Origin of the sequence: Runella sp. MFBS21, from assembly GCF_029433105.1 — a bacterium.
In the GTDB taxonomy this organism is placed as follows: Bacteria; Bacteroidota; Bacteroidia; order Cytophagales; family Spirosomataceae; genus Runella.
Genome location: NZ_JARNTW010000013.1, coordinates 115,343 through 173,013, shown reverse-complemented (window position 1 = coordinate 173,013; position 57,671 = coordinate 115,343). Strand labels below are relative to the sequence as shown.

Genomic DNA, 57,671 nt, shown 5'->3' with positions numbered 1-57,671 from the left:
GGTAATATTGCCGATGCCTGGCACTGATAGTAATAAATCATAGCTTTTTTGCAGGGTATTATCTGCTTTAATTAAGTCTTTTATCAGTTTTTCTATGGCAGATATTGACTTTTTTAAACCCTCAATAGCTGTCTTATAGACTTGCTCCAAGGCTTTTTGTGTTGTTTTGTCATTGACTTCTTTAAGTTCTTTCAAATAGGTTTCATTGGCATTTTTTTGACTTAACAACCTTGTTCGAGATGTCTGAAGATCTTTCAGTTCCATTAATTTAGGATTCAATGCTTGACTCATTTTAAGCTCATCTGACTCCTTACAAGCATATTTACATAATCTTATGGCATCAATTTTATCGTTTTTACCTCTGGCTATGCCAAAACTCCATTTGATGTGTGCAGCATTACCAATGTGTATTTGTAAACCGATTTTATTGCAAAATGCCCAAAGTAAGCGATGATATATACCCGTATTTTCGATGACAAGTACTGTATTTTCATCAAAACTAACTTTGTGTTTTTTCAACCATTTTTCAAAAGTTTTTAATCCAAGCTCAGTATTGTCAAAGTGAGAGGATTCTATTGCTTGTTTTTGATGATTAACTATAGTCATCAAAGCGGCATCAAAAAATGGCTTAGAAACATCGATTCCGATGAAATACTTAGTGTTGTTTTGCATGTGTTTTTATAATAAATTTGTGGATAACACTAACCAATTTTAACCCATCGACTCAGTCCTTAATAATGAGTAATTAGCTCGAATTGTTATATGGTCACTAAGGAAAAAAAATCGGTGGCGGATTGAATCGCTGCATAGGTAATCAGCCTTGGCGTACGGTAAATGTGTCGCCACCGATTGGTTAGTTTTACTGTAAATTTCCTACTTATCCACATTTCAACAAAAGAAAAAGTAGCAAAAAGAAAACTTACAGTAATAACAGTTTTTATTATAAATAATCAAAGTGCAAATCTAAAGGGCGGAGCGGGTCATTAACACGCTCCGCGCCAAGTACGGTGCGTTGATGTTTCACCAAAGTGGCGGTTGCTGCGATGGCTCAGCTCCGATGTGTTTTGAGGTGGGGGAGTTGATGTTGAACGAAACCGATATAAAACTAGGCGAAATTCACGGCTGCGATTTTTACATGTCGCGCGACCAGTTTGAGTACTGGAAACACACGCACTTAACCCTCGACGTAGTACCAGGACGAGGGGCTAGTTTTTCGTTAGAAATACCAATGGGGGTGCGTTTTATTATTAAGTCGAGGTTATTACAACCCAACGAGGTATGATTCCTGTATCTCTCAGTGCCTTAGTAAGATTGTATTTTCCCCAAATCTACTGGGCAATGTAGTTAACGCAGTGCTTTAAAATAAGGGAGTTGGTCAGAATCCCTATCGTCGGGTATTTCTTGGCGTAGAATAGAGAAAAGCCCCACATAACCACCGTCCAAACGATGGCTATATGGGGCTTTGTTAGTAGGTTTTTAATCGTTTGAATCATTGTGTTCAGATTTGCCAAATTGATTTTAACTACCTAACTTTGAAAATAAATACATCAGAAAATAGCTATGCAAATTACTAATTTCACTTATATCGTTGCTGATGTAGGCATCTGTCAAGGTTTACCACGCATCAAAGATACGCGTATTACGGTATCATCTATTTTGGCACATATTGCTGGTGGGATGTCGGTTGGAGATTTACTTGTGGCTTTTCCCCAGTTGTCGGAAACGGCTATTAACGAGGCAATTATGTTTGCATCGCAGCGCATACAGGAAATTTACATTCCTATGAAAGCAGCATGAAGTTTCTCCTAGACGAAAATCTCCCTTCGTACTACAGTGAAGTATTTTGTATTGACAATAATCACGAAGGTTTCCATGTTTCTGATTATGGATTAACCAACACTCCTGATGATATCATAAGGGTATTTGCTCAGGAAAATGGTTTCATTATTGTAACTTTCGATTTAGATTTTTCTCGATTGCAGCTCTAAACAATGAACCTAAGCCTTCTGTATTAACATTCAGAACTTCAAAAATGAGTAAAGCGTTTTTAGAGTCATTTGTCGAAGACCACTTATCAGAACTACTTCCTTATCTTGAAACTGGAGCCACTGTTACTGTAGATGACCGTAAGATTAGGATTAGACAGCTGCCTTTTTAAATGATTATTATCAAAGCCCCAAAATAACCACCGTCCAAACGATGGCTATATGGGGCTTTGTTAGTAGGTTTCTAATCGTTTGAATCATTGATTCTACAAATGCTTCAACAACTCTGCGCCCATGGCGTCGGTGCCGAGGATTTTGTCGGCTGGAGTTTCGCTGTTGGCGATGTCACGCGTGCGAAAACCATCTTTCAATACTTTATCAACCGCTGCGATGATGGCGTCTGCTTCAGCTTTTAGGCCAAACGAAATATCCAACAACAACGCTGCCGAAAGTACCGAAGCCAACGGATTGGCTACGCCTTTGCCCGTAATGTCGTGCGCCGAACCGTGGATAGGCTCATAAACGCCCGTGCTATCGCCTACCGAGGCCGAGGCCAACATACCCATCGAACCTGCGATTTGGCTGGCTTCGTCGGTCAAAATATCACCGAAAAGGTTACCCGTTACCACTACGTCAAAACGACGCGGGTCTTTGATGAGCAACATGGCGGCGGCGTCAATGAATTGGTGCTCTACCTCAACGTCAGGATATTCGGGAGCGATTTTTTGAATCACTTCGCGCCACAAACGACTCGATTCCAATACGTTAGCTTTATCAACCGACATCAATTTTTTGCTACGCGTACGAGCAGCTTCAAATGCTTTACGGGCAATGCGCTCTACTTCGTATTTGCTATAAATCATGGTGTCGTAAGCCGTGTTGCCGTCGTCGAGGCGCTCACGTTTTCCAAAATACACGTCGCCCGTCAATTCGCGGAAGAAGAGAATATCGCTGCCTTTTAGGATTTCCGGTTTGATACTTGAGGCTTCCAACAACTCGTCAAACAACTTGATAGGACGAAGGTTGGCGTACAAGCCAAGTTCTTTCCGCATTTTCAACAAACCTTGTTCAGGGCGTACTTTGGCCGAAGGGTCGTTGTCGTATTTTGGGTGACCTACGGCACCAAACAAGATGGCGTCCGAAGCCCGCATTTTTACGAGCGTTTCTTCAGGAAGCGGGTCGCCCGTGGCTTCGATGGCTACGTGGCCGATGAGGGCTTCGTCGTAGGTAAATTCATGGCCGAATTTTTCGGCGATACGGTCTAGTACTTGTTTACCAACCGTGGTAACTTCTTGCCCGATTCCATCACCGGGTACGATAAGGATGTGTTTTTTTGCCATTTACTTAGTAAAAAATAAACCACAATGAGCACAAAGAATTGCACCGCAGCGGCGGGCCGTAAAGGTCTCAAAGAATGACTCGTTTGATTCCCTCTTTTAATCTTGCGACATTGAAGTTGATGAGTAAACCTAATTTAAAATGTCCCAAACGCATATAGGTTAGAATTTGGGCTAAATGAACATCGTTCAGGGCTTCTACTGCTTTAAGCTCTACCACGACGCTGTTTTCTACCAATAAATCAAGACGATAACCACAGTCTAATTTGACTTCTTCAAAAACCAAAAGCATTGGCTTCTCTTTTTCAACCCATAGCCCTGATTGTTTGAGTTTATAAAAAAGACACTCTTTGTAAGCACTTTCCAGAAGTCCAGGCCCAAGTGCTTTGTGAACCTCTAAGGCGCACCCGACAATTTGGTAATCTATACTTTGTGAACTTTGTGCCATTCTTTGAGTCCTTTGTGGTTAATCAATTGTCTTTTAAAGCGAAATCAAGTTCAGCATTTTTTGAGTGGCTTTGATGGCCGAAACCGTTTGGTCGGAGTCTAAGCCTCTGGTCTTGAATTCTTTGGCGTTCCAATTCCACGTAATGACCGTTTCGCAAAGGGCATCGGTTTTTCCACCCGTTGGGATACGGACGGCGTAGTCGGTCAGCAAAGGAAGTTCAAGGCTTTTCTTAGCGTAAATCTTCTTCAATGCATTCATAAACGCATCGTATTGACCATCGCCTTGGGCATTTTCTTCAAACGTCTCGTCCTCAATTTTGAGCTTGAGCGTAGCCGAAGGGCGAAGGTCTTTGGAGTGCGTCAGAACATAATTGAGAATCTCAATCTTAAACTCAATCGCATTGGTGTCCAACACGTCCGAAATAATGTACGGCAGGTCTTCCTGCGTCACTACTTCTTTGCGGTCACCGAGTTCGATGATACGCTGCGTTACTTTTTTGAGGTCTTCGTCAGAAAGTTTGATGCCCAATTCGCGAAGGTTATTCTCGATATTGGCCTTGCCCGAGGTTTTTCCCAAGGCATACGAACGCTTTCGTCCAAAACGCTCAGGCATCAACTCGTTGAAATAGAGGTTATTTTTCTTGTCGCCGTCGGCGTGAATACCCGCCGTTTGGGTAAAGACGTTATCCCCAACAATAGGTTTATTGGCAGGAATACGCAGCCCCGAGAAAGTTTCAACGATTTTACTCACCGAAAACAACGACTCTTCCACTACGCCTGTTTCCACTTCTGGCATGAAGTCTTTCAAAACCGCAATGGCACTGGCCAATGGGGCATTGCCTGCGCGTTCACCCATGCCATTGACGGTCAAGTGTAGCCCATGCGCACCTGCCCGCACGGCTTCCATGACGTTGGCGATGCCGAGGTCATAGTCGTTGTGCGCGTGAAAATCGAAGTGGTGATTGGAGTAGCGTTCCACAATCGACTTGATGTACGAATACGATTCGGCAGGAGTCAGTACACCTAACGTATCGGGAAGCAACACTCGTAGAATCGGCTGGGTAGTCAGAAAATCAAGGAATTGGAATACATATTCGGGTGAATTACGCATTCCATTGCTCCAATCTTCGAGGTAAACATTGGCCGAAATTCCTTTCGATTGTGCCAATTCGATTACTTTTTGGATGTCAGCAAAGTGCGCTTCGGGTGTTTTTTTGAGTTGGTGCGTCAAGTGATTGAGCGACCCTTTGGTGAGGAGGTTCATCACTTTTGCTCCCGACTCAAGCATCCAATCAATAGAAGCTTCGCCATCGACAAACGTAAGTACTTCTACCTTGTCGATGTAGCCATTTTCTTGTGCCCACTTCGTAATTTTTTGTACTGCTTTTAGCTCCCCCGCCGATACCCGCGCCGAAGCAATTTCAATACGATTCACTTTGACTTCCGTAAGGAGCAACTGTGCCAAAGCCAGTTTCTCCGAAGCCGAAAAAGACACCCCGCTGGTCTGTTCACCGTCGCGGAGTGTCGTATCCATTATTTCGATGTATCTCATAGAAATTAGTAAGGCCGAGCGGCTTCAAATACGCCGATTTCCTCTTTCATGGCTTGTAGATAGTCGATATCGTCGTAGCCGTTGATGAGGTTGTGTTTTTTGTAGCCATTGATGGCAAATGACTCCGATTCGCCCGTCGCAACAATCGTGATGGTTTGCTCAGGAAGGTTGACCGTCAACTCAGCGTTGGCATCTTTTTCGATGGCTTGAAAGATTTTATCCAAAAACTCAGGACTCACCGTTACGGGTAAAATCCCTACGTTGATGGCATTGTTTTTGAAGATATCAGCAAAAAAGCTGGATACCACACAACGGAACCCGTAATCGTAGATAGCCCATGCAGCGTGCTCGCGGCTCGAACCACTTCCGAAGTTACGGCCTCCTACGAGGATTTTACCGCTGTAAAGAGGGTTGTTTAAAACGAAATCGGCCTTAGGGGTATCGTCGCCGTTGTAGCGCCAATCGCGGAAAAGGTTGTCGCCGAATCCCTTACGCTCAGTGGCTTTCAAGAAACGAGCAGGGATGATTTGGTCAGTGTCCACGTTTTCCAACGGAAGCGGCACTGCCGAACTGGTTAGTATGGTGAATTTATCGTATGCCATTTTTTTGTGGGCTTTATGCTATATGCCTTAGGCTTTAAGCTTTGGCATTATTTATTAAGTTTTTGTTCCAAATGATAAACCTTTCTTTTCACTTCATTTATTTTCAAATGCAATGATTGATAGGTAGTTTCTTCAATATACTCAAGATCATGAGCCAATTGAAGTAAGTATTCGGTCTCGTGAGCTGACCCCAAAGCAATATGTAAGAAACGAGCAAATTCCGCATCTGTGTTTCGTCCACATCCTTCACTGATATTTGTAGGAATAGATGTAGCAGCCCTGCGAAGTTGGCTGGTCAGACCGTATATTTCGCTTTGAGGGAAATTTTTAGAAATAGAATAAATCTGTAACACAAAAGAATGTGCCAATTTCCAAACCTCATATTTTCTAAAATCTCTCATTTGTAGGTAATGCTATATGCTTTAAGCAATAAGCTATATGCTTTTGAACACATAATTAATGTACAAAAGCTTAGGGCTTACAGCATAAAGCTTACTGCCAAAGTTACAAAAACTCCCGTGGGTCAGTGACTTTACCCGTAATAGCGGCGGCAGCAGCTACCAATGGGCTGGCCAACAAGGTACGTGCTCCTGGGCCTTGGCGGCCTTCGAAGTTACGGTTAGAGGTACTTACGGCATACTTGCCCGCAGGAATCTTGTCGTCGTTCATGGCCAAGCAAGCTGAGCAACCTGGCTGGCGCAACTGAAAACCTGCTTCGGTCAAAACATCCAAAATACCTTCTTCTTTGATTTGGGCTTCTACGATGTGCGAACCTGGTACCAACCAAGCCGTTACGTTGTCAGCTTTTTTACGACCTTTCACCACCGATGCAAACGCGCGGAAATCTTCAATGCGGCCGTTGGTACAGCTTCCCAAGAAAACGAAATCAATGGCTTTGCCCAAAAGACTTTCGTCTTCGGCAAATCCCATGTAGTTCAATGACTTAGCGTAAGAAGCAGCTCCGTCAAGTACATCGGCAGCTTTCGGGATGTGTTTGGTAATGCCCGTTCCTAAGCCAGGGTTGGTTCCGTAGGTGATTTGTGGCTCAATGTCGGCCGCATCGTAGGTGTATTCTAAGTCAAACCCAGCGCCTTCGTCAGTTTTGAGGGTTTGCCAGTACGCAACGGCGTTTTCCCATGCTTCGCCTTTTGGCGACTGCTCACGGCCATTGAGGTAAGCAAACGTTTTTTCGTCGGGGGCAATCATACCACCACGCGCACCCATTTCAATCGACATGTTACACACCGTCATACGACCTTCCATGCTCATGTTTTCAAACACATCACCTGCGTACTCTACGAAGTAACCCGTAGCACCACTGGCCGAAATTTGAGAAATGATGTACAATACCGCATCCTTAGGAAGGACACCTTTCCCCAATTGACCATTGATGGTAATGCGCATTTTCTTTGGTTTTGGCTGCATGATACACTGCGACGCCAATACCATTTCTACTTCCGACGTACCGATACCGAACGCAATCGCTCCAAACGCTCCGTGGGTAGAAGTGTGCGAATCACCGCAAACAATCGTCATGCCAGGGAGAGTGATGCCATTTTCTGGCCCAACCACGTGTACGATACCATTTTTTTGGTGGCCCAAGCCCCAGTGAGAAATACCGTATTTGGCGGTGTTGGTTTCCAACGCCTTGAGCTGATTGGCCGAAAGAGGGTCAGCGACTGGCAAGTGTTGGTTGATGGTAGGGGTGTTGTGGTCGGCCGTAGCAAACGTACGGTTCGGGAACAACACGCCAATGCCTCTGCTTTCCAAGCCCAAAAACGCTACAGGGCTGGTTACTTCGTGAATAAAGTGGCGGTCGATGAACAATACATCGGGGCCGTCTGCAATCTTGCGGACAACGTGCGCATCCCACACTTTGTCGAAGAGAGTTGTTGGTTGGTTTGACATATCCATTTTGAGATTAATGCAATGGGAGAATAATACGCTACAAAATTGCAGGAATCTTCCCAAAGTGACATGACGCCCTTCGCTCAAACAATAGCGATTTTAGCTCAATTGTATTTTTTTGGCGTAAAACCGTATTTCTCCTTGTAGGCTTTGATAAAATGAGAAACACTCTCATAGCCAATTTCCATACTGACTTCAGACACGTTTTTATTGGCGTTTTTGAGTAAAAAAGCGGCTTGTTCCAGGCGTTTTTGTTTAATCCAATGAGCGGGTGAGGCGTGAAATTGGGCTTCAAACTCGCGTTTAAACGCAGACAAACTTCGTCCCGAAAGATGGGCTAATTCGCTTATCGTCAGCGGTTTTAGGTAGTAGTTGTTGAGCAGATATTCCAAGTCCGTTTTCTGCCCTTTGTAAATATTAAACAAAATGGTTTTGAGCTGATTGGAGCCGTCGATTTCCAACAAATGAAGCAGCAGTTCCTGAAACTTGAGCCGTAAAAACTGATTCAAGTAGGACGTTTGTGAGTGGAAATAGGGAAAGAGAGAATCAATGAATTTCTCAAAAGTCGAAGAGGATTGTAGCACTAAAATCGGCTGAGGGTTTTCGACGTCTGCTTTGTCGAACAACGTTTGGTTTTGGCTTACAAATTCTTTCAGTAGCTTTTCGTGAAAGAAAAAAACAAGGCTGCGGTAGTCGCTTCCTATGGATTCGTTCATGGAATAGCAGCCCCGTTGGAAAAACAAAATTTGCCCCTTGCGAACGTGCAGGTCTTGGTTGGGAGAGATAAACTTCTTTTCTCCTTCGAGCACGACAACGACGGCATGTTCCTCAAAAAAAATCTCATTGCGTTCGGGATATACGTCGCTTCGGTAGGCCACAAAAGTCGTGTCCTGAATTTTCAGAGACTGGAACTGTTGGGCGCTGATGGAAGAAGGGACGCGAAGCATGGGGGCGGTTATCGGTTAATGGTTAATTGAAACGTCAGCAGGGTTCAGGAGGCAGTAATTATAAACCCTGCCGAAATTGAAACGTCGGCAGGGTTTAGCCGGCAATGATTACAAACCCTGCCGACGTTTATCAGTTAAACGCGCCGCCTTTTTTCAGGGACTCGTATTCGTCGCCGATAGCTTTATATTGGGATACCAAAAACTTCTGTAATTCTTCATTGAATACTTTTTTGTCGGTTTCCGAAAGAGAATCGTATAAGTCTTTCAATTCTTGGTTGATGGCCGCTTTTTCGGCTTCGTCGCGCGCATTGATGGCACGTACGTGGTATTTTCTGAAATCAAAATTCATTGGTTCAATCTGTTTGTTTCATCAATCAAATACTGCAAATTAGCGTTATATTGATTTGCTTTTAGATAATTAATCCAAAACGAAAGAATAGAAATGCCTTTTGGGCTTTGCCTCTTCAGTTCTTTAAATAATTTTTGAAAATGAAATGAAAATGGGTCGTTATTTTCACTCTTAGAGGTTTTTGTCAGTTTTCGTAAACTATCAAAATCATGAGGAAGGCCAAAGTTAATTAATGAAATTCCTGCATCATCTGCATTTCTAATAATCCACTTTTCAATCGCAGGTTCTATAAATATAAGGTAATGATTCCTAGTTCTATGCTTACATAACTGTAACACACCTGTAAGCTCAGTTGCTAAATCAAATTCAGAAGCATAACCAAGTTCTACTTTATCTCTATCGATAATACCAAGCGCAAAATCACCAGCTAATTTCTCCTTCATTACTTTGACGACATTAGAACACCCTTTTTGATGGTTGTAATGATTTTGTGGAGGAACAAGAACTTTGATAAGCTTAGTATCAATATAACATTCTGGTATCACCTTAAAATCTATCATTTGATAACAGGGTAAGCTTCATTATTGAAAAATAAATCAATCCCATATTTATATACATCCTCGATTTCGGTTTCTTGAAGTGAGCGAATAACTGTTTGGCCGTCTTTAAAATCTACCATAAATATTGCTAAGTCTTTTCGGGCATTTTCAAGAAAATCAGTGACAATTACGGGGCTATGGGTTGCCATAAAGAATTGATTAGAAGTAGATTCGATTACTTCTTGCGTAAATTCTGTTATGTAAGGGGGAAAAGAGTGTGCTTCTGGCTCTTCAAAAACCAAAACGGAGTTTTGATTAGAAGCAATGGCTGTTTTGTAAAATATAATACGTTGTAAAGTATCAGCAATTGAATTGTAAGGAATTATAAATACTTCATTATCATGCACTTCTTTCATTATCTTTAACGATTGACTGGCTTTGTCAAAGACAATTCTTAATCCATATTGGCTGAACCAATAGGCAATGGTTTCTTTTAAATCGGGTAAAAAATCTAACGTTTGTAAAATGTTATTACCAAAAGGGGGCATTAAAAACTCAACTTTCTCCCTTTTAAAGTTTACTCCAGTTTTAAAATGATAACTTTTAACAGGGTAGCCTTCTTTTTTTAAATCTTCAGAAAAATATATGTAATATCCTTTTTCGTGAAGAAGTTTTGGGTAATTAGTATAATCAAAGCTATTTTCTTCTGGGTTACGAGAAATAATACATTGAAAATTGTTGGTTTTTATAGAGATTGATGATGAAGTATTACCTTCATAAAAGAGTTCTGATTCGTTTTCTAACCGAACAAGATTTTTTATTTTCTTTAACTGCAATTTGCCATTATTCATATTTACATAAGGTAATGTGAACAATCCAAGGGCTTCTAGTATATTCGATTTTCCTACATTGGGTCTTCCAATAAAAAGGTTGATTTTTTTGAAATTAGAAAGTTTTAAATATCGTATAGATTTAAAATTTTTAATTTCAAGATATTGTATGAAGTTATTCATAGAATCAATGTATTATTTTGGTACCTACCAACTAATGCTACTTTAAAAATTATTGAAGATTACTTTCATCTGCTCGTATTGACGGCTGTATCGTTCTCATTCTTCAACAGGCATCTGAACAACTCTTCCTTGAGAAGTATCTATTTCTTTTAAATGGAGTTTCATGCTCTTTTAAAGTTTATATCAAAAACTCAAACAAATCAGGTTTATTGTTGATATACTCGAACTGAATATTGTGTTCGTTCATGCGTGTCAAAAGTGGCTCGAAATCTTCTTTGTGACGGAGTTCGATACCTACCAAAGCAGGACCTCGTTCGCGGGCTGTTTTTTTAGAATATTCAAAGTGTGCGATGTCGTCGTTGGGGCCAAGAACGTGGTTCAAAAACTCCTTAAAAGCCCCCGAACGCTGCGGGAAGCGAATGATAAAGTAGTGTTTTAAGCCTTCGTAGAGGAGCGAACGTTCCTTGATTTCTTCGGTACGGGTGATGTCGTTGTTGCCACCTCCAATCAGTAATACCACGTCTTTGCCTTTGATTTCGTCTTTGATTTGGTCAAGCGCCGCCACGGTAAGCGCACCCGCTGGCTCAACGACGATGGCTTCTTCGTTGTAAAGTTGCAAAATTGTCGAACAGACTTTTCCTTCAGGAATGAGCAAAATATCGTCCAAATTTTTCCGACATACTTCAAAGGTGTGCTCTCCTGCGCGTTTTACGGCGGCTCCGTCCACAAATTTATCGATGTTGTCGAGCGTGACGACTTGCCCTTCTTTGATGGCCGTGTACATCGTGGGAGAGCCTACGGGTTCTACGCCAATGAGCTTGGTGGCTGGACTGAGTTGTTTAAAAACAGTGGTAACGCCTGAAGCCAAACCGCCGCCGCCGATGGCAAAAAGCAGGTAATCAATTTTAAAATCGGCATCGCGGAAAATTTCTAGTCCTACTGTTCCTTGGCCTTCCATGACCTGCACATCGTCAAACGGGTGAATGAACGTAGCAGCGTGGGCTTCGCAAAAATGCTTGGCTGCGTGGTAAGCGTCATCGTAGGTATCGCCGTGGAGGACTACTTCAATCTGATTTTTACCAAATAGTTTTACCTGTTTTACCTTCTGGGCGGGTGTTGTGCTGGGCATAAAAATAGTGCCACGGACTTGCATTTTGTTGCAAGCGTAGGCGACTCCTTGCGCGTGGTTTCCTGCGCTGGCGCATACGACTCCCTTTTCGAGAGCTTCGGTCGACAAACTGGCCATTTTGTTGTACGCTCCCCTGATTTTATACGAACGTACCACTTGCAAATCTTCACGTTTGAAGTAAATATTGGCTTCGTAGCGCTCAGAAAAGTTAAGATTTAACTCCAAATCGGTGTGTTTTACCACTTTACGGATGCGCTCAGCGGCTTGTAATATGTTATCAAACGTAGGAAAATCTGCGTTTTTGGACTTATGTTTTTCGGAAGCAAGACTCATGACATTGTAGTTTTAATAAGACGAAATCAAAGCTTCGGCAGGAATGTTTAAGGCATCATGAAGCTTTCTTATCATTGAAAGACTAAGTTTGCGTCTCCCGCTTAAAATATCTGATTTACGACTTCTGTTACCTAAAATTTTGTTTAAATCACTCTCCTTCATCCCCAATTGGTCTAAACGAAACTTGATTGCTTCAATGGGATGCGGCGGTCCAATGGGGTACCTTTGCCGTTCATATTCTTTTACTAACAATGTCAATATCTCAAACTCAGCTTCTTCTTCTGATCCTTCTGAAATATCAGTTTGTATAAGTTCGTAAAGACGCTCTAATACTATTTCGTATTGAGCTTCTGTTTTAATCGGCTTTAACATATCTTATATTTTTAGCATCAATTTTATCGTACTCTTGGTGCGTACCTATCCAAACAATGAAAACGGTTTGGAGACGATATTCTATATCTACCAATAAACGATATCTGTTTCCATGAATATTAAAAACAACTCGCTTATTCGTTACTATAGAAGCACTCCGATACTGCTGTTTAAGCTCGTGAGGCGATAGCCAAACGGCCTTTTCTGCTTCAGCAAACCATGCTTTCAAGGGTTGTTCGGCCAATAGTTCTTTTTCCCAATAGGACTTCAATGTTTTTATGGCAACCACTCTCATATCAACAAATATACAAAATTGTAACCATTTTGGTTGCGTTTTTATAAAAAAGAAGGCTGTCTCAAAAGTCTAGTATCACCAAATTATCTTCGGCCTCTGTTCAACCTCATCCCAACCCTTCTCCTGCTAGGAGAAGGGCTTTCAAAGTCCCCCTCTCCTTTCTGGAGATGGGGATTTAGGGGGTGAGGTTGAATCCAAAGAATATTTTGTGACCTGTTACTTTTGAGACAGCCTCTACAGATATTAAAAGTTTAATTATGTATTTTAGTTGCGCTCAGGACGCAAGCTGCGAACGGCAGCACCTGCTTGCCACATTTCAGAATCGCGAAGCTCAGCCAATTCTACTTCGAGTTTCTCGCGGTAGTCTGGTTGTGAGTTACGAGTGATAGAGATGTTAGCTTGCTCACCTGATTTTACTGAGTTGTAAAGTTGTTGGAACACAGGCTTAGTAGCTTCTTTGAAAGGCTTCCACCAGTCAAGCGCACCACGTTGAGCAGTCGTCGAGCAGTTGGCATACATCCAGTCCATGCCGTTTTCAGCCACCAATGGCATCAACGACTGCGTCAATTCTTCTACAGTTTCGTTGAACGCTTCTGATGGAGAGTGGCCGTTTTCGCGCAATACTTCGTACTGTGCCGCGAAAATACCTTGGATAGCGCCCATCAATGTTCCACGCTCACCTGTAAGGTCAGACGTTACTTCACGGTAGAAATCGGTTTCAAACAAATAACCAGAACCTACGCCGATACCCATTGCGATACACTTCGTACGGGCTTCGCCAGTAGCATTTTGGAACACCGCAAACGATGAGTTAAGGCCTTTTCCTTCTACAAACAAACGACGAAGAGAAGTACCTGAGCCCTTAGGAGCTACCAAAAATACATCTACATCAGCAGGAGGAACGATGCCCGTTTGGTCTTTGTACGTAACACCGAATCCATGTGAGAAATACAACGACTTACCAGCAGTCAAATATTTTTTAACGGTTGGCCACAATTCGATTTGGGCTGCATCCGACAACAAGAAACAAATAATAGTACCTTTTTCGAGAGCTTCCTCAATTTCAAAAAGAGTTTCGCCAGGCACCCAGCCATCAGCTACGGCTTTGTCGTATGTTTTCCCTTTACGCTGTCCGACGATGACATTGAAGCCATTGTCGCGCATGTTAAGACTCTGACCTGGACCTTGTACACCGTATCCAATAACGGCAATAGTTTCATTTGCTAATACTTCACGTGCTTTTTCTAGAGGAAATTCTTCGCGGGTTACTACTTCTTCTACTGTCCCGCCGAAATTAATCTGTGCCATTGATTGATTGGTTTGTTTGGGTAATACAACTGAATATGTTAAACTTTTTTTGTCTTTTGCCAAGTAAGCAAGGCCGACACGCCCACAAATAATCTTATTTTTCTTTGGATGAGCCAATCTTCAGTTTTGAAAATAGCTTTGAATATTTTCTGGAAAATAGGGCCATTCATCACCGTAAAATCCGAACCTGCTTCTTCTATCTTTCGCTGATGCAAGGGCAGTATTTTGGATAAAAGACGAAAAAACGCAATCGGAAAAAACAGCCAAAAGTTGAAATATGTATTGAAAATAATCTTACCGTCTCCTTCAAAAATCTTCTTCAACATGCTCATATCATATCTTCTGACATGGTGATTGACATCATCGTGTTGGTTCCATAAAAACATAAACGCCGGTACTGTCACGCTCACTAGTCCTTCAGGTTTGCACACTCGTTTCATCTCTGAAACAGCCAAAGTATGGTCTTCCACATGCTCAATTACATCAAAAGCGCACACTAAATCATACTTTTCTGATTCGAAGGGTAATTCCAAAATCGACCCTTGAATAATATCGATAGGAACGTTTGTCTTCGTAAATTCATAACACTCTTGGTCGTATTCTACAGACTTAACCTTACCAAACTCCGTTAATAGCTCGGACGTTCGGCCGGTAGCTACCCCAATATTCAAAATTTGGAGAGGTCTTTTGAAGGGTAAATTTTGGCGGAGATGATTCATCAATATCTGGTTACGAACCAAAAACCACCAATGCTCGCGCTCGATAGCATAGTACTCCTGATAATAAGATGATTGCATATTTTATGGAAAGGACATTGGCAACATCAGGGATAATAGCGTACTTACTATTAACAGATACCTTAGTTCTTTTTGAGCAATATGTTCTTTTAAAATCATAAGTAAGAAAAAGAACATACAAAACCCAAACGACAAAGAACGTGTACCATCGGCAACCATGATTGCAATCGCCCCTGTGGCCAACATACATCCTCCAAGCAATACCAACATCCACCAATCCCGCCTCAATACAAGCACGGTAATACCAGCAAATATCAATAACCAAAAACCTTCTAAACCTCTCGTAAACTTATCTCCAATAATACTCAAGCTCCAGGTGATGGTCTTGCGAGAGAGGTCATTGTCGTGCCCCACTTTAAGACCATAACTAGAAGCTAACCAACTTCTGATAACTATATACAAGCCTGCACTTATCACTAAGACGATGGCAGACAACGGAATCAGTTTTAAATTTAAATTCCCTTGTTTAATCCAATTTTGCACCAATGGCATTAAATACAATAAGCCAATGTAAGTAGAATTGATAATGGCACGTTCATCGCACCAAAACGCTAATTGTGAAAAAAGGAGAATCAACAGTGGATTGCGGTAATACCACATCAAAATCATGAAACAAAAGGGGAAAATGTCGCAATGTCCCAAAAAATTGATGTAAAAATTGGCTCCTGCATAAATAGCCGTAAAACCCGTAATGAAATAAAAAGTAAGTATTTTGTCTTTTAGGATTCCGTACACTACCTCTATCACAAACCACAAGAATAAAAGCCCCATCAACACATGTAGCACATAAAGACCGGCCACATTAAGATGTAGAACTCTAGCGATGAGCGGAATAGTAATACGAAAAGTCTGATTGGCTTCGTGCGAGCCCGGTTCATAGTCTTGGGGTGTGAGAGGATCTGCGCCTTGCTTAATAATATCATCCCAAAAAAAACCACCAATTGAACCAGGATGCCTCATCTCTTGGTACAAATTTCGCAGGCCCTTGTCGACCAAAATAAAATTAAATGCCAAAAGCGTAGTTACTGATATAGCCAATGCCAAAAACAAAAGCCTAACTTTCCAAAATTTATTGTCAAAGAACGGTTTTAATTTTGATTCTAACTCATTGAAAGGAGTAGCAAGCGATTGCAGAGGTTCCATGGAATAACGTTTACGTGCGCTTTTCAAGGTTTTTAACATTCTTGAAAAGTTACCAGATAAAGGCACTGCAAATAACGCACTTTTTGGGTATTCCTCACGAATTTTCGGCGGTACTTTTCCTTTCAAAGATTCATTATCAACCTTTTGTACTACAAATAATACTCCCAATGCGCTTCTTCGGGCAAAAACTCAACTAAGCCATTGGGGGTTTTACCTACCGCTACACGACCCGATTTCACAAATTCTAAGATACCATAAGGCTTGATGTACCGGAAAAAATCCAAGATTTCGGCTTCATCACCTGCTTTTTCTATCACTACATAATCCAATCCCCAATAAACCACCCACGCTTTGTAGACTTTATTGACAGTTTCGATGTCGAGAGGGCGCGTGCCAATAGGCGTAGCGATTTTAAAGAGAGCGATTTCGTTATAAACAATTTCATTGTCTAGATAACCAAATACTGCCAACACTTCTACCACTTTCCGAATCTGTTTGACGAGTTTCTCTACTTCTTCGCGTTTTTCGTGTTTGATTGTAATCGTATAGCGCGAGACTCCCTTACGTTCTGTTTCCGACACCGTCAGACTCTCAATATTGATGCGACGGCGTGTAAACAATATTGTAATCTTATTGAGCAAACCGAACGTATTTTCGGTGAATATGCATATGGTGTATGTTGTCATAAAATTTCAATGATAAAAACTACAAATACTTCTAGCACTCGAGTTTGATATCGGCCACTGCTGCCCCTGCCGGTACCATCGGAAATACATTCTCTTCTTTTTCGACCATTACTTCTAGCAAATATGGCTTATCAGATTTCAGTAAAGTATCCAAAGAGTCGCTCAGATTTTCGCGGTCGGAGCAAGTATGTCCTTGAATTCCAAATCCTTTTGCAATGGTAATGAAATCTGGATTTTGTAATTCCACATACGAATAACGTTTTTCAAAAAACAGCTGCTGCCACTGACGTACCATGCCGAGATAGTTGTTGTTGAGAATAATGAGCTTTACGGCCAAGCCACTCTGTGCAATCGTTCCTAGTTCTTGGATGGTCATTTGAAAGCAGCCGTCACCGATAAAAGCCACTACCTCGCGCTCAGTCGCTCCTTTTTTAGCGCCAAATGCCGCAGGAATCGCAAAGCCCATCGTGCCCAAACCGCCAGAAGCAATGTATGAATGGGGTTTTTTGAATTGATAATAACGCGCCGCAATCATCTGATGCTGCCCTACGTCCGCTATAATACAAGCCTCTCCTTTGGTTTTTTCAGAAAGCATACGTACCACTTCAGCCATTTTTATTTCTCCTTCTGGCTTCAATTCCCGTTGCGTAATCTTCTCATCTTCTATCACATCATACTTTTTAAATTCGCTTTTCCAAGCCGCATGATTGTTTTCCTTCACTAAAGGCAAAAGCTTCTTCAATACTTCTTTGGCATCGCCTACTACGGGTGCATCAGCCTTGATGATTTTATCGATTTCGGAAGGATCTATTTCGATATGAATCACTTTAGCTTGGCGAATGTATTTGGTAGCATCGCCCGTGACACGGTCGTCAAAACGCATTCCAATAGCAATGATTACATCTGCTTGTGTAGTCAGAACATTGGTACCGTAATTGCCGTGCATTCCAAGCCAACCCATATAATTGGGATGGTCAATAGGGATGGCTGAAAGCCCCAATAAAGTACTCGCGCAAGGAATGTCCGTTTTTTCGACAAAAGCTTTAAATTCTTCCATCGCACCTGATATAAGTACGCCGTGTCCAAACAAAATGTAAGGTTTTTTGGCGTTATTAATCAAATCAGCGGCTTTCTCTACGTGCTCGTCCTTAGGAACTACCCTCGGCTTATAGCTTACTAGAGATTCTACTTTTTTATATTCAAAGGCTTTGGTCATGGCACCTACTTGAGCATCACGGGCAAAATCAATCACTACTGGGCCTGGCTTACCTGAAGTGGCGATATAAAAAGCTTTTGCTAAAACCTCTGGCACTTCGTCAGCATGGGTGATTTGATAATTCCATTTACAAACGGGCGTAGTCACACCGATGATGTCTGTTTCTTGAAAAGCATCAGTTCCCAAAAGCGTAGATTTTACCTGACCTATGATACACACCAAAGGTGTACAGTCGATGATAGCATCAGCGATAGGAGTCACAAGGTTTGTACCACCCGGCCCCGATGTAACCAAACATACACCCGGCTTTCCACTAGTACGAGCGTACCCCTGAGCCGCATGTCCTGCTCCTTGTTCGTGTCGCACTAAAATGTGATCAAGGCGATCGGTGTAGTCATAAAGGGCATCATAAGTAGGCATAATAGCCCCGCCAGGATACCCAAAAATCACCTCCGTTCCTTCTGCAATCAGGGATTCCATCAGCGCCTGAGCGCCCGAAAGAATGCGGGGATTATCTGCTACAGCTTTGCCATTGGTAGCGGGGATTTCCTGCGCTACAGGAGTGTCGATAGCAACAGTGTCTTGCTGTGCAATCATGGTTGAATGGTTTTCCATGACAGTTTGGTTTTAATTTGTTTTATTTTTTGCGTTATGCTTCGTCGGTCACACAGCCTTCACTTGCTGTTTTTACATTACGAATATACTTACCGAGGGTTCCCTTTTTGAAAGGAGGCTCTGGCTGTTTCCATTCTTTACGGCGTTCGGCGAGTTCTTCGTCCGATACATGTAGTTGCAATACATTATTGACCGCATCTATGGTAATTTTGTCCCCGTCTTTTACTAGAGCGATGTTGCCACCTAAATACGCTTCTGGCGTAACGTGCCCTACTACAAACCCGTGCGTTCCGCCCGAAAAACGGCCATCCGTAATCATCGCAATCTTATCTCCTAATCCCGCTCCCATGACGGCCGACGTAGGTTTAAGCATTTCGGGCATTCCTGGGCCACCTTTAGGACCTTCATTGCGGATTACTATTACATGCCCCGCTTTGATTTCGCCCTTAGAGATATATTCTATAACTTCTTCTTCACGTTCGCAAACCTTAGCAATTCCTTCAAAGCGCTCCCCTTCTTTGCCCGTAATTTTGGCAACGGCTCCTTCGGTAGCAAGGTTTCCGTATAAGACTTGCAAGTGTCCGGTAGACTTGAGTGCCTGCTCAATAGGGAATATGATTTTTTGGGTATCAAAACTAAGGTCAGGAGCATCTGCCAAGTTTTCGGCCACCGTTTTGCCTGTCACCGTGAGGCAATCTCCGTGCAAAAATCCTTTTTGATAGAGGTATTTCATCACGGCTGGGATACCCCCAATCGCGAGCACATCTTCCATATAGTATTTGCCAGAAGGCTTAAGGTCGGCAATGAGCGGTGTACGATCAGATATATCTTGGATATCTTTCAACGTAAAATCTACTTCTGCTGCTCGCGCAATGGCTAAGTAGTGTAAAACCGCATTGGTAGACCCCCCTAACGCCATCACTACGGTCATTGCATTTTCAAATGCTTTGCGCGTCATGATGTCACGTGGGCAAATATTTTTTTCTAATAGCTGCTTCATAGCAGCGCCGATAGCGATACACTCGGCTTTTTTGCCTTCATGAGTAGCGGGATAAGTCGATGAGTTTGGCAGAGTGAGTCCCATTGCTTCCATCGAGCTTGCCATGGTATTGGCGGTGTACATTCCGCCGCAAGCTCCTGCACCTGGAATAGCATTTTGAATAACGCCTTCGTAATCTTCGTCTGAAATAGTCCCCGCAAACTTTTTACCAAGTGCCTCAAATGCCGAGATAATGTCTAATTTTTGGCCTTTGTACTCACCCGTGCGGATAGTGCCTCCGTATACAAGCATGGCAGGGCGATTGAGCCTAGCAATGGCCATCATAGCACCGGGCATATTTTTATCACAACCTACTACGGCAATCACTCCGTCGTACCACTGAGCCCCTACTACGTTTTCGATAGAGTCGGCAATCAAATCACGACTTGGCAAAGAATAGCTCATGCCATTGTTGCCGTTGGTCATTCCGTCCGAAACTCCGATGGTATGAAAAATAAGACCTACCATGCCATTTTCCTGGATACCTTTCTTAACGTGCACCGATAGCCCATTGAGGTGCATATTGCAGGTATTGCCTTCATAGCCCGTACTAGCGATACCTATCTGGGCTTTTTGCATGTCTTCCTGCGTCAACCCTACCCCATACAACATCGCTTTGGCGGCGGGATTGGTTACTTCTTGTGTAAGCGTACGACTGAATTTGTTGAGTTGTTCTGACATATAGGAGGTTATGTTAAAAAAAAGCCCCACTCATTGGAGGTGTGAGTGAGGCTTTTGGTTTAGCAATCAGGTTCCACTCACACCATTTGGGTGCTGATAATGACGACCACGACGACTAGTATTATGTTAAACATTTTTTAGCAAAATTTTTCTTTTAGCGAAATTACGCTAATTGCGTATTTGCGTTACAAATAAAAAGACTCACTTTCTATTTTCCAAACAAAATCTTACATTTTTGTATTTTATTAATTTAAAAGTGCGTTTCTGAATCATATACCCATAAAACAGTTGTGACATTATAATTTCCCCTTCGATGAGGCTTTCTAAAGAAAAATATTGTAAAAGAACAACGACTTATTGTACTAAACAAATAATATTAAATCAAATTGAAACTTTTTATATAACTTTTCCGCTAATAAAAATATATAATACATTTAAATACAGCTATGCTCGAGATTATTGGCTATGTAGCCGGAACTTTGACCACTCTTGCTTTTGTCCCCCAAGTTTTACAGATATATCGTACTAAGTCTGTAAAAGATGTATCGCTTGCGATGTTTCTTCTATTTACGCTAGGTGTAGCGCTATGGCTAGGATATGGGATTATGACTCATTCCTTCCCTGTAGTGGCAGCCAATGCCGTCACATTGATTTTGTCTTTCGTTATTCTCTATTTCAAATGGAAATATAACGAAGCTAATTTGTCAAAATAAGCCCCACAAAAAACGCCCTCTCTAAGCCAAAATATGACTTAAGAAAGGGCGTGATACTATCCTCTTAAAACTTATCCTCCTACTACACTCAGCTTCACTGCGTTGGTCTTGCGATGCTTACTGATAGGCATACTTAGGGTATTCACAAAAATATCGCCTGTATGAAGCGCTCCTCTTTCGATAAGAACTTGCTTGATATCTTCTATTAAATCATCCGACGAGAGATCCTCACGATCATAATAAATCGCTTTTACTCCCCAATACAACGCCAATGTACACATCAACTGACGATTGGGGGTGAATATATACAAATCAGCCTCTGGACGGTGGTGCGAGAGGCGTATAGCAGTATAGCCTGAGCGTGTCACACCTATGATAGCTTTGGCTTGGGTATCACGTGCCAATCGACAAGCGCTCATTACTACATTGTCGTTCAAAACACTAGGGCCAGGGTTGTCATTGACCGCGGCATGATATTTAAAATAGATTTGAGTATCATCTGCCTTTTTAGCGGCTTCGGTAATTTCTACTTGATAAATGGTATTAGCCATACTTGTGACCGACTCTATCGGATACCGTCCTGAGGCTGTTTCGGCACTTAGCATTACGGCATCGGCTCCGTCCAATACCGAATTGGCAATATCGTTTATTTCGGCACGGGTAGGGCGTGGCGCCTCAATCATGCTTTCGAGCATTTGAGTGGCTACAATGACGGGCTTGGCGGCACGATTACATTTTTCGACAATCATCTTTTGAATCATCGGTACTTCTTCGGCAGGCAGCTCTACCCCCAAGTCTCCGCGAGCTACCATTATAGCATCAGTAGCTTCGATGATTCCATCTATATTGGCTACGGCCTCTGGCTTTTCAATTTTGGCTACTACGCGGCAATTTTTACCTTTGGCCTTGATGTAGTCTTTTACTTCTTGGATATCCGACGCATAGCGCACAAACGAAAGAGCAATCCACTCTACATCATGCTCTAGGCCAAAATCTAAATCTTCGTAGTCTTTTTCAGTAACAGACGGCATTGAGACCTTAGTATTGGGAAGGTTTACGCCTTTCTTGGATTTCAACATGCCATCATACACCACCTCAGTGACTACATCCGTTCCTTCTACCCTTAGTACTTTTACTTCGAGCTTGCCATCATCCATCAAAATACGTTCACCTACCTTTACATCTTGGTACATTCCTTTATAAGGAGTACTAACACGCTCCGAGGTGCCGACGATATCATCATTGGTGAAAACCAATTCTTGACCAGCTACTATTTTTACGCCGTCTTTATGCTCGACGTTACCAATCCTAATTTTGGGACCTTGTAAGTCTTGCAAAATTCCAATGCTGAGGCCGTAGTTAGTATTGTTTTCGCGAATACGTTTGATACGCTCTAAGTGATCGGCGTGAGAGCCGTGCGAAAAATTTAATCTAAAAACATTCACACCTGCTTTCGCTAAAGCATAAAGTATTTCTGAAGATTCAGAAGTGGGACCTACAGTAGCAACAATCTTGGTCTTTTTACTAATCATCGTGGTTAGGTTTTTGATAATTATATTAGAGGCAATCCACATCTATGGTTACATCTGCCCCTTTTAAGGTTTTATCCGTTAATATATCTGTTACTTTTTCGAGTATAAAAGTCTTTGCGGCCTTAAAATTAACTTTTTCGCGTTCGAGTTTAATAAGAATGTCAAACAAAAACCTATTTCGGATGCGTTCGACTAGTGGAGGTTGAGGTCCTAGCACCCTATCTAGCCCCATTTTATCAACCAATAATTGGGTTAATTTTTGAGCAGCATGCTGTGCCATATCTTGTTCCAAATGCCTCACTGTCAATTTGATAAGCCTCGTAAAAGGAGGATACTTAAACTGCTCGCGTTCGATGATTTCCTCCTCATACATCCCGTCATAATCATTCGTAATAATTTTTTGTAAAATCTTTTGTCCTGGATTGCCAGTCTGAATCAAAACTTTGCCTTTGCGGTCGGCACGGCGACCAGCTCTACCACTGACTTGAGTTATCAATTGAAAAGCCCTTTCGGCAGCTCTAAGGTCTGGAAAATGAATCATCCTGTCGGCATCAAAGACCCCCACCACGCTCACATTCTCAAAATCCAACCCTTTACTAATCATCTGAGTCCCTACCAAAATATCTACATTCCCCTGTTCAATATCCTCAATCATCTCTTTATAGGCGTTTTTGGCGCGAGTCGTATCTAAGTCCATGCGTGCCACACGAGCTGTCGGAAAAAATATTTTTAGTTGGTCTTCGAGCTTTTCGGTACCAAAACCCACCGTACGTACTTTGGTAGAACCACAAGTAGGGCAAAATTTAGGGACCGCTTCTGTATGCCCGCAATAATGACACCGAAGCTCTGCGTCTTTTTGATGATAGGTCAAGCTTACTGCACAATTTTCACATTCGCCAATCCAAGCGCACTCTTCACACTGCAAGTAAGACGAATACCCACGCCGGTTTTGAAAAATAATGCTTTGCTCGTTGCGGTCAAGAGTGTCGCGAAGCTCATCTAAAAGCACCGACGAAAATTCGTACTTCATCTTTTTGCTTTTGCGCTCTTGTTTTGTATCTATCAGTACAAACGAAGGCATACTTGCTTTTCCGTATCTTTCGGTAAGTTTTACCAAGCCATAACGCCCATTCAACGCTTGATAATAAGATTCAAGAGCAGGCGTAGCAGACCCTAGCAATACCTTCGCACGTTGTCTTTGAGCGGCCACTATCGACACATCTCTTGCGTGATAACGAGGAGCAGGGTCATACTGTTTATAAGAACTTTCATGCTCTTCATCTACAATGATAAGGCCTAGACTATCGAAGGGCAAAAAAATAGCAGACCTCACTCCTACTACCAACTGAAACTGCCCCGATACTACCCCTTTCCACACTTCGACACGTTCGTTGTCCGAAAATTTGGAATGATAAATTCCCAACTTATCCCCAAACACTTTTTTGAGTCGCACCACGATTTGGGTAGTGAGGGCTATTTCGGGCAGTAAAAAAAGCACTTGTGAGCCACTTGCCAATACTTGCTGAGCTAAGTGAATATAGACTTCGGTTTTGCCACTACCCGTGACTCCGTGCAGTAGCACGGTATCCTTTTCTTGAAATTGGGAAATAATCTCATCGAAGGCACGCTGCTGAGCTGAAGTAAGCTCAATCTTGATATCAGTATTAAAGTCGGGCTTTACATCAGCAAATCGAGATACTGTGACTTCAAACTCTTCAAACACTCCCTTCTTAATAAGGGTACTTAATGCCGAGTCTGATAGGTCTTCTGCCTGCGAAAAAAAACTTTTTTCTAAGCCTGCACGGTTGGCATGAGGTACATTTTGTACCGGAACTTGACTAATGTACCTCATAAGCACTTCTTGTTGCTTAGGATACCGCTCAAGTTGGGAGATCAATTCTAGTACATTTTCTTTGGTTTCGTATATACCATTGAGTTTAATTTTTTTTACAATTCTAGGCTTATATTTCTCTTTTACTTCTTCAAAAAGCAAAATCGCTCTTTTGCCAATAAGAGACTTGATGAGAGGGTTGATATTTTGTATTCCTACCCTCTTACTTACCTCTTCATAAGTAAGTGATTGATATTTTTTTATTTCTTCTAAAAGCTCGTTCTCTTCCTCTGTCAGCAAATCAGGATAATCAAAATCAGGGTTAAACTGAATCTTAGACTGACTCGTAATTTTGAGTCCAGAAGGTAAAGCTACATTGAGTACTTCACCTACATGACACAAGTAATATTCTGCAATCCAATGAAAAAGCTCAATTTGGTAAGGAGTAATCAACGGCTCTTCGTCGAGTAGCTCTGCAATATATTTGGCTTGATAGCGATTAGGAGGAGTGTGGTGAATATGTGCCACGACTCCTGTCACGACTCTATTCTTACCAAATGGCACTACTACTCTGGCACCATTTTTGATAAAAGGGGCCATAGCCCTAGGAACTCTATAAGTAAACAGCTGCGATACAGGTACTGGCAAAATCAAATCCGCAAACAGCGTCACTTCTTCCCAAGCAAAATCTTCGTTTTCTGTCGTCAACACGTTTTTTGACCCAATAAATGAAACCGCAAGATAATGTTTTCATTTCATAATCTTTATACTGGCAAGATATTTGACATGTGTAGTATGTCAAATAAATGACATATACCCTACAGAAAATTTTAACTACAATGATTACTTATCGCTATGAAGAATTGCGTCATGATGACGCTCTTTTAAAAAAACTCACTGGCTACAAACCCGCCGAATTCGAAGCCCTACACTACCACTTTGAACACTTTTGGCAGGCTCATTTTTCTAAATTTACGCTTGATGGTATGCCTCGTTTTAGACAGGCATCTATACGTCGAAACAGTATTTTTCCCGATTCAAGAGATGCACTTTTATTTGGCCTTATTTACCTCAAAGGCCAGATAAATCAAGCCGAATTAGCCCTTGGCTTTGGGATTGATCAGCCTAAGGCTAGCAAGTATCTATCTCTTATTGAGCGCCTTCTGGGACAAGTTTTGGAAGCTGCACCTCGCGTCATTCCCAAGCGCAAACAGGAAGAAATACTGAATATACTAAAACGCGATTATCTTCCTGTCTCTTTCGGATATAAAAAAATATCCCCAAAAAATTAGAAAAAAAGTTATGTCTAATATCCAATCAAAATGGCATCATTATTGATTCTGTTTTGATTGGAATAAAAAACTCAACGTATGATCATAATAATCTTTGTCACTGTATCAATATATCTGACAAGTAGTTAATTATAATCTGACACTGCTTACAAGTTTATTCAGATATAAACTTAACATATCTAAAAAAGGCACAACAACGCCTCGTCAAACTATCTCGTTGTGATAACATCGATACGACATTTCTATGTCTTTTAATCGAAATCACTCGACCATTAACCTTATAATATATTATATCTATAAATATAAAATACTGTTGACTTTACCCTCTTTGATTTTTCATTGTACCGTACCCACTTTGATTATTTATTATTTGACCACCCAAAAGTTCGCTTAGTGATGAAAATAGTCATTCAACAACAGCCCTACAACAAACTCTTTTTTAAGAGGCATTGGACTTTGCTATTTATTTATCTTTTGTTTTCATTCTGCACCTATGGCCAAATCAGCGGCAATGTGTTTATTGATTTCAATGGCAATGGCCTCAAAACCAACACCTCTCCTTTCGAGCCTGGTATTGGTGGCATCAAAGTCAAAATTTTTGTAGGTACAAAATCTAACATCTTTGAAACTCACACTGATTCATCAGGAAATTTCTCTTTTAGCAGTTCTCAAATTCCCCCCGATAGTGTTGCTAGAGTCGAATTTTCAGACCTTCCTAAGACCTTTTATGAAAGTTTTGTAGGAAGCCAAAACTACAGTGGTGTACAGTTTGTCAAAGCCCCTGCGGTAGGAGTTAACTTAGGAATTATAAACAATGATGAACTTTGTACTTCTGCGGAAGAATTAAAAATTGTTACGGCTTGCTATGCCATGGGCGACCCCCTCAAAGATGGAGACGCGGCCCAAGACCCCGCTTTAATTTTGGTGGATTACCAAGCCAAAGGTGAGGCAGGTACACCCACAGGTTCACCAATGGAAAAACTTGCCAAAGCTAACCAAATTGGCTCTACTTGGATTGCCGCCTACCAACGCGCCACCAACCTCCTGCTTGTGGGGGCAATTACTCGCCGGCATGTGGGATTAGGGCCTTTAGGGACAGGCGGCTATTACAGTATAGACCTTACTACAGGAGCGGTCAATAATTTTCTTGATGTCAAAAAGATAGGCATCGACACTGGACCTGACCCTCATCTTGACCCTATCACTCAAGTAAATATTTTGCCAGCTTCCAAAACCGCCCGCTCTAGAGATTCACTTGCTTTTCAAATGGCAGGCAAAATAGGTATTGGAGGAAGCCAACTCTCCCCTTGGCAAGACACTTTGTTTCTAGTAAACTTATATGATCAAAAACTCTATAGCTTTGCCATACAAACCCCACTTAAAGCACCTTCTTCGGCAGCAGAAGCGAATGTAAAATCTTACAATATTCCTCATCCCAACTGCTCCAATGGCGAGTTTGTGCCTTGGGCACTCAAATATTATCGTGGGGATTTGTATGTGGGAGTAGTATGTACAGGCGCAACTTCCCAGAAAAAATCAGATCTAAAAGCCGCTGTTTATAAGTTTGATTTAACCACCAAACAATTTAGTAACATTTTTGAGTTTGGGCTTGACTATCCCCGTGGCCCTATCGACAACACTCAAGGATGTGATACTATTACAACTTGGAACCCTTGGACGAATCAGTTTCCCAAACAATGTAATTATCCTTTAGGTGCACCCGACCCTATTGCAGCATTTGCGGTTTATCCCCAACCTATTCTTTCTGATTTAGAATTTGACGACGATGGCTCTCTCCTTTTATCGTTTTTGGATCGGCTTGGCTTACAAACTGGCCAAAATCAGCCAGGTATTGCTCCCGACGATACTCTCAATTATTACGGATTTATGAGTGGGGACTTAGTACGCGCTCAACGCAATGCAAACGGTACTTTTACGCTCGAAAACAATGCGCAGTCAGGTGACCTTTTGGGATGTGGCTCCAATACCAACTCAGGCCCTGGGGGAGGAGAGTTTTTCTGCGAAGACTACTGGCTCAATGGTTCTGGGGGGGTAGGTCACGCCGAAATTACCAATGGGGGATTGCTCAAAATGCCTGGTAACCAAGAGATATTAGTATCTTCTATGGATCCCATACATGGACTCTATCTTTCTACGGGATTTATTGCCTTCGATACCAAAACGGGCAAAAGAAATCGTAGCTTCTCGGTTTATTCATTAAGTCCTGGCTCCCTTGGCAAATCTGGGGGTGTAGGAGATTTGACAGCATTATGCCAAAATCCCCCACTTGAAATTGGAAACCTTTTGTGGCTTGATACCAACAGAAACGGCATTCAAGATCCTAACGAATCTCTGTTGGATGGCCTTGTCATTACCTTACATGACATGGAAGCAAATGGCGCCGAAATAGCCCGCGATACCACTTCTAATGGAGGACAATATTATTTCAATGATGCCAACGTAACAGGTGGCGTAAAAGCCAACCATGCTTATGAAGTCAGATTAAGCTTAACCCAAAGTATCGACTTACCTGAGTCGTCAAATTCTCTCTTAGCTAAACAAGTGACTACTTCAACTCCTATCCAAGACATCTTAACTGTTGCTCCTAAACAAGTCGCTAGCGGTGCAGAAAGCTTAGTCCGCGACTCGGATGCGGCCATTAGCGCAGATGGTTCGTACGCATTTATTCCGGTGCTGACTTCGGCCAATTACCGAACCAACCACTATGCAGATTTGGGTCTAATGCTCAAAGAAACACCAGCCTATGATTTGGCCATCGTTCAGAGAGTAGTGGGTGATAAATGTACTTATCAAAAAGGGGAGGAAATAAAGTTTGAAATAGTGATACGCAATACTGCAACCGACCCTGAAGCCATCGCAGATAGTGTAAGGATAAAAGTTAATCTGAATTCTATCTTTACTTTAATGGGATACGATGCCACCGCTAGTACTTACAATGCAACGACCCACCTATGGGGTAACCTTAAGCTCAATGCTGGTAAATCAGATACTCTTATCCTCACAGTCCAGATACCAGAAAACAGCACTTTTGAAGGTGGCCTTGTATGCAATATAGTTGAAGTAGAAAATGCCGCAGGAACAGACATAGATTCTTCCCCCAACAACAACATCACCACTGAGGATGATTTTTCGCTAGAATGTATCAGTGTACCCGTCAATATTTGTGTGGCCAACAGTCAAAAAACCATTCTTAAAGCACCCGAGGGCTCTAGTTCTTATCAATGGTACAAAAATGACACGATTATCCAAACGGCTACAAATCAAACTTTAGAAGTAAATTCGGCGGGCAACTACACTGTCAAAATTGCGGGCGGTATCTGCCCTACACAAAACTGCTGTCCCATAGTGGTTCAAGATCACTGTGAATGTATAGAACGGTGTGTTAAGTTTGAAGCTAAAAAAATTAAAGAATAGAAATTCAATAACTGATGTTGCTTATTTCAATAAGTGGTGTCGATTGAAAATCTAACATAGCATTTACTAGACGAGCAGAAGAGAAAGTTGATAAATCTTCTGCTCGTATTTTTTGAGGTACTAATACGCCTTCTGCGATCAAAGCGGCGCGACGAGTCCCCGCCAAAAGAGGTCTATCAGGAGTGACCCAGCGACTACCATCCCAAAAAGCTATGTTGGCATAAGAAGCATCTGTGATCAGTCCCTTTTTTACAATAACCACATCATCAGCCTCTGCTCTTTGTTCGAAGAGAGCCATCAACGATGTCCGGTTTTTGTACTTAAAATTGTATTCAATATTATCATCATTGATGAGCCGAAGCCGTTGAATAATTCTGGGTTGATAAATTTCAAATTCTATATTTTCCACGTGCAAACCATAGGTCACACGGCATTTGTACAAGCCTATCTGACATTCTTTTGGCACTTGTATCAACCGTCCTAATTCCCATACATTAGATTGATTTAAGAATACCTTTCTGGTATGATTAAGACGCAAATCATGATATACTAAATTAGACAAAACGCCATCGCTCAGTCGAATGGTCTCAATAAATAGGGGTGAGTTCATTTAAAAATGGTAAATACACTTTGTCCAATACTTCTTGATACTCAGGCAGAGCCTCACTACGAGCCGTAATACCCCCACCACTTTTGAAGGTAAGTTGCCCTTCTATATTTTCAATAAACCGAATCAAAACCCCACTATCTAAATTTTCACCGTCGAAAATGCCCGCTATTCCAGTATAATAGCCCCGTTCATACCCTTCGGCTTCTTGAATGATTTCGAGAGTACGGGGTTTAGGAGCTCCGCTGATAGAACCTGCCGGTAAAAGCCTAAACAACCAATCGCCGAGTGTTTCGCGCCAATTAAGCGGCATTTTCCCCGCAATTTCAGAACTAACTTGGAGAAGGGATTTTTGATTGGTACGGATTGTATCCACATATCGATACCTTTCTACCCATACTTTTTGAGCCACCATGCTCAAATCATTACGAATCAAGTCTACGATAGTGGCATGTTCGGCGGCTTCTTTCAAATTTGATAAAATTAGTCTCTCTGCTCCCACAATATCTGCATCAATAGTACCCTTCATAGGAAATGAAGCTATCCTATCGCCCTTGACTTGGACAAATATTTCGGGAGAAAAACACACAAATTTTTCAGCCCACCAAAGTTTGTATTTTGCCCTACTGCGCAGAAATATACCTTTCAAATCTAAATTGGTCTCAATTTTCGTACATATGGATAAGTTAACCAAAAACGAATTTCCGCGTTTCAATTGATTAACAACATATTCAAATTTAGGCTGATATGACTCTAAAGGCAAGGGATGTTTATGAAAGAAAACAGACGTCTCCAAATTTACTTTCATGGCTGGAGCGTTGGTTTTTCCATTAAAATCATACAACACATCTGCGTGGTCAATATCCTTTAAAGCTAAAACAATCGGTTTTTTGGTCAAAAAGTCGATAATAAACAAGAAAGGAATACGGCGATGCCCGTAGTCATTCATTCGTTGGATGGCGTCCGCCGTCGAGAGAGTCTGTATCATTTGAACGCAAAAATCGTAACTTTCGCTAGCTTGTCAAAAATTATCAAAAATGTTGTGAGAGACCGTGTGACGGCTTTTCATTTCTTCTACATACCCATGCTTAGGCCTATACTGATGGCTGTTTTATTTGTCTATGGGTTAGGTTTTCAAAACGTACACAGTCAAAAAAAGACACTGAGTCTTTTGCCTTTTCCAGCAGTGTATTATACCCCCGAAACGCAATGGGCTTACGGCGCCGCACTGACTGCTACTTTTCGCTTCCCCAAAGACTCCGTCAACGCCCGCCCTTCGCAAGCTACTGTAGGAGTGGTGTTTACGCAACTGAAACAATCTCTCTACTATTTACCGTTCCAAATCTTTCTCAAAAATGCCCAATATTATTTTTATGGCGAACTGGGCTTCTACAAATACAACTATTATTACTACGGCATCGGTCAGGTCACTATTCCTCGCGAAACATACGGCGTGGATTTTCCACGTATCAAAATCAACGCCCTCAAAAAAATACTACCTCATCTGTATGTGGGGCTTCGCTATCAGTACGAAGATTATAAAATCACCCAAACAGAGCCTAACGGCGATTTTGACAAAGCAAAAGTACCCGGCATTCCTCGCAGTATTACTTCGGGGGTAGGTCTGGGCTTGTTGTACGATACACGTGATGTTATTTTTTTCCCTTCTAAAGGTACCCTACTCGACATCGCCTTTTTCCACAATGCCCCTATTTGGGGGAGCAATGTTAGCTTTGAGAGACTCACAGCCGACCTCTCTGCTTATCGAAAAGCAGGAGGAAAAATGATTTTGGTCGGCAATCTTTTAGGCAGCTTTACCCGAGGTGATGCTCCCTTCAATATGCTTTCGGAAGTAGGAGGAAGCAAACGGATGCGCGGCTACTACCAGGGACGTTTCCGCGACGACAATCTACTTTTAGCCCAAACCGAGCTTCGTTTCAATATTTTCAGAAGGTGGGGAGGGGTGCTATTTGCATCATCGGCAGTTTTAGGCAATCAAAAAGATCTTTTGAGGTTTAATGACCCCAAATTTACCTACGGCACAGGCATACGATTTACCGCTAATCGACGCGACCATCTCAATATTCGCCTTGATTATGCCTTGGGCAAGGATGGCGGCAATTTTTATTTTACCATTGGAGAAGCTTTTTAACACCTCAATATATGCACACTATCTCTGTCATCATTCCAACCCTGAATGAAGAAAAAAACATTGAAAATTTAGTACAGCACCTTCAAAAGGACGAGGATTCAAGCATTGTAGAAATTATAGTAGTAGATGGCGGGAGCATCGACCACACTCTCGCTGTGGCCCTCAAAGCAGGCGCCGTGGCAGTGAGGTCTCCGCAAAAAGGCCGCGCCGCCCAGATGAATTTTGGTGCACATATGGCCAAGGGAAATATTTTGTATTTTATCCATGCCGATGCTCGCCCCCCTTTGGGATTTGCTCAAGATATCTTAGGAGCCATTCAAGAAGGCTTCCAATCAGGCTGTTATCGTTTTAGATTCGATTCTCCCAAGACTTTACTCAAAATCAATAATTATTTCACCCGCTTCAAACTGCTCGCGGTAAGAGGTGGAGACCAAACTTTGTTTATCACTCGTGAATGGTTTGACAAGCTCAACGGGTTTGATGAACGTTACGTAATCATGGAAGAGTATGATTTGCTCCGCCGTCTATGGCGTCAAAATCGGTCTTTCTTTAAAGTTATTCCTAAAAATGTTCTTATATCAGCCCGAAAATATGACAACAATAGCTGGTTGAGAGTTCAAATTGCGAATTTGGTAGCCATGACACTCTTCAAACTAGGGACCTCGCCCTTGAAAATAGCGCACATTTATAAAAAAATGCTACACTGACTCCCGCTAAATCAATAATTCTAGCAATTCCCTTTTGCCATGTTTCTTTATTTTACTTTTGCCCCTCAGAAACTAAAAAAAACATGCAGCACTCCTTTCAACTCCTACTTTTTTTGGGGATTTTGATAGCACAAAACGCTATATCCCAAGACTTTATTCCTGCTTATGACCGCTTTTCGGGCAAAGAAACTTCCTATATTCATTTGGAAGATGGCTCCAAAATAGAAGGTACATTAGAAGACTTAGACCGCCGTAAAGGGCTTATCCAAGAGGTCACAATCAAAGATGCTAACGGCAAAAAAATCAAGCTCAAGCCCGAGCAAATCAAATCAATGTATTTGATGCCAAGTGGGTTTTCAAAATTATCAACCAATATGGATGTAAGCACCAAAGTCAAAAAATGGGATGCTCAATACATCGATAGTGAAATCATCAAAAAAGGCTACGCTTATTTTGAAAAAGCCAAGGTAGTGATTAAGAAAGATCAAGAGATGCTCCTGATGCAATTGCTAAACCCCGGCTTCAACAGCAAAATCAAAGTATTTCATGACCCCTTTGCTGCTGAGACCATGCGCGTAGGCGTAGGAGGTTTCACAATGGCGGGCGGCGACGACAAGTCTTACTATGTGCAAGTAGGCGACTTTCCCGCCAAAAAACTTAAGAAAAAGGAATATGAAGATGAAATCAAAGTGATGTATTCGAGTTGTCCAAGCCTTGTCAAAAAAATAGGCGAAAAGCTCCGCTGGACTGAGTTTGCCCAGCATGTGTATGAATTCACATTTGAATGTCAATAACCAAGTAGGCCGCAAAATTGCGGCCTACTTGGTTATTGGGGTTTTAACTTTTCTTTCTTCAGTCCTTACATTTTTGCTCAACATAAAGTGTTAAAATCCCCGAACACCCTTAACTTTGGGGCCTACGGATTCAACAAAACATAAATCTTTTGTATCTAATTGTTCCAACCAGATGAAAACATACATTGAGCAAAACAAAGATAGATTCTTAAGCGAACTCTTTGACTTACTGCGTATCCCTTCCGTCAGTGCCGACCCCAAATTCAAAGACGATGTACGCCGCTGCGCTGAGGCAGTAAAGGAATCTATCCTAAAAGCAGGCGCCGACCTAGCCGAAATTCACGAAACGCCTGGTCACCCTGTGGTTTATGGCGAAAAAATCATCGATCCCACCTTACCTACTGTGTTGGTATATGGGCATTATGATGTGCAGCCTGCCGATCCTTATGAACTTTGGGAAACGCCACCTTTTGAGCCTACCATTCGCAACGAAAGGATTTATGCTCGTGGCTCTTGCGATGACAAAGGGCAGTTTTATATGCACATCAAAGCACTCGAAACCATGGTAGCGACCGGGTCGTTGCCGTGCAATGTCAAGGTTATGATTGAGGGAGAAGAAGAAGTTGGATCCGACCATTTAGGGGAGTTTGTGCGTGCCAACAAAGAGAAACTAAAAGCCGACGTGATTTTGATCTCGGATACCAGCATCATCGCCAACGACACCCCCTCAATTGAAGTAGGCTTACGCGGACTCACTTATCTCGAAGTAGAAGTAACAGGTGCCAACCGCGACTTGCACTCGGGCGTATATGGCGGAGCAGTAGCCAATCCTATCAATGTGCTCTGCGAGATGATTGCATCCCTCAAAGATGAAAACAACCATATTACCATTCCAGGGTTTTATGATAAAGTACAACAACTGAGTACCGAAGAGCGCGCTTCTATCAATGAAGCACCTTTTGATTTAGAAGAATACAAGCGTGATCTGGCCATCAACGAAATCGAAGGGGAAGCAGGATATACCACGATTGAGCGCACGGGTATTCGCCCGACCCTCGATGTCAACGGAATATGGGGTGGCTACATAGGTGAAGGGGCCAAAACAGTATTGCCTTCAAAAGCCTACGCCAAAATCAGCATGCGTCTCGTTCCTGACCAAAACAACGACGAAATTCTGGAGCTTTTTACCCAACACTTTTTGTCTATCGCCCCTCCTTCGGTCAAAGTGGTAGTGAAACCCCACCACGGAGGACTTCCCTACGTCACTCCTGTGGATTCGGTTGAATACCGCGCTGCTGAGTTGGCAATGAAAGAAGCCTGGGAAGGCAAGCAGCCTGTGCCTACTCGTGGCGGAGGAAGTATTCCGATTGTGGCCTTGTTTGAACAAGAACTGGGTCTCAAATCTATCTTGATGGGCTTTGGGCTTGATATAGACGCTCTTCACTCACCCAACGAAAGCTACGGATTGTTCAATTTTTATAAAGGTATTGAAACAATTCCTTTGTTTTTCAAGCATTATGCTCACCTAAAAAGTCAGGGTGCGTAGTGAAGATTGATTGAGGTGAAAATCAACAATTTTCCCTAAAATTTCTCTACTTTGCACTGTCAATTAAAAGACAAACGGAAACCCACCGTAAAAGTCAAACATTTCTTTAAAAAAGACTATTTAATCATGAGCGAGACCAACACTCTATTTAAAGCTGGAGTCGTAACTGGAGAAGGCGTAAGCGAAATCTTTCGTCATGCCAATCAAAATGACTATGCTCTTCCAGCAGTCAACGTCGTCGGAACCAACTCTGTCAATGCAGTACTAGAAACTGCCAAGAAGGTTAATTCTCCTGTTATCATTCAGTTCTCCAACGGAGGTGGTATCTTTTATGCTGGCAAAAGCCTCTCTAATGCCAATCAGCAAGCCGCGATTGCGGGTTCTATTTCAGGAGCAATGCACGTTCATCAAATGGCCGCTTTGTACGGAATTCCGGTGATTTTGCATACCGACCACTGTGCCAAAAAATTACTTCCTTGGATAGACGGATTGCTTGAGGCAGGTGAAAAATTTTATGACCAACATGGCAAGCCTCTCTTCAGCTCACATATGCTCGACCTTTCGGAAGAACCTATCGAAGAAAATATCGAAATCTGTGCCAAATATTTTGAGCGTATGGCCAAAATAGGCATGACCCTCGAAATTGAACTAGGCGTAACCGGTGGCGAAGAAGATGGCGTAGACAACTCCGACGTAGATAGCTCAAAACTATATACCCAACCCGCCGAAGTAGCGTATGCTTATGAAGAGCTTAGCAAAATCTCTGACCGCTTTACGATAGCCGCCGCGTTTGGAAACGTACATGGTGTGTATAAGCCTGGCAACGTGAAGCTACAGCCTATCATCTTGAAAAACTCTCAGGATTATATCCAAGAAAAATTCGGTACAGGTCCTCTTCCTGTCAACTTCGTATTTCATGGTGGTTCGGGTAGTAGCCGCGAAGAAATCCGCGAAGCTATCCAATATGGCGCTATCAAAATGAACATCGACACTGATATGCAGTGGTCTACTTGGGAAGGGGTGTTGAAATACTACAAAGACAAAGAGGGATATTTGCAATCCCAATTGGGTAACCCTGAAGGTGATGATTCTCCCAACAAAAAATATTATGACCCTCGTGTATGGCTCAGAAAAGGCGAAGAAAGCATGGTACAACGTCTTACTGTTGCCTTTGAAGACTTAAACTGCCTTAACAGATTGGTATAGTTTTATGGCTTGATTTTTGTACTAAAAAAGCGGTTGAAATTTATTTTTCACCGCTTTTTTACTTTCCCCAAATTTCATTTATTTTTAGTCCATGAACGACCCTATACTACAGTATTATTTACCGCATCATCTTTCCCCTAAACGACTTGATAGATACTTAGCTTCAGGTTGGTTTCGGACTGTAAATATGCTCTTTAGAGCGAAAGTAACTTGTTTTGATAACGACATTTGCTCCCCTATCAACATCCGCCTAAAATTATCAGAACATACCCTTTCTAAGAGGCTAAGAAAACTAGACAATCGCAACAAAAAAATTTTTCGGCACGAAATTCGCAAGGCGACAATCACGCGCGAAAAAGAAGAATTATTTCACTTACATCAACGCCGCTTTAGAAGTTTTTTGAGCAATTCGCTTGAAGAATTTTTGGTACTTACCCCCCGTTTTGATACTTACGAAATCAACGTATATGACGAAGACCGCCTGATTGCGGTGAGTTATTTTGATCAAGGTGAAAGCAGCCTTATGAGTCTGCTAGGGCTGTTTGACCCCGGTTATGCTTCTTATAGCTTAGGAATGTATACTATGCTTTTGGAAATAGAATATGCCAAATCTACCGACCGTATGTGGTATTATCCGGGATACGTGCATGAGCGACCTTCTATCTATGACTACAAACTAAGATTGGGTAAATCCGAAGTGTATGATTGGGACACCAAACGATGGCTTCGCAATATAGACCCTCATACTCAACCTAATTGTGCTGACCACATCAAAGTTCAAACGGCAGTCCTTGAAACACAATTACAATCAGCAGGCATTGCTTTTCAGCGTAAGATTTATTTGTTTTTTGGATGGCATTATTTCAATTCACTCTATGAGCAGCTATTTCATTGCCCCCTTTTACTGATGCTACCAGACGGTAGAGTGGTAGCATATGATCCCGAAAATGAGATGTATATCTGCGACAAATTGGAAATATATGTTCCTTTTAGAGACATTCAGATGACACTTGCCCCTGATTTTGATGCCTCTATGCACCATACTGATGTGATGCGCGTGGTAGAGAAGCTATATCAAACCCCGAATCCTGCTGATATGGTAAACTATCTAAAAAAAACGATTTCTATGCCCTATGAGTTTAATTGGTGGAGCAAAAATCAGGTTACTAATTAACCAATCTGGTAGTTTTTAAATCCAAAAAATACACGTAATTTATTGATAATCAACGTTAACTCCTAGAAAACTCACTTTCAAATACTCTATCAACCATAGCGTTTATTAAGTATCTAGCCATTTTTTAAAAGACTCTGCCTTTTCTCGACTCACGTAGATTTCATCGTCGTCGCGATGTCGTAGCTTGATTTTAAGGCGACCGTTAAAATGAGGTTCGATTCGCTCTATTGCTCCAATACTTGCTAAGTATTTACGATTGATTCTAAAAAAATCCCTAGGATTAAGTTTTTCCTCTAAGTCATCAAGTGTTTCGTCCACAAAGTATTTTTTTTGCTCGGAGTTAACTAAAAATACTATTTTGTCTTCCGCAAAAAGATAAACTACGTCCGCTACCTCTACTACTTCAAAACGAGTGCCTGATTTGAGCAAAAAACGAGTTTTCCAGTCTGAACGTGGGCTCATAAATGCTTCAAGTGCCTTTCCAATATTGGTTTGCAAATCATTGCTTTTCTGCTGAGACTTTAGTTTGAGAATAGCCGTTTGTAGTTCGTCTACATCAATGGGTTTTAATAGATAATCCACGCTATTGACCTTGAAAGCACGAATAGCATACTCGTCATAGGCAGTCGTAAAAATAATGGGAGCCTTTACATCAACTTGCGTAAATATCTCAAAAGAAAGGCCATCGGCCAATTGAATATCCATCAATATCAAGTCAGGCTGAGGATTTTCGCTTAGCCATTTTACGGCACCTCTTACACTTTCAATTTTTGCCAAAATCTCCCCTGAGGGTTCTACAGATTTTACCAAAGATTCGATACGTTTGGCCGCCAAAGGCTCATCTTCAAGAATTAAGATTTTCATAAAAATTATTATATCAACGGAATTGTTACTTCAAAAAAATCTGCGTTTTGACTTATGCTCAGTTTTAAAGGAGTAAGTAACTCATATCGTTTTTTGAGATTGCTTAGTCCCAAACCTGTTGATTCCAAAAATTGTTTGTTTTTGGGCTGAAAACTGTTGCTAACCGCCACCCCCGCATCGGTGAGTTTTATGACAATATGCAGCGGTTTTTCGCTCGAACATTCGTTGTGTTTAAGAGCATTTTCCACCAGAGTAAGCAATCCTTGAGTCACAATATGTCGCGAGGCGATTTTAGCTTGCTCATCTAGCTCGTAAGAAAGATTGTCTCCAAATCTCATTTTATGAATAAACAAATAAGCCTCTACGATTTTGATTTCGGTACTTAGTTCGACTGTTACTTTTTCGTTGTTTTGAAGATTGTAGCGAAATACCTTCGAGAGCCTTTCCACCAAATTGACGGCATTTTGGGGATCTTCAGGAATAAGCGCACTCAAGATATTCAACGAATTAAACAAAAAATGAGGATTCACTTGATTTTTCAAGGTATCGTATTCGGCCTTCAGAAGCGCCTGACTGAGCTGCTGCTCCTTGAGAAGGGAAGTCTGCCACCGATTGATGATTTGCTCTATTACGTATACTGACGTAAACGCAAAGGTCATGAGCATATAAATCATCGAAGTCGATACATACGAACCTATTCCGTATGTTTTTTCTTCTCTCCATTGCATTATTACCATCACTACCACACTCGTTATGATTGACACAATAGCCGTAATCACAACATAACCCCCAATGGTTTTCTGAACAGTCCAATTGGTAGCTTTTTGCATGAGGCGAGGAATCAAAAAACTCTGTGCTTGCCCAATCACGAAAGCAGAAAGAGTAATACTAATCACCCAATCCCACCTAATAACTCCCGTTTTGAAGTTGGTGTTAAGCAATAATATCAACAAAGACGTAGCAAGCCACGTCCATATGTCAGTGCGGTTTAGTTGAATTTTCATCAATCAAAAGAGCCTACGTAAAGAGAAATAGTGATTTAGAAAGGAAGGGCTTTAGCCCTCGTTATATCCTTCTTATTTGCCGGCCCCAGCCTAAAGGCTAGGGTTACAATATAACACTTAGTGTATCAATTAATTTTGCTTAGTTAAAAGTCAAGAGCTATCATTTATTGTTTTCTGAATTCAAAAATAGCGCTTTATTGACTTGATGACTATAAGAAACCGATGAAACCTCCAAACCAAGGAGTGAATAGCAAAAAAAGAGAGCAGCGGTGCTGCTCTCTTCCAAGGAGAAATCATTTTACGAAACAGGCCCAAAAGCCTGAATTTTTGACAATTAGCTTTTATATAATTATTGAACCGTTACTTTACGCTCTACTTCTATTTTTTTAGAGGCAAGATTCAATTGCTTCACCACACGCTCTTTGCCAGCCGAGATTTCTAATTGATAGACACCATCTGCCAAATCATTTACATTGATTTTTGCGGCGTAGGCCATTGATTTTTTAGAAATAGTTTCGCTAAAAATCACTTGTCCGTCGGTGCTTTTCAACAAAATATATACTTTTTCGGCGGCATTTTTCTTGATAGCTACTCTAATGTTGGCATCAGCAGTGACAAAAGTGCTGCTCTCAAAAGTAGGAACTGGACGATTGTCGGTCGTTTTTTCTTCAACATTGCTGGCAAAAGCCACAGAAGTAGTAAGCGCTAAAGCGCAAGCGATTGATTTGATGATGGTTTTCATGATTTTGGTCCGCAGTGGCGGTGTTTTAAATTGGCTGTTATAAAAAAGAAATTACAAAATTAATGGGGCTAAGACTTTATAAGTTTGATGCTTATTTACTTAAAGCTTAGTGAGCGTATTTTACAATACGGTGATTACTCTTTCCGATTCTGGTTTGGGAGAAGATAAATTGAGTTTTTTGATTACACGGTCATTTTTCGTGGCAATCTCCAATTTATACGCTCCATCTCTTAGTTCATCTACGTTGATTTTGGCCGCATACGACATATCGTTTTTGTTGATTGTTTCACGATAAATAATCGTATTGTTGGCGTTGCGGAGGGTGATAAATACCCTTTCAGGGGCATTTTTCTTAACTGCTAATTTGATAGAAGCATCTTTTGTAACATAGGCGCTTGTTTCAAATGTAACAGCTGGGCGATTTTCTACGGGTGATGCGTGAGGCTTTTTCCCTTCGGAGGGGTTGGCAAAAGCGCTACTTGAAACGAGTGCCAGCATCCCTACAAACATTTTCATTGACACTTTCATGACAGTAATGGCAGCTTTTTTTAGTTTAATTTAACGGTACGATAAGTGGTTTCCTCTTGTGGTGTTTTGATGCTCACTTTTTTCTGGATTTTTTCGTTACCAGACGTAATTTCGAGCGTGTAATCTCCTTCACCTAAAGCACTTACATCGAAGCGACCGTCAAATTTGTCGGCTTTTTTGCTGATTACTTCTTCATGCAATAGATTGTTTTTGGCATCGCGAATCGTGATAATCGCTTTTTCTGAGGTTCCTTTACGAACGGCCATCTGGATTTTGGCTTCTTTGGTCGCAAATACTCCTACTTGAAGGGGTTTCGCTTTTTTGTCTTCTGTAGGATCCGAAGCAAATGCTACTGATGAAGTAAGAGCTAAAGCGCAGGCGAGGGTGGTGATGAAAGTTTTCATGGTTTTTTGCTGTTTAAATTGTTTGGCTGTAATTATTGATTAAAAATTGTTTCGTGGCTGTTGGTAATCGGTACTTCTTTAAATATTTGTTTATGGCTGTGTGTCTTAATTGACGTTACAAAGATGCTTGTTTTAAACGGTACTATGCAATACAAAGTACATGAGTGGTACTTAAATGGGATGAACGGTTTTGGCTATTAACTACTTGGATGATGAAGGAAATTGGTATGAGAAAGTATTGTTTTCATGGCTGTAAGAAAAATGTTTTTAGATGGCTGTTAGTGAATACTGCTGCTTTCAAAAAAGGTTACAAATTGTTTTCAATATATTTAATTCAAATGCTGTGCCAGTACTACAAAAAACTTCAACTCTCTGACAATAAACAATTTACAAAAATTTACTATCTTAAAAAATGTCCGAAATCGAACATTTTAATCCATAATATCGGACAATGGCCTTGAATCAAACCTATTTGAAAGAACTACTTTGGCTGGTTATTCAATCTAATGATGCAAAAGTAGTTTGGGAAGTTGCATCAAAAAACAAAAAAGTGTTAAATCATCTTTTTTAAGGGATGAAACGCACTAAATATCTTTCAAGCCGTAATGAAATGAAGCTAGTTATGGAAAGAATATTGTTTAAGGTTTCATTTGCTGTCCAGCAATAATGCAGGCAAGCCAATAGAAACAGTCGTCCCTTTTTCAGCAATCGAATGGATTTGAAGATACCCTTGATGAATACCCACAATTTTTTCAGCCAAAGTAAGTCCTAAACCTGCTCCCTTCACAGTTCCTACATTTCCGGCCCTCATCATCGGCAAAAAAACCTGAGATAATTGCTCTGAAGGGATGCCTATTCCATCATCAATGACATCAATCACTACCCACTTTGGCTGATACCTTACTTCTACTTGTACAGGTCGAAAGTCGGAATATTTGCAAGCATTGTCGATGATATTGATAAGTGCAGTGCGCAACAATATCGTATTTCCGATGACCTTGACTGCCGAGCTACTCTCCGTAAAAGTATCGGTAAATTGTAAATTGATTTTTTGAAGAGGATACTTCTCTTGAAAATAGCCTACTGTATCAAAAACGGTATCTACCAAATTGATATCTTCCAAGAGTTGATTTGAATTCAAGCCTTCGACTTCGGTTAGTTGCAACAACGAATTGGCCAACTCAATAGCCCCTTCCAATCGATACAGGGCTTTTTCGATACTTTCGCGGGTAGTCTCTAAAGTAGAGTCATAAGCAAGGCTTGTTTCCAGCATCCCTTTTACTACCGTAAGAGGAGTGCGGATTTCGTGCGAAGCATAGCCAATAAAATGTTCGTGACTACGAGCAAGTTTTTGGAGACGAGCCAAGAGCTGATTAAAAGAATCGGCAAGATAGGCGGCTTCATCAGAAGAGGATGATTTATAAACCAATCGAAACGAAAAATCATTGACCGTAGCAGTATTGATTTGGGCAATGAGCTGGTCAAAAGGTGCCATCGCACGATGAGAAAAGAAAAACCCTACTGCCACAATCACTGCCAAAGCCAGAAGGTTGCCTCCTATCAAAATCGCGAACAAGTTTCGGCTCGTTTGGCGTCCTGTGAGATCATACGCCATGACGACTGCCACGTATTTTTGTTGACGGTAACTAAACGACCGCGCTACGCCCTCTTTGGGGTATTCCCATGTACCACTCGAATAAGTAAAATACACTTCATCGTGCAGAGCTTCTTTAAGTAATTCTTTAGAAGGAATATAGCCGCCTTTGGTCAAAGAAGAGTATAATAGTTTAAAGTCAGCATCATAAATGAGTTCTTCTTGTTCGGGCAAAAAAAGATAACTCGACTGCTGAAACTCATTACGATTATGAAAATAAGCTTGGGCCGCTAATGCGCGTTTTTGTAAGCGCATGCGCATCAAAGAACGGCGATAAGACTCGTAACCTTCAAATATAAAGAGAGAAAATAGCAGCAAAATAGTAGCCACAAGCAGCCCAAAACCAATCGTAATTTTTTTCTTAATGTTCATGGTTCAGCCCCAAGCATATATCCAACCCCAAAAATCGTATGGACGAGTTTTGGCTCTACTGTATCAATTTTTCTGCGTAAATAATTGATATAAACATCCACTACGTTGGTATTGGTATTGAAATGCACATCCCACACATTTTCTTGGATATTTACTCGGCTTACTACTCGTCCTTGGTTAACTAGTAAATATTCTAACAACGCATACTCACGAGCGGTAAGATTGATACGCTGCCCCGCTCTCCATACTTGATGCGACTGTGTATCTAGCTCCAAATCTAATAGCTTCAGGCGCTGAGGAAGTAAGGGCCGAGATGAATAGCGCCGTGCCAAAGCTTTAAGTCTAAATACCAGCTCTTTAAACGCAAAGGGCTTCGTCAGATAGTCATCCGCACCCGATTCAAAACCAAGCACTTTGCTGTCAAGACTTCCAAGGGCTGTTAACAAAATAACTGGAATAGAGGGCCAGTTATGTTTTACAAAACGACACAAATCATACCCGTTGAGACCTGGAATATTGACATCTAAAATAACCACATCAAAGCGATGCTCATTGACCAAACTCCGTCCAATCACTCCATCAAAAGCGATTGTTAAAGAGATACCCTCCGATTGTAAACCTTTTTGGATAAACTGGGCTAATTCGACGTCATCTTCTACAAGTAACACATTCATAGCAACTTAAATGATTCCTTTTTCTAAATGGCGTACTAAAGTAACCAATTTATCCACTCCGAATGATTTCTAATTAAATTCTAATAACTTACTAATAAGCCTTTAATGAGGTGAGTGGTTATTTTGAACAACGAATTTTCCCCACACATTAGCTCCAACCTTTTAGATATATTATGGGTCTGAACACGCGTTGTTTGTTTTTATTTATTTTTCTTTTTTGTAATTCATTAAAAAGCATCTCCCAAGTATTGACCATCCAAGATGCAATAGAGGCTTCCTTCGCTCACTATCCCACCCTTCAAGCCAAACAAGCGGCTTTAGAAGCCAATAAGGCAAATACGACCGTAGTAAGAGACAATCGCTTGCCCAATGTGCGTCTTCATGACCAAATCAACATCGGCACAGCCAACGGCATCTCTGGCTCTTATTTTTCGTTGGGGTTGATTGTACCTACGTCAGGCGGAAGACGCTCCGAAAACCGTGCCGACCTAGCCTCTGGCAATATCGCCCTTGCCTCAATGGATTGGGAGGTTTATAATTTTGGGAGATTTGAAGCCGAACAACAACTCGCTCAGACCGACATTGCGGTAGGCGAGTCTGACCTTGAGCGAGCAAAATTTGGACTTCGTCAAGCTGTTATCAATACCTATTTAGACTTACTATGGCTTAAACAACATCTCAATATTGAGCAAATGAATATTGCTCGGATTGATACTATCAATCGTATTATTACCAACTTGGTGCGCAATGGTATCAAGCCAGGCTTAGATTCTTCATTGGTAAGAGTCCAAGTTTCAAAAGCCAAAATGTCGTATTGGCAAGTATATGAACAATATCAGCAAGCTTTAATTCAACTTTCAACATTGACAGGTCATCCTGCTGATAAAATCAAAATAGATACTACATTTAGCTTAACCAACTTCACAGCTTCCCCATCTATTGGGCTACTTTCAGAGCATCCTCTTCTCCGTTATCATGAAGCTGTGGCTCGAAAACAATCTGCCGAAATCTCTCTTTTACACAAATCTGCATTGCCGAGATTATCACTACTGACAGCAGCTTGGACACGCGGCTCCAGCATCGACGTCGAAAACAACTATGGCCCCCTCATGCCAGGCCTCATATATAGCAAGGCCAATGTGCTAGTGGGAGCGGCTTTTACGGTCAATTTGACGGATTTTCGACGCGCTAATCATCGAATTCAACTACAAGAGTATCGCGTCAAAGAAACCAAAAGCTTACTGGCCAATGAACGCCTCAATCTCCAAAATGCTCAAATAACCGCCGATTCTGTTTTATCAGTTTTAAAACTCGAACTGCAAGAACTACCACGCGCTTTGCAAGCTGCCAATGCTGCTTACAATCAGCGTTTATCACGATACAACAATGGCTTAGAAAATATCTTGGGGCTTACCGATGCCGTACAAGTATTGCGTAGTGTCGAAAAAGACTATATCGTCACTCAAAGTAGAGCTATCAGAGTATACTTACAAAGAGCATATGCTACCAATGATTTCGAATCTTTTTTTACGCTGTTTAGGCACTAAACGAATGTATTCCGTCGCAATTTTAATCCAAGGCTAACATGTCGCTTTTGTCCACATCTTTAAAGCGTCCTATTTCATCTTTAGTGTTGATTGGGGGCGTCATTATTTTTTCAATTTTGTCGGCGACTCGCATTCCGATAGATATTTTTCCCAGGCTTAATTCCCCCGTTATTTATGTGATTGAGCCTTATGGAGGAATGTCGCCTGCCCAAATGGAAGGTTTTTTTGCTACCCGCATGCAAGACCAATTTTTATATATATCGGGTATTAAAGAGATTCAAAGCAAAAGCGTTCAGGGGCTTACTATTGTAAAACTGGCTTTTTATGAAGGCTCAGATATGGCGCAAGCTGCCGCCGAAGTCGCGATTCAGGTCAATCGTGCCATGAAATTTTTCCCGCCGGGTGCTCTGCCACCTCAAGTAGTGCGGTACGACGCCTCCTCTGTACCAATTGGCGATTTGGTGTTTAGTAGTAAAACCCGCGCCTTAAAAGAAATCCATGAGTTGGCCGTTACACGGATTAGACCCTTGTTTTCGACCATTCCGGGCCTTACTGCCCCGCCACCTATTGGTACCAACTCCCGCACCGTAGTTATCAATCTAGACCCTTACAAAATCCGTAGCCTGAATGTATCGCCCGATGAAGTGGTAGAAGCCCTCGCCGCCAACAACGTGATGACTCCCTCAGGCAACATCAGGGTCGAAAACAAAACGTATATTACGACGCTCAATTCGCTAGAAGAAAAAGTAGAAGATTTCAATCGGATTTCGATTAGTACCAAAGGAAGTCGCAATATCTTTTTAAAAGATGTAGCTACCGTGTCGGATGGCTCCGATGTCACTACAGGATACGCACTCGTCAATGGCAGTCGCTCTTCTTATATCCCCGTCGTCAAAACCGCTGACGCCTCTACTTGGGATGTGGTGAGCCGTTTGAAAGCCAAGCTTCCCGAAATGCGCAGTTTACTGCCCGATGATATTGAGGTTTCGTATGAGTTTGACCAATCTATCTTTGTCATCAATGCCGTCAAGAGTCTGATTTTTGAGGGAGCTTTGGGAGCTATCCTTACGGGATTGATGGTATTTTTATTTTTGGGCGATTGGCGTAGTTCCCTCATTGTGATTATCACGATTCCAGTCTCTATCATCACTGGCGTGTTTTTGCTCAATTTGGCAGGTCAGACCATCAATATCATGACCCTATCGGGGCTATCGTTGGCGATTGGAATTTTGGTAGATCAAGCTACCGTGACTATCGAAAATATCCACCAACATATCGAAATGGGCAAGCCCAAAAATCAAGCCGTTTATGATGCTTGTCGAGAAGTGGCTCTTCCTTTGCTCTTGATTTTGTTTTGTATTCTAGCAGTTTTTGCTCCTTCTTTTATGATGTCGGGAGTGCCTAAAGCGATGTTTTTGCCTTTATCCTTATCCATCGGATTTGCGATGACGGTCTCCTATTTTTTGGCCCAAAGTTTGGTGCCTATCATGGCCAATTGGTTTATGACAAGCCACAAACATACGCCAAAAGAAGTTACGGATAAGCCTACTTTTTTTGACAAAATTCGCCACAAGTTCATTACTCAGAGCAAAACACTTCTAAAATCTAACAAGCTCATTGTCAGCGCCTATCTGGTGGTTATTTTAAGTTTAGCAGGAATAGGATTTTGGTATATTGGGAAAGATATTTTACCCCAAATCAACTCTGGACAGCTCGTTATCAGAATGAAAACTCCCGACGGTACACGTCTGGAGCGAACTGAAGAAAAAGTCGGTGAATTGTTGTCGCTCGTAGATGAAATATCAGGTGGCAACCTAGCCGTATCATCAGCCTATGTAGGGGTAGTGCCGACCAACTATGCTACTACCAATCTCTATGTAAGTACCACTGGTACCAACGATGCAGTCATCAAAGTAGCTCTTGAGAAAGAGTATCACACCAATATGCAAGATTTCAAGGAACGCCTACGCACAGCAGTTCATGAAAAAATGCCAGACCTAGCCATCTCCTTTGAACCTGCCGACCTCACCGAAAAACTAATGAGTCAAGGAGCTAATACCCCTATTGAGGTTCAGGTAGCAGGGCGCAATATGAAGCAAATTGAAGGCTATGCCCAAAACCTCGTGGAGGGTCTATCGGAAGTGCCTTTTTTGAGGGATGTGAGGATTGTACAACCCCTCAATTTCCCAGTGATCAAAATCAATTTGGATCGTTATAAATTGGCCATGATGGGACTCACTTTACAGCAAGTGGCTCGCTCCATCACTGCCTCAACCTCCTCCAGCCGATTTACCGAAAAAAACCAATGGCTCGACCGTAACTCCTCTTATACGTATCAGGTACAAGTCCAAATCCCTGAACACGCTATGAGTAGCTTATCTGAGTTACAAGAAATCCCCCTTGTAGCGGGACAAGTCAGGCCCGTGTTGTCGGATGTGGCCACTTTTGCTTTAGAAATGTCGCCAGGAGAATATTCGCGCACAGGCCCACGGCGTTTTTTGACCGTCTCCGCCAATGTCCACCACAAAGACTTAGGGAGTGCTACCACTGCCGTAGAGAAAGTAGTATCAAATGCGGGCGAATTGCCAGCAGGTGTAGTCACCCAAATCAAGGGAATGTCTTCGTTGTTGACCGAAACCCTCAATAGCTTACAAACAGGCTTAGGTATCGCTATTTTGGTGATTTTCCTGCTACTAGCGGCCAATTACCAATCTTTCAAACTTTCGTTGGTGGTGCTTTCTACGATTCCGGCGGTGATTGTGGGAGCGCTTGGGCTTCTTTTATTAACAGGCAGTACCCTCAACTTACAGTCTTACATGGGTATCATCATGTCGGTGGGTATCTCTGTGGCCAATGCCATTTTGATAGTTACCAATGCCGAACAACTCCGTTGGGAATACCGTGATGCTTATCGGGCGGCTATCGATAGCGCAGGGATTCGGCTACGACCTGTATTGATGACTAGCTTCGCCATGATTGCTGGCATGATTCCGATGGCCTTAGGTACGGGCGAAGCAGGCGAGCAAGTTGCGCCCTTAGGTAGGGCGGTGATCGGGGGGCTTATAGCTTCTACCTTAGCTGCGTTGTATATCGTACCTCAAGTATATGTATGGTTGCAAGGAAAAACTACTTTCCAAGACCCTTCATTGTTGCCCGATTCTACGCAAGACTCCAAAGACGAAATCAGCCAAAATCATCAATTAGCTCATTAAGCTCTAAAACATATTTTAATAGTTAATGGCGCTTCACTTCTTGAGATTATTTACTCAAAATCAGAATGTTTAGTGACTTAAAATACCCAAAAACTTTTCTCAATTACTTAAATCACATGAGAATCTCTGAAAGCATTTATAGTGTGGTAGCTGCAATGTTGCTAATCCCTACTCTTATTCATTGTACTTCTTCTGAGTCAGACGAGGTAGCTCGTAAAAAGTCTACAAAAAAAGATAAGCCCAAAATTAATTTCGAAATTGGGACACCCTCTCGCCAAAAAGTGGGACAAATGGTTCAGCTCCCTGCCGAATTTAAGGCTTTCCAAGAGGTAAATATTTATCCAAAAGCAGATGGGTTTGTGGAACAAGTACTGGTCGATAGAGGCTCTGTCGTACGCAAAGGCCAAGTATTGATGATTCTTGACTCTCCCGAATCAGAAGAAAGACTCGTAGCAGCCCGCTCTAACACCCTTAAAGCCAATGCCTTGCTCGTAGCAAGCAAAGAGCACTACCGCCGACTCAAATCTAGCAGTAAAGTACCTGGCTCGGTTTCGGCCTTAGATTTGGAAACAGCTCACGCCCGCATGATGGCCGATAGCGCCTCCCTACTTGGAGAAGAAGCCAATCTACGTGCCTTGACCAAAATCAAATCTTACCTCACCGTTACGGCCCCTTTTGATGGTATCATTACTGAGCGGAATGTGCACCCCGGAGCATTGGTAGGATTAGGGGCAAAAATGGAAGGACCTATGATGGTGTTACAACAGCAAAACCCTCTTCGTCTGGTCATAGATGTGCCCGAAACGTACGCCATGAGCCTAAAAAAGGGAGATGTTGTATCGTTTTCGGTAAATACCCTTCCGAATCAAACTTTCCGTGAAAAAATCAGCCGACGAGCTAGTAACATGAATGAAAAGTTTAGGTCCGAAACTGTCGAAATTGACGTCCCAAACAACGCTGGCAAATTCAAGCCCGGTATGTTTGCAGAAGTAATTCTCTCCACTGAAGGCACTCCCAATGCCTTCAGTGTACCTTCATCGGCCGTCATTGCCTCTACCGAACGACAGTATATTATTCGAGTTACAGACGGGCGCGCTCAATTTGTAGATGTAAGGAAAGGCCAACAATCGGGCGAGCTCACCGAAGTTTTTGGAAATCTCAATGCCGACGATAAGATTCTGCTCAATCCGAGAGATGATCTCAAAGAAGGAACCTTAGTCCAATAATCCCTAGCTCATTCATGAAAAGATGGTTCATTATAGGATTGATTTGTGGGGACTATTACATGAATAATTTTAATAGCCCCCACCATATTTCTTTTATTTATCCCAAAAAAATAACACACTCACTACCAAAACATTATAATTATTTTATTTCCTACACTTTTAGTCCTTGTATCCGATAAGCATTCAAGATAGCCAATAAGGCGACTCCTACATCGGCAAAAACAGCCTCCCACATCGTTGCGAGGCCACCTGCCCCTAATATCAACACAATCGCTTTCACGCCAAATGCCAAACTGATATTTTGCCACACAATGCGTTTGGTTTGTCTGCCGATATGAATAGCCATCGGGATTTTGGAAGGTGCATCATCCTGAATAACAATGTCGGCGGTTTCGATGGTGGCATCACTTCCCAAACCTCCCATTGCAATGCCCACATCACTTAGAGCTATCACTGGGGCATCGTTTACACCATCTCCCACAAAAGCGACGGTTTCATTTTGGCCTTTAAGGGCCTTTACTTTGTTTACTTTATCTTCGGGCAACAAATCTCCAAAAGCCTGTTGAATGGCGAGTTTCTGAGCTACGGCCTTTACTACAGTATCTTTATCACCGCTCAACATCGTCACTTGCACTCCCAATTTTTTTAGCGCATTTATCGCAGAAGAAGCATCTTCTTTGATTTCGTCGGCAATCGTCAAATAGCCCACAAACGCTTTATTGAAAGCCACTGCAATGAGCGTATCAACAACACTTTGAGGATCTACATCATACTGAATCCCAAACTTATCCATCAATTTAAAATTACCAACCAACAATTCATTGCCTTCAATGATGGCTTTTAGGCCATGTCCCGCTATTTCTTCTACCTCCTGAATTGGGACAGATGCATCCACAGCCCCCACATAGTGATGAATCGCAGTAGCTACTGGGTGGGTGCTTTTGCTTTCTAAAGCATTGACCATTTGAAGCATTTTTATTTTATCAACTCCTTCCTTAAAAACAACTTCCTGTACTTTAAAGACTCCTTTAGTCAGGGTGCCAGTTTTGTCCATTACTACGTTTTGAATGTTGGCGATGAGGTCTAAAAAGCTACTACCCTTAAACAAAATGCCATTGCGCGAGGCGGCGCCTATTCCCCCAAAATACCCCAACGGGATAGAAATAACCAATGCACAAGGACATGAAATCACTAAGAAAATCAAGGAACGATACAACCATGTTTTGAACTCATAGGTGTCCACAAAAAAGTAAGGCAACAAACAAATACCTAACGCCAGCCCCACCACAATAGGAGTATATATTTTAGCAAACTTGCGAATAAAAAGCTCAGTGGGGGCTTTTTGGGCAGTAGCGTTTTGTACCAATTCGAGGATACGACTCAATTTACTATCCTTGTAGGCTGTAGTGACTTTTACTTGAGCTACTCCGTTGAGATTTATCATGCCAGCAAGTACGCCCTCTCCTTTGGTTTTAGTATCGGGTTTGCTTTCTCCCGTCAAAGCAGCCGTATTGAAAGATGCGTTTTCAGAAAGAAGTACGCCATCCAAAGCCAGCTTTTCTCCTGCTTTGAGCTGAACAACAGCGCCAATTTCTACGAATTCGGCTTTTACAATTTGATTTTGACGATTGTCCATCACCAACGTAACTTCGTCGGGGCGCTGATCTAGCAAGGCTTTGATGTTACCTTTGGCACGCTTAACGGCCAAGGTTTGGAATACTTCTCCAACGGCGTAAAAAAGCATTACTGCCACTCCTTCTGGATACTCTTGAATCGCAAAGGCCCCGACTGTAGCGATGGTCATCAAGAAAAATTCCGAGAAAACCTCACCTTTGGTTATACTTTCAAAGGCTTCTTTTATCACTGGAAATCCAACCGGAGCATAGGCTACTAAATACCAGATGATACGTATCCAGCCCGTAAACCAACTTTGTACCATCCAATTGTCAAAAGCAATGCCTATCAACAACAAGACTAAGGAAATCACAGACGGCAAAAACATCTGGAAAGTCGTTTGGTTTGCAGACGAATGATCATGGTCATGACCCTCATCATCATGGTGTTCGTCATGCTGATGTATAGTGCAGCAAGTATCATTTCTGAGTAATTCTTTTGCTCCTGCTTTAGTATATATTTTTTCTTCCTGAAGACAACAAAGCTGCTTGCCTTGGGCATCATAAATGTGCTGATGTTCCATAATACCACATTGATTTACAAATTTTTACAACAAAAAACTCAATTCCTCTTCATACATAAATCAAAATTAAATTTTGAAAAGTGTAATTTTATTCTCTTTTTGCATTACTTATGAAAAACATGAAACAGTCTTTATTTTAAGCATATGAACTATTCAAAAGATATACTTTTTTGTTTTCATGGTAATCATTAGTAAAACTATCACAAACAGTTTTGGCACAAAGCATGCAGAAACAATCGAAGCACTAAACGAGTGGTATGATAAAACGAAAAATGCTGATTGGGGAAATTTTCTACACATAAAACAAACTTTTAATTCAGTTGACTTTGTAGGGAATGACCGTTATGTATTCAATATCATGGGGAATCAATATAGGCTAGTTGCTATGATTTTCTTTGATATCCGTACCGTTTACATTCGTTTTATAGGCTCTCATGCTGAATATAATAAAATTGATGTAACAATTATTTAGTTAGCGATGAGTACAATCACAAATGAAACTCAATACGAAACCACCATGAACCGTATTGAATATTTTCTAAAAAAAGCAACTTCGTTGGGTGGCTTTGCTAATCTCTCTCCAAACGAAGTGGCTGAATTACAAACACTTTCAATTGCTGCAGAGCAATATGAAGACCGTATTCCTTTAGCCCCTATTGTAGTCCAATCTCCACAGTCACTCCCCGAAATGCTATCTCTAAAAATGTATCAGATGAAACTGAAACAAAAGGATTTGGCACATTTGCTAAATATCACGCCTACTCGTCTTTCAGAAGTTATGTCAGGAAAACGGCGAGTCAACATGGACTTAGCAAAACGCCTCTATAAAAAGTTGTCAATTGATCCCGCCTTTATTTTAGAGCATAGCTAAAACTCCTTCACCCTACGTTTTTCGCTAAAGTAGGTTTCTAAGGCTCTTTTCCCAAAGGCGTAAAATACGACGGGGGTAACAATCATATCTAGCAATGTACTGGAAATTAACCCTCCTAAAATCACCGTAGCCACGGGATAGAGAATCTCTTTGCCAGCCGCTTGGGGGTCGAGCGTCAGTGGAATCAAAGCCAATGCCGCCACCAAGGCGGTCATCAATACTGGCACAAGCCGCTCCAACGAGCCACGGACAATCATGGCTTTTCCAAAAACCTCGCCTTCATTTTCGACAAGATGAATATAATGCGAAATCATCATGATACCATTGCGACTCGCAATGCCTGTCAGCGTGATAAACCCGACCAATGTAGCCACCGAAAACACTCCCCCTGTAAGACTTACCGCCACTACACTTCCTACAAGTGCTAAAGGTACATTTAGCATGATTTGCAGTACAATATGGTGAGATTTGAAATGCGTAAAGAGAACTAAATAGATGCTTAAAATGGAAAAAATGCTCAAAAGTCCAATCAACTGCGTAGCCGACGACTGACTCTCTATCAAGCCCGAATACACCACATAATAACCCGCTGGAAGTTGCAACTGACCCACTTTTTTCTTGATTTCGTCAACCACACTTCCCAAATCGCGCCCTTGGACATTGGCCGAAATCACCATTCGTCGTTGGGTATTTTCGTGCATTACTTGGTTGACAGTCACCGTCTGCTCAATGTCCGCAATCTGCTCCAGCGGCACGAGCGTTCCGTCGGGAGTGCTGATTTGGGTATTGCGAATTGCCTCTAAATTCGAACGTTCTTGCTCATTGGCACGAATCAGAATATCAAAAGATTTTTGTCCGTCATATATCTGTCCCGTTACTTTACCATTATAAAACACCTCCAATTCTTCCGCCACTTTGCCCGCTTGCAGCCCATAGCGTTGGAGAGCATCGCGCTTTACCCTAATCAACAGTTGAGGTACCATCACTTGTCGCTCTATATTGAGATCGGTAATACCTTCTACTCCTTGCATTACATTTTTGATTTCGCCCGCTTTACTTCTCAATTCGGTAAGGTCGTTGCCATAGAGTTTTAGGGCTATTTGTGCCTGTACCCCCGATAATAAGTGTTCAATTCGGTGCGAAATCGGTTGGCCTACACTAATATTTACACCTTTGATGACCGAGAGTTTTTTACGAATCTCAGCAATAATTTCATCACGATTCCGCTCAATGTTAGGTTTGAGTTCAACCTCAATTTCCGAACGACTCACCGGCTCCACGTGCTCGTCTAGCTCGGCTCGCCCAGTTCGACGGCTCGCATACTCGACCTCTGGCACTTGCAACATAAGCTTTTCGGCCAATGTCCCAATCCGATTAGACTCTTCTAAAGACGTACCAGGCGGTGCAATGAGGTTGATAGTAAAAGAACCTTCATTGAAAGGAGGTAAAAATTCTGTGCCAAAAAAAGGAATTGCTCCTATTGAAACCACAATCATCAAAACTGCCGCCCCTATGATAGACTTAGGACGTTGTAAAGCCCAATCTAAAAGCCTAGTATCTTGTTTCTTGAGCCAACGCACGATTTTCGTATCTTCTTGATGCCCTTCAGCGCCTAAGAAATTGGCCCAAAAACCTTTATGATGAGTTTGTTGCTTTTTACTTCCTAACAAATAGCTACATAGTACAGGCGTGACCGTTAGGGATACAAACAACGACGCCGTGATAGAAGTAATGTAAGCGATGCCTAAAGGCGCAAAAATGCGACCTTCGATGCCCTCCATGAAAAACAAGGGTACAAAAACCAATACCACAATGATAGTGGCATATACAATCGAATTCCGAACTTCAGAGCTTGCTTCGTACACCACTCGTAATGTAGACTTAGGGCTACCTAAAGTTTTGTTTTCGCGCAATCGACGAAAAACATTTTCAACATCCACAATCGCATCATCTACCAACTCTCCAATCGCAATCGCTAATCCTCCCAAGGTAAGGGTATTGATAGAAACATGAAGCAGTTGAAAAATAATAGCCGTAATCACCAATGACAACGGAATAGCCGTAAGGGTAATAACGGTGGTACGTAGATTCATCAAAAACAAAAACAAAATAATCACTACCAGTATAAAGCCATCTCGTAACGCCTCAACGACATTGTTGATGGAGTTTTCGATGAAGTTTTTTTGCTGAAAAATCTTAGGATTCAGTTTTACATCTTTGGGTAACGCTTGCTGTAATTCTACACAGGCTTTTTCTATTGCATTGGTAAGTGCCACAGTATTGGCGCCAGGCTGCTTTTCGACAGCCATGATTACGGCGGGCTTTCCATTGATACTACCGTCTCCCCGTTTGAAAGCCGCGCCAAACTTCACTTCAGCCACTTGTTTTAGCAGTATAGGCTGTCCGTTGCGGCTTGTGATTACTGTATTACCCAAGTCGTCTAGCGACTCCGCCCGTCCCACATTTCGAATCAAGACTTCGGTGCCGTATTCATAATAAAAGTTCCCAGTGGTATTGCGAGTGGCTTGCCCGAGGGCTTTTTCGACTTCGTCAAGTCCTACCCCAAATTGTTTGAGCTTGGCACTTGATACCTGTACTTGGTACTGTAAACGCTCTCCTCCTATGGGTATTACTTGAGATACCCCCTTGATAGTGAGCAATCTACGACGTATTGTAAAATCAGCCAAGGTGCGCAATTCAGCCGGAGTGGTGGTCTTATCGGCACTAAGACCAATGTACATAAACTGCCCCATCACCGACGTGATTGGCCCCATGATAGGTGTGATACCTGTTGGTAACGAAACGGTTTGGAGCCTTTCGGCCACCAATTGCCTAGCGCGATAGATGTCGGTATTCCAGTCAAATTCGACATACACCATACCTAGTCCAATCGCCGAGCTACTCCGCACGGCTTCCACGCCCGGTGCGCCATTGAGGGCTGTCTCTACAGGAAGTACCACTTGGGTCTCGATTTCTTCGGGCGCGAGGCCGTTTGATTCTAAAAAAATAGTGACTCGGGTACGATTCAAATCGGGCAGTACGTCGATCGGAATACGTAGCGCCATATAGGTACCAGCAACCAGCAAAATGGCTGCTGCCGCCAACACAATCAGCCGATTGTGCAGCGAAAATCGAATGATTTTATCAAGCATTTTTATATTTTCTGATAAGATACTTCTGAAATAAACGGGCCTTTTTTACTGATTTAAGAAAATCATTTTCAACTGATACGCAGAAGACACCACCACCTTTTCTCCTGATTCTAAACCATGTAAAATGGTCGTAGCTGTACCGTTGTTATGGCCTGTAGCCACATACGCCACCCGAAATTGTTCGGGAGCTTCTTTGATAAAAACACAGGGTTTTCCATTGATTTGATTAAGTGCCGCATTGGGCAAAGCCAAGGTTTTTGACTCTTTTCCTCCCTGTACTCTCACCGTAACATATTCTCCAATTTTGAAATCCCCGTCAGGGTTTTCTACCTCAAACAACACCTTTTGTGATTGGTTGGCATTGACCATTTGTGCTGACGAAAGCAAACGTACTCTGCTGGTCTGGTGTTTCTCAAAATCTCGTTGACATACTACTTCAAAGCCTGCGCCAGCGCGAACTTTTTCGGCGTCTTGTTCAAACACCTGCGCTTCTACATATACTTTGCTGAGATTGGTAACGGTAAAGAGCGTTTCGCCCAAGCCTACGGTAGAACCGATAGCCACCACAAAAGGAGCCACCACACCCGTAATGGGAGCCGTAAGGGCGATTAAACGGCTACTACCTTTTCCGCTTTGAGCGATGTTGTTAAAAACCTTGAGATTCTCTTGGGCTTTTTTTAGCCGTGCTTCGGCTTCTGCCACTTCTCGTTTGGCCGCGATGTCTTCGATTTTTTTCAAACGCTCGTACTCTTTTTGAGCTACCGAAAGTTCGGCTTCGAGGTTGTTGCGCTCGGCTTGTAAGCTCACTTGCGTACTAGCATCGATATTTTGTTCTAAAACCGCCAAGGTCTGTCCCTTACTGACGCGTTGCCCTACACGCGCATTGAGCGACACGATGCGCCCCACCTGCGGTGTTTGTACCACAGCCATACCTGTAGAAGCCGGAATCACCGTTCCGTAGAGCTGCGTTGTCTCGCGGAAATCGCCCGTTTCTACCTGAGCCGTCAAAACCTCAAACAAAAACTGTGTTTCTTTGGGTACTTCAAACTCATCGGTCATCACAGTGGTGGCTTTTTTTCCTCCATGATCATGACCATCGTCTTGGGCTTGGCTAGGCTGATAACGCGCCGTAGGCAATAGCAAACCACTTACCCACAAAATCATCAAGAGCTTTTTGTTGCGAATCCGCATTAAAAAAAACATTAATACCATTCCCACCAATACCCCTGCAATCCCTAATATATATGGGTTTTGATACCAGCTCATAGCTGCACTTTCGTGTTCATGGGAGTGCTCGGATTCGTCATGGCCTACTAGCACATCTTTCAATAGTATCAAATCTGGCCCATTGATACCGTCTATTTTGACAGTCAATGTAAATCTTCGCTCTCTGCTAAACTTAGAAGTAATTTCGTATATCCCTGCTTCTTTGGGCTTTACCTCAAAAGTAGCCTTCGAATCCAACGAAGCGGCAATAGCAATCTTGGCATTACTAATGGGGCGATTAGTGAGCGGGTCAGCCACATAAAGGGTCAATTTCCCGTCTTCATTGGCATGTAGATGTTCATATTTTAAGACCAGTTCGTAACGCTCAGAAGCGGCCTCCGACTTCTTCATTTTGATTTGTTCGGCAGCGGGTTCGTGTCCTCCGTGGTCGTGGTCGTCGTGCACAGTACCATCTGCATGTACGTGCTGTGCAAAAGCAAAGCTCCCTATTCCCCAAAGAGAGCATAACAACAATAACTTTTTTAAAAAGCCCTTGTGGGGTTGGGGGCTTATTTGTATATTTTTCATAAATTTCCTGTTAAATAATTGACGGTCAGTAGAGTTTGGTGATAAGAGCGCAACGTTTCTAAGTAGCGCAATTTGATGTTATAGGCATCATTGGTAGTTCTTAGAAAACCTATATAATCCGTCTGTCCACTCTCAAATAAGCGACGAG

Annotated in this window: 53 protein-coding genes (2 of these 53 running past the window's edge); 18 read left to right on the top strand and 35 right to left on the bottom strand. The window is 42.1% G+C overall.

Annotation, left to right across the window (positions count from 1 at the left end; all coding sequences use genetic code 11):
• Nucleotides 1–672: the 5' portion of an IS110 family transposase gene (locus tag P1X15_RS22035; RefSeq protein WP_277340301.1), read on the bottom strand. Its footprint begins 372 nt before the window's first position; only the first 672 of its 1,044 coding nucleotides appear in the window; the start codon lies at nucleotides 670–672; its stop codon lies beyond the left edge, outside the window.
• 310 nt (nucleotides 673–982) lie between these two features.
• On the opposite strand from P1X15_RS22035, the gene P1X15_RS22030 reads away from it, so the two are divergent.
• The 4 genes from P1X15_RS22030 to P1X15_RS22015 all read left to right on the top strand — a co-directional run bounded on the left by P1X15_RS22030 (nucleotide 983) and on the right by P1X15_RS22015 (nucleotide 2,158).
• Entirely contained in the window at nucleotides 983–1,282 is a 300-nt protein-coding gene (locus tag P1X15_RS22030; RefSeq protein WP_277340319.1) for a DUF779 domain-containing protein, read from the top strand.
• A 278-nt stretch (nucleotides 1,283–1,560) separates the two neighbouring features.
• Nucleotides 1,561–1,797 (top strand): DUF433 domain-containing protein, encoded by a 237-nt coding sequence (locus P1X15_RS22025; protein WP_277340300.1) that lies wholly within the window; start codon nucleotides 1,561–1,563, stop codon nucleotides 1,795–1,797.
• On the top strand, nucleotides 1,794–1,988 hold the full coding sequence (locus P1X15_RS22020; RefSeq protein WP_277340299.1) for a DUF5615 family PIN-like protein: 195 nt from the start codon (nucleotides 1,794–1,796) through the stop codon (nucleotides 1,986–1,988). The genes P1X15_RS22025 and P1X15_RS22020 overlap by 4 nt, the downstream gene beginning before the upstream one ends.
• Before the next feature lie 44 nt (nucleotides 1,989–2,032).
• Nucleotides 2,033–2,158 (top strand): hypothetical protein, encoded by a 126-nt coding sequence (locus P1X15_RS22015; protein ID WP_277340298.1) that lies wholly within the window; start codon nucleotides 2,033–2,035, stop codon nucleotides 2,156–2,158.
• Nucleotides 2,159–2,251: 93 nt separating this feature from the next.
• On the opposite strand, the gene leuB is transcribed toward P1X15_RS22015, so the two are convergent.
• The 19 genes from leuB to ilvD form a co-directional block, all read right to left on the bottom strand.
• The gene (gene leuB, locus P1X15_RS22010) at nucleotides 2,252–3,325 is read right to left on the bottom strand and encodes a 3-isopropylmalate dehydrogenase (protein WP_028522076.1); all 1,074 of its coding nucleotides are present in this window, start codon (nucleotides 3,323–3,325) and stop codon (nucleotides 2,252–2,254) included.
• 67 nt (nucleotides 3,326–3,392) lie between these two features.
• Complete coding sequence (locus tag P1X15_RS22005; protein WP_277340297.1) at nucleotides 3,393–3,770, bottom strand: GxxExxY protein; 378 nt, start codon at nucleotides 3,768–3,770, stop codon at nucleotides 3,393–3,395.
• Nucleotides 3,771–3,803: 33 nt separating this feature from the next.
• Nucleotides 3,804–5,303 (bottom strand): alpha-isopropylmalate synthase regulatory domain-containing protein, encoded by a 1,500-nt coding sequence (locus P1X15_RS22000; protein WP_277340296.1) that lies wholly within the window; start codon nucleotides 5,301–5,303, stop codon nucleotides 3,804–3,806.
• 23 nt (nucleotides 5,304–5,326) lie between these two features.
• A complete protein-coding gene (gene leuD, locus P1X15_RS21995; protein WP_122933969.1) occupies nucleotides 5,327–5,923 on the bottom strand; it encodes a 3-isopropylmalate dehydratase small subunit in 597 nt (198 codons plus the stop codon).
• A 47-nt stretch (nucleotides 5,924–5,970) separates the two neighbouring features.
• Complete coding sequence (locus tag P1X15_RS21990; protein ID WP_277340295.1) at nucleotides 5,971–6,324, bottom strand: four helix bundle protein; 354 nt, start codon at nucleotides 6,322–6,324, stop codon at nucleotides 5,971–5,973.
• A 103-nt stretch (nucleotides 6,325–6,427) separates the two neighbouring features.
• Nucleotides 6,428–7,831, bottom strand: a complete 1,404-nt coding sequence (gene leuC, locus P1X15_RS21985; protein ID WP_277340294.1) for a 3-isopropylmalate dehydratase large subunit — start codon at nucleotides 7,829–7,831, stop codon at nucleotides 6,428–6,430.
• A 104-nt stretch (nucleotides 7,832–7,935) separates the two neighbouring features.
• Nucleotides 7,936–8,778, bottom strand: coding sequence for a helix-turn-helix transcriptional regulator (locus P1X15_RS21980; protein WP_277340293.1), 843 nt, complete (start codon nucleotides 8,776–8,778; stop codon nucleotides 7,936–7,938).
• 130 nt (nucleotides 8,779–8,908) lie between these two features.
• The gene (locus P1X15_RS21975) at nucleotides 8,909–9,127 is read right to left on the bottom strand and encodes a hypothetical protein (protein ID WP_277340292.1); all 219 of its coding nucleotides are present in this window, start codon (nucleotides 9,125–9,127) and stop codon (nucleotides 8,909–8,911) included.
• A complete protein-coding gene (locus tag P1X15_RS21970; protein WP_277340291.1) occupies nucleotides 9,124–9,687 on the bottom strand; it encodes a hypothetical protein in 564 nt (187 codons plus the stop codon). Before P1X15_RS21970 ends, P1X15_RS21975 begins: the two co-directional genes overlap by 4 nt.
• Nucleotides 9,684–10,679 (bottom strand): ATP/GTP-binding protein, encoded by a 996-nt coding sequence (locus tag P1X15_RS21965; protein ID WP_277340290.1) that lies wholly within the window; start codon nucleotides 10,677–10,679, stop codon nucleotides 9,684–9,686. The genes P1X15_RS21970 and P1X15_RS21965 overlap by 4 nt, the downstream gene beginning before the upstream one ends.
• A gap of 178 nt (nucleotides 10,680–10,857) precedes the next feature.
• Complete coding sequence (gene ilvA / locus P1X15_RS21960; protein WP_277340289.1) at nucleotides 10,858–12,141, bottom strand: threonine ammonia-lyase; 1,284 nt, start codon at nucleotides 12,139–12,141, stop codon at nucleotides 10,858–10,860.
• A gap of 12 nt (nucleotides 12,142–12,153) precedes the next feature.
• Nucleotides 12,154–12,513: a type II toxin-antitoxin system HigA family antitoxin gene (locus P1X15_RS21955; protein ID WP_277340288.1), complete on the bottom strand. Its 360-nt coding sequence runs from the start codon at nucleotides 12,511–12,513 to the stop codon at nucleotides 12,154–12,156.
• Nucleotides 12,497–12,784 (bottom strand): type II toxin-antitoxin system HigB family toxin, encoded by a 288-nt coding sequence (locus P1X15_RS21950; RefSeq protein WP_277340287.1) that lies wholly within the window; start codon nucleotides 12,782–12,784, stop codon nucleotides 12,497–12,499. The genes P1X15_RS21955 and P1X15_RS21950 overlap by 17 nt, the downstream gene beginning before the upstream one ends.
• Before the next feature lie 288 nt (nucleotides 12,785–13,072).
• The gene (gene ilvC, locus P1X15_RS21945; protein WP_028664809.1) at nucleotides 13,073–14,116 is read right to left on the bottom strand and encodes a ketol-acid reductoisomerase; all 1,044 of its coding nucleotides are present in this window, start codon (nucleotides 14,114–14,116) and stop codon (nucleotides 13,073–13,075) included.
• Between the two features lie 38 nt (nucleotides 14,117–14,154).
• The gene (locus P1X15_RS21940; RefSeq protein ID WP_277340286.1) at nucleotides 14,155–14,913 is read right to left on the bottom strand and encodes a bifunctional 2-polyprenyl-6-hydroxyphenol methylase/3-demethylubiquinol 3-O-methyltransferase UbiG; all 759 of its coding nucleotides are present in this window, start codon (nucleotides 14,911–14,913) and stop codon (nucleotides 14,155–14,157) included.
• A 3-nt stretch (nucleotides 14,914–14,916) separates the two neighbouring features.
• Nucleotides 14,917–16,056 carry a hypothetical protein gene (locus P1X15_RS21935; RefSeq protein WP_277340285.1) on the bottom strand — a complete coding sequence of 380 codons (1,140 nt, stop codon included), beginning with the start codon at nucleotides 16,054–16,056 and terminating at the stop codon, nucleotides 14,917–14,919.
• A 149-nt stretch (nucleotides 16,057–16,205) separates the two neighbouring features.
• Nucleotides 16,206–16,742, bottom strand: a complete 537-nt coding sequence (ilvN, locus tag P1X15_RS21930) for an acetolactate synthase small subunit (protein WP_277340284.1) — start codon at nucleotides 16,740–16,742, stop codon at nucleotides 16,206–16,208.
• Between the two features lie 31 nt (nucleotides 16,743–16,773).
• The gene (gene ilvB, locus P1X15_RS21925) at nucleotides 16,774–18,573 is read right to left on the bottom strand and encodes a biosynthetic-type acetolactate synthase large subunit (protein ID WP_277340283.1); all 1,800 of its coding nucleotides are present in this window, start codon (nucleotides 18,571–18,573) and stop codon (nucleotides 16,774–16,776) included.
• 34 nt (nucleotides 18,574–18,607) lie between these two features.
• On the bottom strand, nucleotides 18,608–20,293 hold the full coding sequence (gene ilvD, locus P1X15_RS21920) for a dihydroxy-acid dehydratase (protein ID WP_277340282.1): 1,686 nt from the start codon (nucleotides 20,291–20,293) through the stop codon (nucleotides 18,608–18,610).
• Nucleotides 20,294–20,739: 446 nt separating this feature from the next.
• Between ilvD and P1X15_RS21915 the strand changes: the two genes are divergently transcribed.
• Nucleotides 20,740–21,006, top strand: a complete 267-nt coding sequence (locus tag P1X15_RS21915) for a SemiSWEET transporter (protein ID WP_277340281.1) — start codon at nucleotides 20,740–20,742, stop codon at nucleotides 21,004–21,006.
• A 71-nt stretch (nucleotides 21,007–21,077) separates the two neighbouring features.
• On the opposite strand, the gene pyk is transcribed toward P1X15_RS21915, so the two are convergent.
• Both pyk and priA read right to left on the bottom strand, forming a co-directional pair.
• Nucleotides 21,078–22,538, bottom strand: a complete 1,461-nt coding sequence (gene pyk / locus P1X15_RS21910; RefSeq protein ID WP_084650803.1) for a pyruvate kinase — start codon at nucleotides 22,536–22,538, stop codon at nucleotides 21,078–21,080.
• A gap of 25 nt (nucleotides 22,539–22,563) precedes the next feature.
• The gene (priA, locus tag P1X15_RS21905; RefSeq protein WP_277340280.1) at nucleotides 22,564–25,080 is read right to left on the bottom strand and encodes a primosomal protein N'; all 2,517 of its coding nucleotides are present in this window, start codon (nucleotides 25,078–25,080) and stop codon (nucleotides 22,564–22,566) included.
• A gap of 128 nt (nucleotides 25,081–25,208) precedes the next feature.
• Between priA and P1X15_RS21900 the strand changes: the two genes are divergently transcribed.
• The gene (locus tag P1X15_RS21900; RefSeq protein WP_277340279.1) at nucleotides 25,209–25,661 is read left to right on the top strand and encodes a transposase family protein; all 453 of its coding nucleotides are present in this window, start codon (nucleotides 25,209–25,211) and stop codon (nucleotides 25,659–25,661) included.
• A 396-nt stretch (nucleotides 25,662–26,057) separates the two neighbouring features.
• On the top strand, nucleotides 26,058–29,096 hold the full coding sequence (locus P1X15_RS21895) for an SdrD B-like domain-containing protein (protein ID WP_277340278.1): 3,039 nt from the start codon (nucleotides 26,058–26,060) through the stop codon (nucleotides 29,094–29,096).
• A 4-nt stretch (nucleotides 29,097–29,100) separates the two neighbouring features.
• Here the strand turns inward: P1X15_RS21895 and P1X15_RS21890 are convergent, their stop codons facing one another.
• Nucleotides 29,101–29,706, bottom strand: a complete 606-nt coding sequence (locus P1X15_RS21890) for an aminotransferase class IV (RefSeq protein WP_277340277.1) — start codon at nucleotides 29,704–29,706, stop codon at nucleotides 29,101–29,103.
• Complete coding sequence (locus P1X15_RS21885) at nucleotides 29,684–30,691, bottom strand: aminodeoxychorismate synthase component I (protein WP_277340276.1); 1,008 nt, start codon at nucleotides 30,689–30,691, stop codon at nucleotides 29,684–29,686. The genes P1X15_RS21890 and P1X15_RS21885 overlap by 23 nt, the downstream gene beginning before the upstream one ends.
• A gap of 96 nt (nucleotides 30,692–30,787) precedes the next feature.
• Between P1X15_RS21885 and P1X15_RS21880 the strand changes: the two genes are divergently transcribed.
• From P1X15_RS21880 to P1X15_RS21855, 6 genes are all read left to right on the top strand, one after another.
• Nucleotides 30,788–31,855: a BamA/TamA family outer membrane protein gene (locus tag P1X15_RS21880; RefSeq protein ID WP_277340275.1), complete on the top strand. Its 1,068-nt coding sequence runs from the start codon at nucleotides 30,788–30,790 to the stop codon at nucleotides 31,853–31,855.
• Nucleotides 31,856–31,866: 11 nt separating this feature from the next.
• A complete protein-coding gene (locus tag P1X15_RS21875; RefSeq protein WP_277340273.1) occupies nucleotides 31,867–32,562 on the top strand; it encodes a TIGR04283 family arsenosugar biosynthesis glycosyltransferase in 696 nt (231 codons plus the stop codon).
• Nucleotides 32,563–32,645: 83 nt separating this feature from the next.
• Nucleotides 32,646–33,356: a hypothetical protein gene (locus tag P1X15_RS21870; RefSeq protein ID WP_277340272.1), complete on the top strand. Its 711-nt coding sequence runs from the start codon at nucleotides 32,646–32,648 to the stop codon at nucleotides 33,354–33,356.
• Between the two features lie 172 nt (nucleotides 33,357–33,528).
• Nucleotides 33,529–34,902, top strand: a complete 1,374-nt coding sequence (locus P1X15_RS21865) for a dipeptidase (protein ID WP_277340271.1) — start codon at nucleotides 33,529–33,531, stop codon at nucleotides 34,900–34,902.
• Nucleotides 34,903–35,028: 126 nt separating this feature from the next.
• A complete protein-coding gene (gene fbaA, locus P1X15_RS21860; protein ID WP_277340270.1) occupies nucleotides 35,029–36,108 on the top strand; it encodes a class II fructose-bisphosphate aldolase in 1,080 nt (359 codons plus the stop codon).
• A 91-nt stretch (nucleotides 36,109–36,199) separates the two neighbouring features.
• A complete protein-coding gene (locus P1X15_RS21855) occupies nucleotides 36,200–37,282 on the top strand; it encodes a hypothetical protein (protein WP_277340269.1) in 1,083 nt (360 codons plus the stop codon).
• Between the two features lie 105 nt (nucleotides 37,283–37,387).
• On the opposite strand, the gene P1X15_RS21850 is transcribed toward P1X15_RS21855, so the two are convergent.
• The 7 genes from P1X15_RS21850 to P1X15_RS21820 all read right to left on the bottom strand — a co-directional run bounded on the left by P1X15_RS21850 (nucleotide 37,388) and on the right by P1X15_RS21820 (nucleotide 43,524).
• Entirely contained in the window at nucleotides 37,388–38,146 is a 759-nt protein-coding gene (locus P1X15_RS21850) for a LytTR family DNA-binding domain-containing protein (RefSeq protein ID WP_277340268.1), read from the bottom strand.
• Between the two features lie 8 nt (nucleotides 38,147–38,154).
• Entirely contained in the window at nucleotides 38,155–39,150 is a 996-nt protein-coding gene (locus P1X15_RS21845) for a sensor histidine kinase (protein WP_277340267.1), read from the bottom strand.
• 349 nt (nucleotides 39,151–39,499) lie between these two features.
• Nucleotides 39,500–39,892, bottom strand: coding sequence for a T9SS type A sorting domain-containing protein (locus P1X15_RS21840; protein WP_277340266.1), 393 nt, complete (start codon nucleotides 39,890–39,892; stop codon nucleotides 39,500–39,502).
• 120 nt (nucleotides 39,893–40,012) lie between these two features.
• On the bottom strand, nucleotides 40,013–40,420 hold the full coding sequence (locus P1X15_RS21835) for a DUF3244 domain-containing protein (protein WP_157585148.1): 408 nt from the start codon (nucleotides 40,418–40,420) through the stop codon (nucleotides 40,013–40,015).
• Nucleotides 40,421–40,440: 20 nt separating this feature from the next.
• The gene (locus tag P1X15_RS21830) at nucleotides 40,441–40,824 is read right to left on the bottom strand and encodes a hypothetical protein (RefSeq protein WP_277340265.1); all 384 of its coding nucleotides are present in this window, start codon (nucleotides 40,822–40,824) and stop codon (nucleotides 40,441–40,443) included.
• Between the two features lie 646 nt (nucleotides 40,825–41,470).
• Nucleotides 41,471–42,850, bottom strand: a complete 1,380-nt coding sequence (locus P1X15_RS21825) for a HAMP domain-containing sensor histidine kinase (protein WP_277340264.1) — start codon at nucleotides 42,848–42,850, stop codon at nucleotides 41,471–41,473.
• Entirely contained in the window at nucleotides 42,847–43,524 is a 678-nt protein-coding gene (locus tag P1X15_RS21820) for a response regulator transcription factor (protein ID WP_277340263.1), read from the bottom strand. The genes P1X15_RS21825 and P1X15_RS21820 overlap by 4 nt, the downstream gene beginning before the upstream one ends.
• A gap of 173 nt (nucleotides 43,525–43,697) precedes the next feature.
• Between P1X15_RS21820 and P1X15_RS21815 the strand changes: the two genes are divergently transcribed.
• The 3 genes from P1X15_RS21815 to P1X15_RS21805 all read left to right on the top strand — a co-directional run bounded on the left by P1X15_RS21815 (nucleotide 43,698) and on the right by P1X15_RS21805 (nucleotide 49,509).
• Nucleotides 43,698–45,071, top strand: coding sequence for a TolC family protein (locus P1X15_RS21815; RefSeq protein WP_277340262.1), 1,374 nt, complete (start codon nucleotides 43,698–43,700; stop codon nucleotides 45,069–45,071).
• Between the two features lie 38 nt (nucleotides 45,072–45,109).
• Entirely contained in the window at nucleotides 45,110–48,283 is a 3,174-nt protein-coding gene (locus P1X15_RS21810; protein ID WP_277340261.1) for an efflux RND transporter permease subunit, read from the top strand.
• Nucleotides 48,284–48,399: 116 nt separating this feature from the next.
• A complete protein-coding gene (locus P1X15_RS21805; protein WP_277340260.1) occupies nucleotides 48,400–49,509 on the top strand; it encodes an efflux RND transporter periplasmic adaptor subunit in 1,110 nt (369 codons plus the stop codon).
• Between the two features lie 151 nt (nucleotides 49,510–49,660).
• Here P1X15_RS21805 and P1X15_RS21800 read toward each other — a convergent pair whose 3' ends face one another.
• Nucleotides 49,661–51,706 (bottom strand): heavy metal translocating P-type ATPase, encoded by a 2,046-nt coding sequence (locus P1X15_RS21800; RefSeq protein WP_277340259.1) that lies wholly within the window; start codon nucleotides 51,704–51,706, stop codon nucleotides 49,661–49,663.
• Nucleotides 51,707–51,884: 178 nt separating this feature from the next.
• On the opposite strand from P1X15_RS21800, the gene P1X15_RS21795 reads away from it, so the two are divergent.
• Both P1X15_RS21795 and P1X15_RS21790 read left to right on the top strand, forming a co-directional pair.
• A complete protein-coding gene (locus P1X15_RS21795) occupies nucleotides 51,885–52,178 on the top strand; it encodes a type II toxin-antitoxin system HigB family toxin (RefSeq protein ID WP_277340258.1) in 294 nt (97 codons plus the stop codon).
• Between the two features lie 6 nt (nucleotides 52,179–52,184).
• Nucleotides 52,185–52,577 carry a helix-turn-helix domain-containing protein gene (locus tag P1X15_RS21790; RefSeq protein ID WP_277340257.1) on the top strand — a complete coding sequence of 131 codons (393 nt, stop codon included), beginning with the start codon at nucleotides 52,185–52,187 and terminating at the stop codon, nucleotides 52,575–52,577.
• Here the strand turns inward: P1X15_RS21790 and P1X15_RS21785 are convergent.
• The 3 genes in view from P1X15_RS21785 to P1X15_RS21775 are tightly spaced (at most 45 nt apart) and all read right to left on the bottom strand, a layout consistent with a single transcriptional unit that may run on beyond the window.
• On the bottom strand, nucleotides 52,574–55,729 hold the full coding sequence (locus P1X15_RS21785; protein ID WP_277340256.1) for an efflux RND transporter permease subunit: 3,156 nt from the start codon (nucleotides 55,727–55,729) through the stop codon (nucleotides 52,574–52,576). The two genes, P1X15_RS21790 and P1X15_RS21785, sit on opposite strands and share 4 nt — an antisense overlap.
• A 45-nt stretch (nucleotides 55,730–55,774) precedes the next feature.
• Nucleotides 55,775–57,523: an efflux RND transporter periplasmic adaptor subunit gene (locus P1X15_RS21780; RefSeq protein WP_277340255.1), complete on the bottom strand. Its 1,749-nt coding sequence runs from the start codon at nucleotides 57,521–57,523 to the stop codon at nucleotides 55,775–55,777.
• Nucleotides 57,520–57,671 carry the 3' end of a TolC family protein gene (locus tag P1X15_RS21775; RefSeq protein ID WP_277340254.1) on the bottom strand. It continues 1,039 nt past the right edge of the window, so the window shows 152 of its 1,191 coding nt (coding positions 1,040–1,191); its start codon lies off the right edge, out of view — the gene reads right to left on this strand; it ends in the stop codon at nucleotides 57,520–57,522. The genes P1X15_RS21780 and P1X15_RS21775 overlap by 4 nt, the downstream gene beginning before the upstream one ends.

Coding starts and splice junctions, on each gene's coding strand:
- P1X15_RS22025 (WP_277340300.1), top strand. CDS start 1,561: ATGCAAATTACTAATTTCACTTATATCGTTGCTGATGTAGGCATCTGT.
- P1X15_RS22020 (WP_277340299.1), top strand. CDS start 1,794: ATGAAGTTTCTCCTAGACGAAAATCTCCCTTCGTACTACAGTGAAGTA.
- P1X15_RS22015 (WP_277340298.1), top strand. CDS start 2,033: ATGAGTAAAGCGTTTTTAGAGTCATTTGTCGAAGACCACTTATCAGAA.
- leuB (WP_028522076.1), bottom strand. CDS start 3,325: ATGGCAAAAAAACACATCCTTATCGTACCCGGTGATGGAATCGGGCAA.
- P1X15_RS22005 (WP_277340297.1), bottom strand. CDS start 3,770: ATGGCACAAAGTTCACAAAGTATAGATTACCAAATTGTCGGGTGCGCC.
- P1X15_RS22000 (WP_277340296.1), bottom strand. CDS start 5,303: ATGGATACGACACTCCGCGACGGTGAACAGACCAGCGGGGTGTCTTTT.
- leuD (WP_122933969.1), bottom strand. CDS start 5,923: ATGGCATACGATAAATTCACCATACTAACCAGTTCGGCAGTGCCGCTT.
- P1X15_RS21990 (WP_277340295.1), bottom strand. CDS start 6,324: ATGAGAGATTTTAGAAAATATGAGGTTTGGAAATTGGCACATTCTTTT.
- leuC (WP_277340294.1), bottom strand. CDS start 7,831: ATGTCAAACCAACCAACAACTCTCTTCGACAAAGTGTGGGATGCGCAC.
- P1X15_RS21980 (WP_277340293.1), bottom strand. CDS start 8,778: ATGCTTCGCGTCCCTTCTTCCATCAGCGCCCAACAGTTCCAGTCTCTG.
- P1X15_RS21975 (WP_277340292.1), bottom strand. CDS start 9,127: ATGAATTTTGATTTCAGAAAATACCACGTACGTGCCATCAATGCGCGC.
- P1X15_RS21970 (WP_277340291.1), bottom strand. CDS start 9,687: ATGATAGATTTTAAGGTGATACCAGAATGTTATATTGATACTAAGCTT.
- P1X15_RS21965 (WP_277340290.1), bottom strand. CDS start 10,679: ATGAATAACTTCATACAATATCTTGAAATTAAAAATTTTAAATCTATA.
- ilvA (WP_277340289.1), bottom strand. CDS start 12,141: ATGAGTCTTGCTTCCGAAAAACATAAGTCCAAAAACGCAGATTTTCCT.
- P1X15_RS21955 (WP_277340288.1), bottom strand. CDS start 12,513: ATGTTAAAGCCGATTAAAACAGAAGCTCAATACGAAATAGTATTAGAG.
- ilvC (WP_028664809.1), bottom strand. CDS start 14,116: ATGGCACAGATTAATTTCGGCGGGACAGTAGAAGAAGTAGTAACCCGC.
- P1X15_RS21940 (WP_277340286.1), bottom strand. CDS start 14,913: ATGCAATCATCTTATTATCAGGAGTACTATGCTATCGAGCGCGAGCAT.
- P1X15_RS21935 (WP_277340285.1), bottom strand. CDS start 16,056: ATGGAACCTCTGCAATCGCTTGCTACTCCTTTCAATGAGTTAGAATCA.
- ilvN (WP_277340284.1), bottom strand. CDS start 16,742: ATGACAACATACACCATATGCATATTCACCGAAAATACGTTCGGTTTG.
- ilvB (WP_277340283.1), bottom strand. CDS start 18,573: ATGGAAAACCATTCAACCATGATTGCACAGCAAGACACTGTTGCTATC.
- ilvD (WP_277340282.1), bottom strand. CDS start 20,293: ATGTCAGAACAACTCAACAAATTCAGTCGTACGCTTACACAAGAAGTA.
- P1X15_RS21915 (WP_277340281.1), top strand. CDS start 20,740: ATGCTCGAGATTATTGGCTATGTAGCCGGAACTTTGACCACTCTTGCT.
- pyk (WP_084650803.1), bottom strand. CDS start 22,538: ATGATTAGTAAAAAGACCAAGATTGTTGCTACTGTAGGTCCCACTTCT.
- P1X15_RS21900 (WP_277340279.1), top strand. CDS start 25,209: ATGATTACTTATCGCTATGAAGAATTGCGTCATGATGACGCTCTTTTA.
- P1X15_RS21895 (WP_277340278.1), top strand. CDS start 26,058: ATGAAAATAGTCATTCAACAACAGCCCTACAACAAACTCTTTTTTAAG.
- P1X15_RS21890 (WP_277340277.1), bottom strand. CDS start 29,706: ATGAACTCACCCCTATTTATTGAGACCATTCGACTGAGCGATGGCGTT.
- P1X15_RS21885 (WP_277340276.1), bottom strand. CDS start 30,691: ATGATACAGACTCTCTCGACGGCGGACGCCATCCAACGAATGAATGAC.
- P1X15_RS21880 (WP_277340275.1), top strand. CDS start 30,788: ATGCTTAGGCCTATACTGATGGCTGTTTTATTTGTCTATGGGTTAGGT.
- P1X15_RS21875 (WP_277340273.1), top strand. CDS start 31,867: ATGCACACTATCTCTGTCATCATTCCAACCCTGAATGAAGAAAAAAAC.
- P1X15_RS21870 (WP_277340272.1), top strand. CDS start 32,646: ATGCAGCACTCCTTTCAACTCCTACTTTTTTTGGGGATTTTGATAGCA.
- P1X15_RS21865 (WP_277340271.1), top strand. CDS start 33,529: ATGAAAACATACATTGAGCAAAACAAAGATAGATTCTTAAGCGAACTC.
- fbaA (WP_277340270.1), top strand. CDS start 35,029: ATGAGCGAGACCAACACTCTATTTAAAGCTGGAGTCGTAACTGGAGAA.
- P1X15_RS21855 (WP_277340269.1), top strand. CDS start 36,200: ATGAACGACCCTATACTACAGTATTATTTACCGCATCATCTTTCCCCT.
- P1X15_RS21850 (WP_277340268.1), bottom strand. CDS start 38,146: ATGAAAATCTTAATTCTTGAAGATGAGCCTTTGGCGGCCAAACGTATC.
- P1X15_RS21845 (WP_277340267.1), bottom strand. CDS start 39,150: ATGAAAATTCAACTAAACCGCACTGACATATGGACGTGGCTTGCTACG.
- P1X15_RS21840 (WP_277340266.1), bottom strand. CDS start 39,892: ATGAAAACCATCATCAAATCAATCGCTTGCGCTTTAGCGCTTACTACT.
- P1X15_RS21835 (WP_157585148.1), bottom strand. CDS start 40,420: ATGAAAGTGTCAATGAAAATGTTTGTAGGGATGCTGGCACTCGTTTCA.
- P1X15_RS21830 (WP_277340265.1), bottom strand. CDS start 40,824: ATGAAAACTTTCATCACCACCCTCGCCTGCGCTTTAGCTCTTACTTCA.
- P1X15_RS21825 (WP_277340264.1), bottom strand. CDS start 42,850: ATGAACATTAAGAAAAAAATTACGATTGGTTTTGGGCTGCTTGTGGCT.
- P1X15_RS21820 (WP_277340263.1), bottom strand. CDS start 43,524: ATGAATGTGTTACTTGTAGAAGATGACGTCGAATTAGCCCAGTTTATC.
- P1X15_RS21815 (WP_277340262.1), top strand. CDS start 43,698: ATGGGTCTGAACACGCGTTGTTTGTTTTTATTTATTTTTCTTTTTTGT.
- P1X15_RS21810 (WP_277340261.1), top strand. CDS start 45,110: ATGTCGCTTTTGTCCACATCTTTAAAGCGTCCTATTTCATCTTTAGTG.
- P1X15_RS21805 (WP_277340260.1), top strand. CDS start 48,400: ATGAGAATCTCTGAAAGCATTTATAGTGTGGTAGCTGCAATGTTGCTA.
- P1X15_RS21800 (WP_277340259.1), bottom strand. CDS start 51,706: ATGGAACATCAGCACATTTATGATGCCCAAGGCAAGCAGCTTTGTTGT.
- P1X15_RS21795 (WP_277340258.1), top strand. CDS start 51,885: ATGGTAATCATTAGTAAAACTATCACAAACAGTTTTGGCACAAAGCAT.
- P1X15_RS21790 (WP_277340257.1), top strand. CDS start 52,185: ATGAGTACAATCACAAATGAAACTCAATACGAAACCACCATGAACCGT.
- P1X15_RS21785 (WP_277340256.1), bottom strand. CDS start 55,729: ATGCTTGATAAAATCATTCGATTTTCGCTGCACAATCGGCTGATTGTG.
- P1X15_RS21780 (WP_277340255.1), bottom strand. CDS start 57,523: ATGAAAAATATACAAATAAGCCCCCAACCCCACAAGGGCTTTTTAAAA.